This is a genomic window from Pseudomonas fluorescens, assembly GCF_902498195.1.
GTDB classification, from domain to species: domain Bacteria; phylum Pseudomonadota; class Gammaproteobacteria; order Pseudomonadales; family Pseudomonadaceae; genus Aquipseudomonas; species Aquipseudomonas fluorescens_BU.
In genome coordinates this window covers 1-57,671 of record NZ_CABVIY010000004.1, presented here as the reverse complement: position 1 = coordinate 57,671, position 57,671 = coordinate 1, and the positions used below count along the sequence as shown (strand labels likewise).

Genomic DNA, 57,671 nt, shown 5'->3' with positions numbered 1-57,671 from the left:
GTTCGGCTTCTTTGTGAACGAGGAAACTGGCGTAGTCGCCATTCCAGTCGATCAGGCCACCGCGATCCAGCTCAAGGATGCGGGTCGCGAGGTTTTGCAGGAAAGAACGGTCGTGCGTGATGAACAGCACGGCGCCCTGGAAATCCTTCAGCGCTTCTTCGAGCCAGGCAATCGCACCGATGTCCAGGTGGTTGGTCGGTTCGTCGAGCAGCAGCAGGTCCGGCTCGGACACCAGGGCCTGGGCCAGCAGGACGCGTCGACGCCAGCCACCGGACAATTCGGCGAGGGTCTTGTCGGCCGGCAGTTGCAGGCGGCTGAGGGTGCTGTCGACCAGGGTCTGCAAGCGCCAGCCATCGCGGGCTTCGAGGTCGTGCTGAACGTGCATCAGCTTGTCCAGGTCGGCGTCGGTGACGATGTTCTGGCTCAGGTGGTGGTATTCGGCCAGCAACGCGCCAACACCGTCCAGGCCTTCGGCAACCACGTCGAACACTGTCCGCTCGTCGGCTACCGGCAATTCTTGCGGCAATTCGCCGATCTTGAGCCCGGGTGCGCGCCAAACGGAGCCGTCATCGGGCTTCTGGTCGCCCTTGACGAGCTTCATCATGCTGGACTTGCCAGTGCCGTTGCGGCCGATGATGCACACCCGCTCTCCACGGGCGATCTGCCAGGACACCTTGTCCAACAACGGCATAGCGCCGAAAGCAAGGGACACATCGCTGAATTTGAGCAGGGTCATGAGCTTCTCCAAAAACCGGGGGCGCATTCTACCTGAATCGAGGCTTCAGCAGGCCGGCAATTTCACTGTCGGAGGACTCTGCACGACAAATGTTGCGAACTGATGCCGACAGGTCCGCAAAGCTTTCGCCGGCTGCTGGCAAAAGGCTAAGCTACGGATAATTCAGTGTGGGCATCGCCAGCACTTGTCATGATTTTTTCTGTCCGGACGTCTCATGCGCAGTCGCCTTCTCAAGCTTTTGTCCTGTTTTTTTCTTTCCGCTGCTGCCATTCAATCCGCCCAGGCGGTGGACCTGTCCACCCAACGCCAATATTACGATGAGGCCAAGCGTGCCCTGGCCAAGGGCGATTCCGGCCCGTATTTCCGTTACAGCCAGGCCTTGGCCGACTATCCGCTGGAGCCATACCTGGCGTATGACGAACTGACCGCGCGACTGAAAACCGCGAGCAATGCCGAAATCGAGAAGTTCCTCGCCGAACACGGCGACCTGCCGCAAGCCAACTGGATGAAACTGCGCTGGTTGCGCTGGCTGGCCGATCGCGGCGACTGGGCGACCTTCGTCAAGTATTACGACCCCAAGATGAACTTCACGGAACTGGACTGCCTGAATGCGCAGTACCAGATCAGCCACAATCTCAAGACCGAAGGCTATGCCAACGCCAACAAACTCTGGCTGACCGGAAAATCCCAACCCGAGGCCTGCGATGCGCTGTTCGGCATGTGGGCCGCCGAAGGCCAGTTGACCGAGCAGAAGCGCTGGGAGCGCACCAAACTCGCCGCCCAGGCGCGCAACTACCCGCTGGCCAACAGCCTGGTCAACGGCCTGAGCACCCTCGCCCCTCGCGGTCGCCTGTTGATCGACGTGGCGCAAAAGCCCGAGCTGCTCAACCAGCCGTCGCGCTTCACGCCAGCGGATGAGCCTATGTCGGATATCGTCAGCCTTGGCTTGCGCCGCCTCGCCCGCCAGGACCCGGACAAGGCCATGGCCCTGCTCGACGGCTATGCCAGCAGCATGCACTTCTCCCGCGACGAAAAAGTGGCGATCGCCCGGGAAATCGGCCTGACTCTCGCACGCCGCTTCGACGGCCGTGCGCTGGACGTGATGACCAAGTACGACCCGGAACTGCGCGACAACACCGTGTCCGAATGGCGCCTGCGCCTGCTCCTGCGCCTGGCCCGCTGGGACGACGCCTACCAGTTGACCCGCCGCCTGCCCCAGGACCTCGCCACCACCAACCGCTGGCGCTACTGGCAGGCCCGCAGCCTGGAACTGGCACAACCGCAGAACCCGGAAGCGCAGACCCTCTATAAAAACCTCGCCCGCGAGCGCGATTTCTATGGCTTCCTCGCCGCCGACCGTTCGCAGTCGCCCTATTCGCTGATCAACAAACCGCTGGTGCTGAGCCAGGCCACCATCAACAAAGTACGCAACACCCCGGGTGTGCGTCGCGCCCTGGAGTTCCATGCGCGAGGGCAGATCGTCGACGGTCGCCGCGAGTGGTACCACGTCAGCCGGCATTTCAGCCGCGACGAAATGGTCGCCCAGGCGAAACTGGCCTACGACCTGAAATGGTATTTCCCGGCGATCCGCACGATCAGCCAGGCGCAATACTGGGACGACCTGGACATCCGCTTCCCGATGGCTCATCGCGAGACCCTGGTCCGTGAAGCCAAGGTCCGTGGCCTGCATTCGAGCTGGGTGTTTGCCATCACCCGCCAGGAAAGCGCCTTCATGGACGATGCCCGTTCCAGCGTCGGTGCCAGTGGCCTGATGCAACTGATGCCGGGCACCGCCAAGGAAACCGCGCGCAAGTTCAGCATTCCGCTGGCCTCGCCGCAGCAGGTGTTCGACCCGGATAAAAACATCCAGCTCGGCGCCGCCTACCTGAGCCAGGTTCACAGCCAGTTCAACGGCAACCGCGTGCTCGCCTCCGCCGCCTACAACGCCGGCCCCGGTCGCGTGCGCCAGTGGCTGCGCGGCGCTGACCACCTGAGTTTCGACGTGTGGGTGGAAAGCATTCCGTTCGACGAAACCCGCCAATACGTACAGAACGTGCTGTCGTATTCGGTGATCTACGGCCAGAAACTCAACTCACCGCAACCGCTGGTGGATTGGCATGAGCGGTATTTCGACGATCAATAAGCCGGTTTTGCAGGAGCTGCCACAGGCTGCGATTTTTGATTTTGCTCTTGAAAATGCCCGTATCGATTGATGTGGGCATTTTTTTTGGTTTTTGGTTTTTGGGTTTTGGTTTTTTGGGTTGAGAAAAGATCGCAGCCTCGTTTCACTCGACAGCTCCTACACAGCTCCTACACAGCTCCTACACGCCTCCTGTGCGGCTGTTACAGGTGGAGATCGAACTCGGTCTTGCCGTCACTGAACTGCAACGCCGCCAACCGCGCGTAGAGCGCATTGCCGGCAATCAATTCCTGATGCGTCCCCACGGCCACCAGTTTCCCCTGGTCCATCACCGCGATGCGGTCGGCGTTTTTGACCGTGGCCAGGCGGTGGGCGATGACCAGGGTGGTGCGATTTTTCATCAGGCTTGGCAGGGCTTGCTGGATCAGATGTTCACTCTGGGCATCAAGGGCGCTGGTGGCTTCGTCGAGCAGCAGGATGGGCGCGTCCACCAGCAACGCCCGGGCGATGGCCAGGCGTTGCCGCTGGCCGCCGGACAAGCCCAGGCCGCCGTCGCCCAAGTGGGTCTGGTAACCGTTGGGCATGGCTTCGATGAAGTCATGGGCATAGGCGATTTTCGCCGCTTCCTGGACTTCGGCCAGGGTGGCCGTCGGTTTGCCGTAGCGAATGTTGTCTTCGATGCTGCCGAAAAACAGCGCCGGGGTTTGCGAGACCAGGGCGAAACAGCGGCGCAGGTCCAATGGATCGAGCCGGGTCAACGGGACGCCATCGAGCAGAATGCGCCCTTCGACCGGGTCATAAAAGCGCAGCAACAGGTCATACACCGTCGACTTGCCGGCACCGGACGGCCCGACCAGAGCCAGGGTTTCGCCCGCCCTGACCGTCAGGTCCAGGCCATCGACGGCGTAGCTTTCGGGACGTGACGGGTAGGAAAAACGCACGTCTTGCAGTTGCAGGTTGCCTTTCACCCTGGCAGGTAACGACACCCGATCGGTGGCCGGTGCCACGATGATGTTTTCCGAACGCAGCAATTCGGCGATCCGTTCCGCCGCGCCCGCCGCGCGCTGCAATTCGCCGATCACCTCGCTCAAGGTGCCGAACGCACTGCCCACGATCAGGCTATAGAAGACAAACGCCGCCAGCTCGCCGGCGGAAATCCGCCCGGCAATCACATCCATGCCGCCGACCCAGAGCATCACGCCCACGGCCCCCAGCACCAGCACGATCACCAGCGTAATCAGCCACGCCCGCTGAAAAATGCGCTTGCGCGCGGTGTTGAACGCGTCTTCGACGGTCACGGCAAAACGTTGTTCGTCCTGGCCCTGGTGGTTGTAGGCCTGCACGGTCTTGATCTGGCCGAGGGTTTCGGAGACGTAGCTGCCAATGTCGGCGATCCGGTCCTGGCTCAGGCGCGACAGGTTGCGCACCCGGCGACCAAAGATCAGGATTGGCGCGATCACCAGCGGCAAGGCCACCACCACGATGCTGGTCAGTTTGGGGTTGGTGATGAACAGCAGCACGATCCCGCCGATTACCATCAGCAGATTGCGCAAGAACATCGACAGCGAAGAGCCGATCACCGATTGCAGCAGCGTGGTGTCGGCCGTCAGCCGCGACTGGATTTCGGAGCTGCGGTTGTTTTCGTAGAAGCCCGGGTGCAGGTAAATCAGATGGTTGAACACCTGCCGGCGGATGTCGGCGACGCAGCGTTCGCCGATCCACGACACCAGGTAAAACCGCGCAAACGTGCCCACCGCCAGCCCGACCACCAGCAGCATGAACAAGCCGATGGACTGGTTGAGCAAGTGCGGCGACTGGGTCATGAAACCCTGATCCACCAGCAGACGAATACCCTGGCCCATGGACAGGGTAATGCCCGCCGTGACGATCAACGCGAGCAAGGCACCGAACGCGTGCCAGCGATAAGGCGCGATGAAACGGCTGGCCAGGCGAATCGCACGGCGGTGTCGAACAGAGAGCATTGGCATCATCCAGTCGGAACAATTGATAGGTTTACCCTACACCGCTCAATGGGGTGGAACTCGGTAAATCACAATGAGTCAGGTTAATTATGACCGCCAACACTAGGGCCTAGACGCTATTGGTCTAATGTTCGGGTGGCAACGTCGCGTTATTTCTGGTGGACTGGTATGGCCGCCCTGGAGAGATCGCAGGGAGCTGTCACAGCCTGGTCACCTGGCGGTTCTACAGTAAGCACACAACCTGATGAGGAGACAGGCCATGTCCTTGCAAAACAGCAGCGATGACAAGATTGAAGTGATCCGCACGCAGCCAAACCAGTCTCTGGGTTGCTCGATTATCGATAAGGAAGGGCGCGAAGTACCGATCACTGAAGACATGATCCAGGAAGCCTGCCGCGACCTGGAAAAGCGATTGGTCAAGCCTGCCGAACAAGAGTGATATAGCCACCGTCTTCTTGACCCGGCCCTGATGGCCGGGTTTTTTATGGGTGCTTTTCCGGAAACAGCGGTGCGGCCATTCGCGAGCAAGCCCGCTCCCACACTGGGTCTGTGGCGTTCACAGGTCCAGTGTGGGAGCGGGCTTGCTCGCGAATGGGCCAACTCGTTCTCTAGAGAGCCGTCGCCCCCAACGCCGCCACTATCTGACGTAATGCCGGCGCATCCCCATCAATCCGCACCTGCAACCCATCAATCTCGCGCCGCGACGGGTAGTTCTTGCGCAATGCATCAAACGCCGCACGCTGCTCGGTCACACTGCCTACAAGACTGCGACGAAAATCCGCATCATCACGGCGTGGGTCGTACACGCCACGGCACAACATCGCCAGCGCCCAGGCCGGGTCGCTTTCAGCGCTCAAGGTCACGTGCGACAACCACGGCGCCGGCAGCAAGTCGTTGAGGCTGACCCGGGCCGGCTGCCCGATGGAATCGCAATACGCCTGATAGATCTGCGCCGTACCACGCTGCTTGCCGTCCAGGCTGTACCCGGCGATGTGCGGGGTCGCCAGCACGCAGAGTTCGGCCAGTGCCACATCGACTTCCGGCTCGCCTTCCCACACGTCCAGCACCGCTTGCAGGTCTTCGCGCTCCAGCAGCACATCACGCAACGCGGCGTTATTGACCACCGGGCCGCGACTGGCGTTGATCAGCCAGGTTCCCGGCTTCAGTTGGTTCAGGCGTTTTTTATCGAACAGGTGCCAGGTCGGCTGAGCGCCGCGCTTGTTCAACGGCGTGTGCAGACTGATCACGTCGCACTGCTCGATGATCTCTTCCAGGCTGACGAAGTCTCCACCTTCAAAAGCGTGCCGTGGCGGGTCACAGACCAGTACCTTCCAGCCCAGGCCTTGCAGGACCTTGACCAGGCGCCCGCCCACCTCGCCCGCACCGACCACGCCGTAGGTGCGCTGAGTCAGGTCGACGCCTTCGATTTCGGCCAGGGTCAGCAGGCTGCCGAGCACATAGTCGACCACGCCCCGGGCATTGCAGCCCGGGGCGCTGGACCAGGTGATGCCGGCCTGTTGGAAATAATCGAGGTCCAGGTGATCGGTGCCGATGGTGCAAGTGCCGACAAACCGCACCTTGCTGCCTTCGAGCAGCGCGCGGTTGACGTTGGTCACTGAACGCACCAGCAGGACATCGGCCTGTTCGACGGTGGCACGGTCGATTGAACGCCCCGGTACCCGGCGGACTTCACCGAAACCTTCGAAGAACGCATCGAGCAGGGGGATATTTTCGTCGGCAACAATCAGCATGGCAGGCTCCTTTGGCGGGATGGCAGTGTAGGCGTAGATGGCACATAACGCCTAGCTCACATGCCTGTGCAGGAGCTGCCGGAGGCTCAGGCCGCGTTCGGACGATCATGTGGGAACAAAATCAAAAGATCGCAGCCTACGGCAGCTCCTACAAAAAACGCGCAGGGCGAAGGATTACAAATCCCTAACACAGTCTTTTCCTGACCGCTGCGTCAACGCGTAGAATGCCCGGCCTGCGCATCAAAACCTCTGGACGCTTCGCTTGTGAATTCCGTGACCGACACCAACGCCACCACCGCCCACCCCCGCACGACCCCGGTTCGCCAGGAACTCAAGGGCCTGCTCGGGCTGGCGCTGCCGATCATGATCGCGCAGCTGGCCACCACGGCCATGGGCTTCGTCGACGCCGTCATGGCTGGCCGCGTCAGCCCGCGAGATCTGGCTTCGGTGGCGCTGGGTAACTCGATCTGGATTCCGGTTTACCTGTTGATGTCGGGCGTACTGCTGGCCACCACACCCAAGGTCGCCCAGCGCTTTGGCGCCGCGCAACTGGACGAAATCGGCCCTCTGGTTCGCCAGGCCATGTGGCTGGCGCTGTGTGTCGGGCTGATCGGCAGCGGCCTGCTGCTCAGCGCCGAGCCGATCCTGCACTGGATGAAAGTCGATCCACAGTTGATCGAGCCGAGCATGGGCTACCTGCACGGCATCGCCTTCGGCCTGCCGGGCATTGCGTTCTATTACGTACTGCGCTGCTACAGCGATGGCATGGGCCGCACGCGGCCGAGCATGGTCATCGGTTTGTGCGGGCTGCTGCTGAACATCCCGCTGAACTATGCGCTGATCTATGGCCATTTCGGCATGCCCGCCCTGGGCGGCGTCGGCTGTGGCTGGGCCAGCGGCATTGTGATGTGGTTCATGGCCTTGAGCATGGCCGGCTGGACCGGCTGGGCGCCCTTCTATGCCCGCACCCGGGTGCTGGCGCGGTTCGAACGCCCGCAGTGGACGGTGATCAAGCGCCTTGTGAGCATCGGCCTGCCGATCGGTATCGCGGTGTTCGCCGAATCAAGCATCTTCGCGGTGATCGCCCTGTTGATCGGCAGCCTCGGCTCCACCGTGGTCGCCGGGCACCAGATCGCCCTGAACATCAGCTCGCTGCTGTTCATGATTCCTTATTCCCTGGGCATGGCGGTGACGGTGCGGGTCGGCCAGGCGCTGGGCGCGGGCAATCCTTATCAAGCGCGTTTCGCGGCGAAAGTCGGATTGGGCGCAGCGTTGGTGTTTGCCGCGTTTTCGGCGAGCCTGATCATGTTGCTGCGCGAACCCATCGCTTCGATCTACACCCCTGACAAACAAGTGATCCAGATTGCCTCGATGTTGATCGTCTATGCCGCGCTGTATCAGTTTTCCGATGCCATCCAGGTGATCTGCGCCGGTGCGCTGCGCGGCTACCAGGACACACGGGTGACGATGATCCTGACGCTCTTCGCCTATTGGGGCATCGGCCTGCCGGTGGGCTACGTATTGGGGTTGACCGACTGGTTCGGTCCGGCCAGCGGCCCGAGCGGGCTGTGGGAAGGCTTGATCGCCGGCCTGAGTTGTGCGGCGCTGATGCTGTCGATCCGCTTGACGCGCAGTGCTCGCAAGCGGATTCGCGTCAGCCACCGAGCGGGTTGATCGCGCTACCTGTAGGAACGAGCACGCGAAAAACCTGACGGCGCCGCGTTCCTTCAGACAACCCTCGTTATCGTTGACGTCCATCGCGAGCAGGCTCGCGCCTACAGGGGCCCGGTGGTTTAACCAGACTTCTTGCGAATCCAGTACAGGTAGGTGCCCGCGTCTTCATGCTGCGCCACCAGTTCGTGATCGAGAAACACGCAGAACTTGGGGATGTCGCGACGGGTCGACGGGTCGGTGGCGATCACCTTGAGCAGGCCGCCGGGCACCAGGTCACGGATGTGCTGGTGCAGCATCATCACCGGCTCCGGGCAGTTGAGGCCGGTGGCGTCGAGGGTGCCGTCAACCGGCGTATCAGTCATTTCGCTCATGATTCACTCCTGAAACTGGCCGGCATTGTCGCGCATTGCCGGGTGTTCGGTCATCTGTGACATTACGCCGCCCCCTGTGGGAGCGGGCTTGCTCGCGAAGAGGCCGTGTCAGTCACCATCAATGTTGAATGTCAGACCGCATTCGCGAGCAAGCCCGCTCCCACATTGGCCCGCGTAGATCAGCGGGACTTGGGTTTCTTTACGTCCAGTCGGCGCAGGTGGCAGGTCACTTCCTCGCGGTCGTGGTACAGCTGCTTGCAGCCGATCTCGACCTTGATGCCCCGCGCCTTGAAGCCATCGGCGATGCGCTCCAGCAGACGCTTCACTTCGGCGTAACGCTGCTTCATCGGCAACTTGAGGTTGACCACCGCTTCGCGGCAATGCCCCTCGCCAATCCACTCTTCCAGCATCGCGGCGTTGCGCGCCGGTTTCTCGACGATGTCGCAGACCATCCAGTCCACTGGCTGCCTGGGCTTGAAGGTGAAGCCGTCGGCCATCAGGTGTTGCACCAGACCGGTGTCCATCAGGCTTTCGGCCATCGGGCCGTTGTCGATGGCGGTCACCAGCATGCCGCGATTGACCAGCTGCCAGGTCCAGCCACCGGGCGCGGCACCCAGGTCGACGCCGGTCATGTCGCTGTGCAGGCGCTCGTCCCACTGCTCGCGGGGGATGAAGTGGTGCCAGGCTTCTTCCAGCTTCAGGGTCGAACGGCTCGGCGCCTCGCGAGGGAATTTCAGCCGCGGAATGCCCATCGGCCACATGGCCGAGTTGTTCGCCTCTGCCAGCCCGACGAACACTTCACGGCCGCTCTTGAACGTCAGCAGCAGGCGCGGCTTGTGGGCGTCGTCCACCAGTTTGCCGGCACCGGTCAGCGCCTTGCGCAACGGGCCTTCGAACTTCTTGCAGAAGTTCGACAGCTCCTTGCCATCGTTGGTGTCGACCACTTCCAGCCACAGGCTGCCGCAGGTCGGGAAATCCGCCAGGTGCGCGAGGATCACGCTGATGCGGTCGGTTTCCGGCAGATCGATGAAGATCCCCCGGGCCCATTGACGCGGGAAAATCAACTGATCGAAACGCTGGCCACGCATCAGGCGTTCGGCGCCGTCTTCTTCAGTGCAGACAAATTCGGCGCAGGCGCTGGCGGTCTTGGCCTTGGCATAACCGGCCACGTTCAGCCGTGCGGCGAGGTCGGAAATCTCGGAACAGACTTCACCTTCGAAGCCCGGTCGGCAATGCATAAAAAGGGTGTTCATTCTTACTCCTGGGCAGATGGCGAGAAATTCAGCCACTGCGCGATGCCCAGGCTTGCCCTGGAGCAAAGCCTGTCACGAAAACCGGCGCATGATAGCCGAGTTCGCAAGCCTGGACGCGATCCCTTGGTCCCTGCCCTCGATCAATCCCGGTGGATGGCGGGTATCCATTGGTTTAGCGGGCTAACACCATCCGGCAATGGCCGCTATCCGATAGAACGATCAGGATGGTCATAGACTCTGAGTATCGTACCCACCCGATGCCATAAAGATCATCCGGTGGTTAGCCTAACGCACCAAACAGGGCTAGGTTTAATGCTCTGCCCGTTCCCTCAGTCCGTAGCCGTGCGGACGCAAAGGAGTGATCGCAATGCCGTCCCTCGATAGCCTGAAAACCCTTAAAACCCTGCAAGTCGACAACAAGACCTATCACTACTTCAGCCTGCCGGACGCCGCCAAGAGCCTGGGCGACCTGGACAAGCTGCCGATGTCGTTGAAAGTGCTGCTGGAAAACCTGCTGCGCTGGGAAGACGCGAAAACCGTCACCGGCGCCGATCTCAAGGCCATCGCCGCTTGGCTCAAGGAGCGTCGCTCCGACCGGGAAATCCAGTACCGCCCGGCGCGGGTGCTGATGCAAGACTTCACCGGCGTGCCTGCCGTGGTCGACCTGGCCGCCATGCGCGCGGCGATGGCCAAGGCCGGCGGCAACCCGCAGCGGATCAACCCGCTGTCGCCGGTGGACCTGGTGATCGACCACTCGGTGATGGTCGACAAGTTCGCCACCAGCAGCGCCTTCGAACAGAACGTCGATATCGAGATGCAGCGCAATGGCGAGCGCTACGCGTTCCTGCGCTGGGGCCAGAGTGCCTTCGATAATTTCAGCGTGGTGCCGCCGGGCACCGGGATCTGCCACCAGGTGAACCTGGAATACCTGGGCCGCACGGTCTGGACCAAGGACGAAGACGGCCGCACGTACGCCTTCCCGGACACGCTGGTGGGCACCGACTCCCACACCACCATGATCAATGGCCTCGGCGTGCTCGGCTGGGGCGTCGGCGGTATCGAGGCGGAAGCGGCGATGCTCGGCCAACCGGTGTCGATGCTGATTCCGGAAGTGATCGGCTTCAAGCTCACGGGCAAGCTCAAGGAAGGCATCACCGCCACAGACCTGGTGCTGACCGTCACCCAGATGCTGCGCAAGAAAGGCGTGGTCGGCAAATTCGTCGAGTTCTACGGTGACGGCCTCGCCGACCTGCCGCTGGCGGACCGCGCCACCATCGCCAACATGGCCCCGGAATACGGCGCCACCTGTGGTTTCTTCCCGGTGGACGACGTCACGCTGGACTACCTGCGCCTGTCCGGCCGCCCGGTCGACACCGTGAAACTGGTCGAGGCCTACAGCAAGGCGCAAGGCCTGTGGCGCTTGCCGGGCCAGGAACCGGTGTTCACCGACAGCCTGGCGCTGGACATGGCCAGCGTCGAAGCCAGCCTCGCCGGCCCCAAACGCCCGCAAGACCGGGTATCGCTGCCGAACGTCGCGCAAGCGTTCAGCGATTTCCTCGGCGTCCAGCTCAAACCCACCAGCAAGGAAGAAGGCCGCCTGGAAAGCGAGGGCGGTGGCGGCGTGGCGGTGGGCAATGCGGATATGGCCGGCGAAGCGGACTATGACTTCGAGGGCCAGACCCACCGCCTGAAAAACGGCGCGGTGGTGATTGCCGCGATCACCTCCTGCACCAATACCTCCAACCCGAGCGTGATGATGGCCGCCGGCCTGGTGGCGAAAAAAGCCGTGGAAAAAGGCCTGCGGCGCAAGCCCTGGGTGAAAAGCTCGCTGGCTCCCGGCTCGAAAGTGGTCACCGACTACTATAAGGCGGCCGGGCTGACGCAATACCTGGATGAACTGGGCTTTGCCCTGGTCGGCTACGGCTGCACCACCTGCATCGGCAACTCCGGCCCCTTGCCGGAACCGATCGAAAAAGCCATCCAGAAAGCCGACCTGACAGTGGCCTCGGTCTTGTCGGGCAACCGTAACTTCGAAGGCCGGGTTCATCCGCTGGTGAAAACCAACTGGCTGGCCTCGCCACCACTGGTGGTGGCGTATGCCCTGGCCGGCACCGTGCGCATCGACCTTAGTCGCGAGCCGTTGGGTGAAGACCGCAACGGCCAGCTGGTGTACCTGCGCGACATCTGGCCGAGCACTCAGGAAATCGCCGACGCCGTGGAACAGGTCAACACCGCGATGTTCCACAAGGAGTACGCCGAAGTGTTTGCCGGCGACGAACAATGGCAGGCCATCGAAGTGCCCCAGGCGGCCACCTACGTCTGGCAGGCGGATTCGACCTACATCCAGCACCCGCCGTTCTTCGATGACATCGGTGGGCCGCCGCCGGTGGTCAAGGACGTCGCCGGTGCCCGCGTCCTGGCGTTGCTCGGCGATTCGGTGACCACCGACCACATTTCCCCGGCCGGCAACATCAAGGCCGACAGCCCGGCGGGCCGCTACCTGCGTGAGAAAGGGGTGGAACCGCGGGACTTCAACTCCTACGGCTCGCGACGCGGCAACCACGAAGTGATGATGCGCGGCACCTTCGCCAACATCCGCATTCGCAATGAAATGCTCGGCGGCGAAGAAGGGGGCAACACCCTCTACATCCCGACCGGGGAAAAACTGGCGATCTACGACGCAGCCATGCGTTACCAGGCCGCGGGCACGCCGCTGGTGGTGATCGCAGGGCAGGAATACGGCACCGGTTCGAGCCGCGACTGGGCAGCCAAGGGCACCAATCTGCTGGGGGTCAAAGCGGTCATCGCCGAAAGTTTCGAGCGCATCCACCGCTCCAACCTGGTGGGCATGGGCGTGCTGCCGCTGCAGTTCAAACTCGATCAGAACCGCAAGAGCCTGAACCTCAAAGGCACCGAAACTGTGGACATCCTGGGCCTGACCGGCGTCGAACTGACACCCCGGATGAACCTGACCCTGGTCATCACCCGTGAAAATGGCACCCGCGAGAAAGTCGAAGTGCTGTGCCGGATCGATACGCTCAACGAGGTGGAATACTTCAAGTCGGGAGGGATCTTGCATTATGTGTTGCGGCAGTTGATTGCTTCGTGATTTACCGCTGACAAGGACACCGCCTTCGGGCGGTGTTTTTGTCTGGGCGCCGGCCCTTACAATCCCCCCACGTCAAGCTCAGGGTGTCACGCACACCACATAACCACTGTGGGAGCGGGCTTGCTCGCGAAGAGGCTGTAACCTTCAACATCTAATTCGACGGGTACACCGCTTTCGCGAGCAAGCCCGCTCCCACAAGGGATTGGGTGCAACCTAAACATCGAAACAAGGATTTTCAATGCTCACCCTGCCATGGAGCTACCTGGCCCTCCTCTCCCTCGGCTACGGCATGGCGCTGGCCTATGGCCGGCTCGGCTGGCTCGCCGCGCTCCCCGTCGCGCTGCTGCTGATCGCCGGTTTTGCCGCCCGCCAACCCAAGCTCCCGCTCGGCCGCTACCTCGGCCACGCCCTGTTCATCGTGCTGGCCCTGGCGCTGGCAACGCACTGGCTGCCCGGTTTCTACAACGCTCGCGTCATCGATCCGCAACGCTTCACCGACGATGCCGTGCCGTTTTCCCTGTACCTGAACCTGGACAAACCCCTGATCGGCTTCTGGTTGCTGCTGGCCTGCCCGTGGATTATCGGCCGGCGCTCGCTGCGGCTGTTCCTCCCGGCCACGGCCCTGGCACTGACCCTGAGCGCCCTGCTGGCCTTGGGCGGCGCGCTGATGCTGGGCGTGATCGCCTGGGCACCGAAATGGCCGGAACACGCCGTCTTGTGGCTGCTCAACAATTTGCTGCTGGTGACGCTGGTCGAGGAAGCACTGTTTCGCGGCTATATACAGGGCGGCCTGAGCCGGCGCCTGGGACATTTGCCCCACGGCGACCATCTGGCCCTGTTGCTCGCTTCGTTGTTATTCGGCCTCGCGCACCTGGGTGCCGGCTGGCAGTGGGTGTTGCTGGCGAGCCTGGCCGGGATCGGGTACGGCCTGGCCTACCGTTTCGGCGGGCTGGCGGCGGCCATCGCCACGCATTTCGGCTTGAATCTGCTGCACTTCGGGCTGTTCACCTATCCGATGCTCGCCGGCTGACGCAAGGGTCATTTTGCGACGCGTCGCTGATTATCGAAAAATAATCTCAACAAATCCCGGGGCATGCCGATACAGCACTTGAAAGCCTTGCGGATGAAAAAAGCCATGCGTAACAACCAGCCAATTACACAACGCGAGCGGACCTTTCCGGCCCAGCAACGGTTGATTTCCACCACCGATGCCAAGGGCATGATCACCTACTGCAACGACGACTTCGTCGAGATCAGCGGGTTTTCGCGCGAGGAACTGATCCGTGCGCCGCACAATCTGGTGCGTCACCCCGACGTGCCGGCCGCGGTGTTCGCGCACATGTGGGGCACACTGAAACAAGGCTTGCCATGGATGGGTATTGTCAAGAATCGCTGCAAGACCGGTGATCACTATTGGGTTAACGCCTATGTGACACCGATCTTCGAAGGCAACCAGGTGATCGGTTACGAGTCGGTGCGGGTCAAACCCTCCGCCGAACAGATCCGCCGTGCCGAAGCGCTTTACCAACGCATCAACCAGGGCAAGCCGGCGGTTCCTGCCACCGATAAATGGCTGCCGGTCCTTCAGGACTGGCTGCCGTTCATTCTGGTTAGCCAGTTGAGCTTCATGATCGGTGCCTCGCTTAACTCCCAGTGGGGCTTTGCCCTGGCCGCCGGTCTTTCGGTGCCGCTGGGCCTGATGGGCCTGAGTTGGCAGCAACGCGGCATCAAGCGTTTGTTGCGCCTGGCCGAGCAGACCACGTCCGACCCGTTGATCGCGCAGATGTACACCGACAGCCGTGGCGCCCAGGCGCGCCTGGAGATGTCGATCCTCAGCCAGGAAGCCCGCCTGAAAACCTGCCTGACGCGTCTGCAGGACACCGCCGAACACCTGACCGAGCAGGCGAAGCAGTCCGACGCCCTGGCGCACAACAGCTCCACGGGCCTGGAACGCCAGCGCGTGGAAACCGAGCAAGTGGCCACCGCCGTCAACCAGATGGCCGCCACCACTCAGGAAGTCGCCAGCCACGTGCAGCGCACCGCCGATGCGACCCAGGAAGCCAACCGCCTGACCGGGCGCGGTCGTGACATTGCCGGGGAAACCCGCGAAGCCATCCAGCGCCTGTCGGTGGTGGTCGGGGAAACCGGTCAGACCGTGACCCAACTGGCCAAGGACAGCGATGAAATCGGCGGCGTGGTCGACGTGATCAAAGGCATCGCCGACCAGACCAACCTGCTGGCGCTCAACGCCGCCATTGAAGCGGCCCGCGCCGGCGAGATGGGCCGGGGCTTTGCGGTGGTGGCCGATGAAGTCCGGCAACTGGCGCAACGCACCAGCGAATCCACCGGGCAGATTCACGCCCTGATCGCCAAGCTGCAGCAAACCGCCGGCACCGCGGTGCAAACCATGGAAGCCGGGCATCGCCAGGCCGAAGAAGGCGTGGCACGGGTGCTGGAAGCGGATCAGGCGCTGGTGGGGATCAGCGAAGCGGTGGCCAACATCACCGACATGACCACCCAGATCGCGGCGGCGACCGAAGAGCAAAGCGCCGTGGCCGAAGAAATCAGCCGCAACATCAGCAACATTTCGCACCTGGCTGACCAGACCTCGGAACAGGCGCAGAACTCGGCGCTGTTGAGTGAAGAGCTGACCAAGACGGCGAATACCCAGTATTCGCTGGTGGAGCGGTTTAACCGCTGATTGATGCTGAGAACAGAAAACCCGGACGGTGAAAGCCTCCGGGTTTTTTATTGTCAGTCTGAGAATCCTGCTGCCTGACAGGCCGCATTCGCGAGCAAGCCCGCTCCCACATTGGGAACGCGCTCACCCGTGGGAGCGGGCTTGCTCGCGAAGAGGCCATGACGGGCACTGCAAATCTCACTGGAGAAATGCCGCAACCCTCCCCGCCGCAGCCGCCAAATGCTGCTCATGGCTAAACCCGGAAACCTTCAACGGCTTCAAATCATGATCCCCCGCCACCAGCCAAAACACCTCGATGCCCGGTGACAGCTCATACCCCGCGACGGCCTCACGATTACCCAATGCATCGCGCTCCCCCTGCACGATCAGCGCCCGCGTCTTCAACCCGGCCAGATGCTCGACCCGCGGCTTCTGCGGCTTGCCCACGGCATAAAACGGATAGCCCAGGCACACCAGCGCATCCGCGCCCAGTTCGTCCGCCAGCAAACTGGCCATCCGCCCGCCCATGGACTTGCCGCCGATGGCCAATGGCCCAGCGACATGGCGTCGCACCTCGGCATACACCTCACGCCAGCATTCCAGCAGTTTCGGTGCCGGATTGGGCGGTCGTTTGCCGCCATCGACACGCCGCTGCGCCATGTAGGGAAACTCGAAGCGCAACACGTTGACGCCCAGCGCCGCGAGGCGTGCGGCCATGTCGTTCATCCAGTCGCTGTCCATCGGCGCACCGGCGCCATGGGCGAGGATCAGCGTGGCCGACGCCGGCGCCACGGCGGCGTTCCACAACCATCCATGATCCTGCACGCACTGCGCCCATTGATCCCCGTCAATACCGGCCTTGTGCTGTTTGTCCATGCTTGCCTCGCTTTTAGTCTGCCTATAACTCCAGGCGAAGGGGACGTTGCCTTGCACACGCCCACTTCGGCTGAACCGTGGATGGGGAACCATGAACACTTCTATCAGTACCGCCTACAACTACAAGGTGGTCCGCCAATTCGCCATTATGACGGTGGTGTGGGGCATCGTCGGCATGGGGCTCGGGGTTTTTCTCGCGGCCCAGTTGGTCTGGCCCGAACTCAACTTCAACCTGCCGTGGACCAGCTTCGGGCGGCTGCGCCCGCTGCACACCAACGCGGTGATCTTCGCCTTCGGCGGCTGCGCCCTGTTCGCCAGTTCGTTCTACTCGGTGCAACGGACCTGCCAGACCCAGCTGTTTGCGCCGAAAATCGCCGCGTTCTGCTTCTGGGGCTGGCAGCTTGTAATCCTCTTGGCGGCCATCAGCCTGCCGCTGGGCTACACCAGTTCCAAGGAATACGCCGAGCTGGAATGGCCGATCGACATCCTGATCACCATCGTCTGGGTCGCCTACGCCATCGTGTTCTTCGGCACGATCATGCAGCGCAAGACCAAACACATTTATGTGGGCAACTGGTTCTTTGGCGGGTTCATCATCACTGTCGCCATCCTGCACATCGTCAACAACCTTGAGTTGCCGGTGAGTTTTACCAAGTCCTACTCGCTGTACGCCGGTGCGACCGACGCCATGGTGCAATGGTGGTACGGCCACAACGCCGTGGGCTTTTTCCTCACCGCCGGTTTCCTCGGCATGATGTATTACTTCGTGCCCAAGCAGGCCGAACGCCCGGTGTACTCCTATCGCCTGTCGATCGTGCACTTCTGGGCACTGATTACCCTGTACATCTGGGCCGGTCCGCACCACCTGCACTACACCGCGCTGCCGGACTGGGCACAGTCGCTGGGCATGGTGATGTCGCTGATCCTGCTGGCGCCGAGCTGGGGCGGCATGATCAACGGCATGATGACCCTCTCGGGCGCCTGGCATAAGTTGCGCAGCGACCCGATCCTGCGCTTCCTCGTGGTGTCGCTGGCGTTCTACGGCATGTCGACCTTCGAAGGGCCGATGATGGCGATCAAGACGGTCAACGCCCTCTCCCACTACACCGACTGGACCATCGGCCACGTCCACGCCGGCGCGCTCGGCTGGGTGGCGATGATTTCCATCGGCGCGCTGTACCACATGATCCCGAAAGTCTTCGGACGCGAGCAGATGCACAGCATCGGCCTGATTAACGCGCACTTCTGGCTGGCCACCATCGGCACCGTGCTCTACATCGCCTCGATGTGGGTCAACGGCATCGCCCAGGGCCTGATGTGGCGTGCGGTGAACGAGGACGGCACGCTGACCTACTCCTTCGTCGAGACCCTGGTGGCCAGCCACCCCGGCTTCGTCGTGCGGCTGGTGGGCGGGGCGATCTTCCTCAGCGGCATGTTCCTGATGGCTTACAACACCTGGCGCACCGTGCGGGCCTCGCAGCCTGCCGACGTCGCCGCTGCCGCGCAGATGGCCTGAGGAGTCCGCCATGAAACACGAAACAATCGAGAAAAACGTCGGCCTGCTGATGCTGCTGATGGTATTGGCCGTGAGCATCGGCGGCCTGACCCAGATCGTCCCGCTGTTCTTCCAGGACGTGACCAATAAGCCGGTGGAAGGCATGAAGCCCTACACCGCGCTGCAACTGGAAGGCCGCGACCTCTACATCCGTGAAGGCTGTGTCGGTTGCCACTCGCAGATGATCCGCCCGTTCCGTGCCGAGACCGAACGCTACGGCCACTACTCGGTGGCGGGGGAAAGCGTCTGGGATCACCCGTTCCTGTGGGGTTCGAAACGCACCGGCCCGGACCTCGCCCGGGTCGGCGCGCGCTACTCGGATGACTGGCACCGCGCGCACTTGTACAACCCGCGCAACGTGGTGCCGGAATCGAAGATGCCCGCCTACCCGTGGCTGGTGGCCAACCCGCTCGACAGCAGCCACACCGAAACCAAGTTGCGCGCCATGCGCACCCTCGGTGTGCCCTACACCGATGAGGACATTGCCGGCAGCGTCGAGTCGCTCAAGGGCAAGACCGAAATGGACGCGCTGGTCGCCTACCTGCAAGTGCTTGGCACTGCGATCAAGAGCAAGAGGTGAGCCGTGGTCTTTGAATTGAGTACTGGAATGATCCGCGGCCTGGGCACGGTCGTGGTGTTCGTGGCCTTCGTCGGCCTGACCCTTTGGGTGTTCAACGCCAGGCGCAGCCCGGCATTCGCCGAGGCGCGCCTGCTGCCGTTCGCCGACGAGCCGCCATCCGATAACCAAGAATCCGCAACGACAAGGAGTACCCGGCCATGACCACCTTCTGGAGTGCGTGGATCTGCGTACTGACCATCGGCAGCCTGATCGGCCTGACCTGGCTGCTGATCGGCACCCGCAAGGGCGAAACCAAGGGCAGCGTCGACCAGACCATGGGCCACAGCTTCGACGGCATCGAGGAGTATGACAACCCGCTGCCGCAGTGGTGGTTCATGCTGTTCGCCGGCACCCTGGTGTTCGCCGTCGGCTACCTGATTCTCTACCCCGGCCTGGGCAACTGGAAAGGCATCCTGCCCGGCTACGAAAACGGCTGGACCGGCGTACACGAATGGGAAAAGGAGATGGACAAGGCCGATGCGAAGTTCGGGCCGATCTTCGCCAAATTCGCCGCCATGCCGCTGGAAGAAGTGGCCAGGGACCCGCAAGCACTGAAAATGGGCGGCCGCCTGTTCGCCTCCAACTGCTCGGTGTGCCACGGCTCGGACGCCAAGGGTGCCTTCGGCTTCCCCAACCTGGCGGACAGCGACTGGCGCTGGGGCGGCAACGCCGAAACCATCAAGACCACCATCCTCGGTGGACGCGTGGCGATGATGCCGGCCTGGGGTGAAGTCCTTGGCGAGGCCGGGGTGAAAAACGTTGCGGCGTACGTGCGCCATGATCTGGCCGGCCTGCCACTGCCCGCCGACAGCACCGCCGACCTGCAAGCCGGACAGCAAGCGTTCAGCACCACGTGCACAGCCTGCCACGGGGCAAACGGCCAGGGCACCGAAGCCATGGGCGCGCCAAACCTGACGCACCCGGCCGGCTTTATCTACGGAACAGGCCTGACGCAGCTGGAGCAAACCATTCGTCATGGCCGCCAGGGCCACATGCCGGCGCAAAGCGAACTGCTCGGCAACGATAAGGTGCAACTGCTGGCCGCTTATGTGTACAGCCTGTCCCATGGCCTGAATACAGAGCGTTTGCAGGCTGAGGGCAAAAACGAATAATTCACGACCGCTCTGCTGCCGCATTCTCCCGGATGCGGCAGTTCCCTTCTCCTTTGCGACCCATTGTCGCACCCTCCGATACTCCGCCTTTCGGTTCCCCCGATTCGGGTCTAAGCTTCCCCCGATGCGGACTGGCCAGCGCCGGTTCCAGGTCGACCCTGAACGATGTGTTCGACGAATCTGCCCGATGACAGGCCGCAAAGGCTGGTAGATACCGGCTGTCGCGCCAATTGCCTTCGGTCCCCCAATCGTTGCGTTTGAACACACCTCGTTACATCCGACCTGACCCCCTCGCCTGATCCATCTTCCGGGACGTTTTGCCTGCGGCCGATTTTGTCCTTACGCGGCGCATGGAAAGGCCGCAGAATCAGCATTTGAACGCATTGACCCAGGTCATGGCGCGTTGCAATGACCCTACGCTTTCTACATACTTGCGGCCGATTTTTAATCCTAATAAAACACCCAAACCGTGGAACCTTAGAATGAGCACAGCAATCAGTCCGACTGCTTATAACTATAAGGTAGTCCGCCAGTTCGCCATCATGACGGTGGTCTGGGGGATCCTTGGCATGGGGCTCGGTGTCTTCATCGCCTCTCAACTGGTCTGGCCGGAATTGAACTTCGGTCTGCCCTGGACGAGCTTTGGACGCCTGCGCCCGTTGCACACCAACCTGGTGATTTTCGCCTTCGGTGGATGTGCACTGTTTGCCACTTCCTATTACGTCGTGCAGCGAACCTGCCAAACGCGACTGATTTCCGACAGCCTCGCGGCCTTCACCTTCTGGGGTTGGCAAGCGGTGATCGTCGGCGCCATCGTTACCTTGCCGCTGGGTTACACCACCACCAAGGAATACGCTGAGCTGGAATGGCCCCTGGCTATTCTGCTGGCCATCGTCTGGGTCACCTACGGTCTGGTGTTCTTCGGCACCATCACCAAACGCAAGACCAAGCACATCTATGTGGGCAACTGGTTCTACGGTGCCTTCATCGTCGTGACCGCGATGCTGCACATCGTCAACCACGCTTCCCTGCCTGTCAGTTTCTTCAAGTCCTACTCGGCCTATTCGGGCGCGACGGACGCGATGATCCAGTGGTGGTACGGCCACAACGCCGTAGGTTTCTTCCTGACCACCGGCTTCCTGGGGATGATGTACTACTTTGTGCCGAAACAGGCCGAGCGTCCGATCTACTCCTATCGCCTGTCGATCGTGCACTTCTGGGCGCTGATCACCCTGTACATCTGGGCCGGTCCGCACCACCTGCACTACACCGCGCTGCCGGATTGGGCACAATCGCTGGGCATGGCGATGTCGATCATCCTGCTGGCGCCAAGCTGGGGCGGCATGATCAACGGCATGATGACCCTGTCGGGCGCCTGGCATAAGCTGCGCACCGACCCGATCCTGCGCTTCCTGGTCGTTTCCCTCGCGTTCTACGGCATGTCGACCTTCGAAGGTCCGATGATGGCGATCAAGACCGTGAACTCGCTGTCGCACTACACCGACTGGACCATCGGCCACGTACACGCCGGGGCCCTGGGCTGGGTAGCGATGATTTCGATCGGCGCGATCTACCACATGATTCCGAAACTGTTCGGCCGCGCGCAGATGCACAGCATCGGCCTGATCAACACGCACTTCTGGCTCGCCACCATCGGTACCGTTCTGTACATCGCCTCGATGTGGGTCAACGGCATCACCCAAGGCCTGATGTGGCGTGCAATCAACGATGACGGCACCCTCACCTACTCGTTCGTCGAAGCGCTGCAAGCCAGCCACCCTGGCTTCATCGTTCGCGCCCTGGGCGGTGCGTTCTTCGCCAGTGGCATGCTGTTCATGGCCTACAACGTATGGCGTACCGTACGCGCCTCGAACCCGGCCGAAGCTGAAGCCGCCGAACAGATTGTTGTAGTTGGAGCTCACTGATGAAGCATGAAGCAGTCGAGAAGAACATTGGCCTGCTGGCCTTCTTCATGGTCATCGCCGTCAGCGTCGGCGGCCTGACCCAGATCGTTCCGCTGTTTTTCCAGGACGTTACCAACAAGCCGGTCGAAGGCATGAAGCCTCGCTCCGCCCTTGAACTGGAAGGCCGCGACATCTACATCGCCAACGGTTGTGTCAGCTGCCACTCGCAGATGATCCGCCCGTTCCGTGCTGAAACCGAACGCTACGGCCACTACTCGGTCGCCGGTGAAAGCGTCTGGGACCACCCGTTCCTGTGGGGTTCCAAGCGTACCGGTCCGGACCTGGCCCGTGTCGGCGGTCGTTACTCCGATGACTGGCAGCGTGCGCACTTGTACAACCCGCGCAACGTCGTACCGGAATCGAAGATGCCGGCCTACCCGTTCCTCGTGGAAAACAAGCTCGACGGCAAAGACACCGCCAAGAAAATGGAAGTCTTGCGCGCGCTCGGCGTCCCTTACACCGACGAAGACATCGTCGGTGCCAAGGATGCCGTGAAGGGCAAAACCGAAATGGACGCGCTGGTGGCCTATCTGCAAGGCCTGGGCACCATCATCAAAAGCAAACGGTGATCTAAATGGATATCGGGATGATTCGTGGCCTGGGCACCGTCGTTGTGATGGTGGCCTTTGTCGGCCTGGCCTTGTGGGTCTTCAGCCCCAAGCGCAAGTCGGAGTTTGAAGACGCGACCTTGCTGCCTTTCGCGGATGATCCCGAAGCCATCAAGCACGTCGAGCAAGCTTCTAGGAGTAACAAAGAATGACTACATTCTGGAGTCTGTACGTCACAGTCCTCAGTCTCGGTACGATCTTTTCCCTGACCTGGCTGTTGCTGTCGACCCGCAAGGGCCAGCGCAGCGAGGCCACCGAAGAGACGGTTGGACACTCCTTCGACGGTATCGAGGAGTACGACAACCCGCTGCCGAAATGGTGGTTCATGCTGTTCGTGGGCACCATCATTTTCGCCCTGGGCTACCTGGTGCTGTACCCGGGCCTGGGCAACTGGAAAGGCCTGCTGCCGGGTTACAACTACCTGGATAACGAAAAGCAGACCGCGTTCGCCAACGGCCAGACCGGCTGGACCGGCGTTCACGAGTGGGAAAAGGAAATGGCCCGTTCGGACGCCAAGTTCGGCCCGATCTTCGCCAAATTCGCTTCCATGCCAATCGAAGAAGTGGCCAAGGACCCGCAAGCCCTGAAGATGGGTGGCCGCCTGTTCGCCTCCAACTGCTCGGTCTGCCACGGCTCCGACGCCAAAGGCGCCTACGGCTTCCCTAACCTGACCGACGCCGACTGGCGCTGGGGTGGCGAGCCGGAAACCATCAAGACCACCATCATGGGCGGCCGTCACGCGGTGATGCCTGCGTGGGCGGAAGTGATCGGCGAGCAAGGCGTGGCGGACGTTGCCGCGTTCGTACTGACCAACCTCGATGGCCGCAAGCTGCCGGAAGGCACCAAGGCGGACCCGGTTGCCGGCCAGAAGCTGTTCGCCGCCAACTGCGTGGCCTGCCACGGTCCGGAAGGCAAAGGCACCCCGGCCATGGGCGCGCCAAACCTGACCCATCCGGCAGCGTTCATCTACGGTTCGAGCTTCGCGCAACTGCAGCAGACGATCCGTTACGGCCGCCAGGGCCAGATGCCTGCGCAAGAGCAAATGCAGGGCAATGACAAGGTTCACCTGCTGGCCGCTTACGTCTACAGCCTGTCTCATGGCGAGAAGGCTGCGGCGGAAGGTGCCCAGTAAGGCAGACGCTTGATGCGATGTAAAAAGGCCCTGCCAATGTAAATTGGCGGGGCCTTTTTTATCGTTGTGCCCTTAAACGCGACAGGCACCTGGTTTGTAAGGCCATTGCAGGATTGACGCCGCCCCACCTGAAAACCGGCCATAATTCACAAGTCAATTGATACAGGTCATTACACGGTCAGTTGATTTCCACCAACGTGACCAAAGGTCGCACCCGCAGCCTAGAGCGACAGGCGTATCATTGAGCCACTGCACTACCCCCTTTTGACCCCGGCCGGCACGTACTGACCGAGGCATTTTTCCACTGCCGTGGGATGCAACCGATGAGCAACCAGATTCCGGTACACGACGTTACTCCGCCCGCCAAAAACGCGAACAACAGCGTCGACCTCTACGCCTCTCGAGAAAAGATCTACACCCGCGCCTTCACCGGTATCTTCCGCAACCTGCGAATGGCGGGCGGTGCTGTGTTGTTTCTGCTGTATTTCGGCACGGTGTGGCTGAACTGGGGCGGGCATCAGGCCGTCTGGTGGAATTTGCCGGAGCGTAAATTCTTCATCTTCGGCGCGACCTTCTGGCCCCAGGATTTCATCCTGCTGTCGGGCATGTTGATCATCGCCGCGTTCGGCCTGTTCTTCATCACGGTATACGCCGGCCGCGTCTGGTGTGGATACACCTGCCCGCAGAGCGTCTGGACCTGGATTTACATGTGGTGCGAAAAGGTCACCGAAGGCGACCGCAACCAGCGCATCAAGCTCGACAAGGCGCCAATGAGCGCCAACAAATTCCTGCGCAAATTCAGCAAGCACACGCTGTGGCTGCTGATCGGTTTCGTGACCGGCATGACCTTCGTCGGCTACTTCTCGCCGATCCGCGAGCTGACCATCGACTTCTTCACCGGCGAGGCCGATGGCTGGTCGTACTTCTGGGTCGGTTTCTTCACCCTCGCCACCTACGGCAACGCCGGCTGGCTGCGCGAGCAGGTGTGCATCTACATGTGCCCGTACGCGCGCTTCCAGAGCGTGATGTTCGACAAGGACACCCTGATCGTCTCCTACGATCCGCGTCGTGGCGAATCGCGCGGCCCGCGCAAGAAAGGCATCGACTATAAGGCCGAGGGCCTGGGCGATTGCATTGACTGCACCATGTGCGTCCAGGTCTGCCCGACCGGCATCGACATCCGCGACGGCCTGCAAATCGAGTGCATCGGTTGTGCCGCCTGTATCGACGCCTGCGATGCGATCATGGACAAGATGGAGTACCCGCGCGGCCTGATCAGCTACACCACCGAACACAACCTGTCCGGGCAGAAAACCCATAAACTGCGTCCGCGCCTGATCGGCTACGCCGTGGTGTTGCTGGCGATGATCAGCTTGCTGGTGACGGCGTTCTTCATGCGCTCGCTGGTAGGTTTCGATGTCAGCAAGGACCGTGTGCTGTACCGCGAAAACGCCGAAGGCCGGATCGAAAACGTCTACAGCCTGAAGATCATGAACAAGGATCAGCGCGACCATACCTACGTGCTTGAAGCCACCGGCCTGCCGGACCTCAAGCTGCAAGGCCGGCGCGAGATCAAGGTCGCGGCCGGCGATATCGTCAGCCAGCCCGCCGAGCTGTCGGTGGCCCCGGAACACCTGCCATCGAGCACCAACGAGGTGAAATTCATCCTCAAGGATGCCGATGACGCCAGCATCCACGTTGAAGCCAAGAGCCGGTTCATCGGCCCACAAAATCGTTGAGAGAAGTGATCATGCCCGCAGCAAACGCCGCAAGTCCCTGGTACAAGCACCTCTGGCCATGGATCATCATCGGGATTCTGGCCTGCTCGGTGACTTTGACCTTGTCCATGGTGACCATCGCGGTGAACAACCCGGACAACCTGGTCAACGACAACTACTACGAGGCCGGCAAAGGCATCAACCGTTCCCTGGATCGTGAACTGCTGGCGCAGACCCTGCTGATGCGCGCCAGCATTCATCTGGATGACGTCACCGGCGAAGTCGATCTGCGCCTGAGCGGCAACAGCCAGCCGAAAACCCTTGAACTGAACCTGATCTCGCCGACTCAACCGGAGAAGGACCGCAAGATCGTCCTGACCCGCAGCGACACCGAACAGGGCCGCTACATCGGCCAGTTGAGCGACAAGGTCGAAGGTCGGCGCTTTGTCGAATTGCTTGGCACTCAGGACGACCATATCTGGCGCATGTTCGAGGAAGAGTCGGTCGATCATGACAAGGACCTGCTGCTCGGTGATGAACCGCTGCAAGGCGCGGAAGACCTGAAGAAATAAGAATGGCCAGATCCTGTAGGAGCTGACGAGTGAAACGAGGCTGCGATCTTTTGATCTTTCTTTAAAAGATCGCAGCCTCGTTTCACTCGTCAGCTCCTACACAGGGATTCGGACTTTGCGGACGATATAGACTCCATTCGATGACCACCCCACTCCCCTGCTACCACTGCGCCCTGCCCGTCCCGGCCGGCAGCCGTTTCACCACGGCGGTCCTGGGGCAAACCCGCGAGTTCTGCTGCCCGGGTTGCCAGGCAGTGGCCGAAGCGATTGTCGCCGGCGGACTGGAAAGCTATTACCAGCATCGCAGCGAAGCTTCGGCCAACCCCGAGGCCCTGCCGGTGCAATTGGTCGATGAACTGGTGCTGTACGACCGCGCCGAAGTGCAGCAACCCTTCGTCCGCCACGAAGGCGAACTGGCCGAAACCACCCTGTTGATGGAAGGCATCAGTTGCGCCGCCTGCGGCTGGTTGATCGAGAAACACCTGCGCGCCTTGCCGGCGGTGGCCGAGGCACGCCTGAACCTGTCCAACCATCGCCTCCACGTGCGCTGGGCCGACGCGCAAATGCCGCTCAGCCAAGTGCTCGGCGAACTGCGCCACATCGGCTACGCCGCCCACCCTTATCAAGCCGACCGCGCCAGCGAACAACTGGCCAGTGAGAACCGCCTGGCCTTGCGTCAGCTGGGCGTCGCCGGACTGCTGTGGTTCCAGGCGATGATGGCGACCATGGCCACCTGGCCGGAATTCAACATCGACCTCAGCCCTGAACTGCACACCATCCTGCGCTGGGTCGCACTGTTCCTCACCACCCCGATCGTGTTCTACAGTTGCGCGCCGTTCTTCAAGGGGGCGATGCGCGATCTGCGGACACGACACCTGACCATGGACGTTTCGGTCTCGCTGGCCATCGGCAGCGCCTACATCGCCGGGATCTGGACCTCGATCACCGGTGTCGGCGAACTGTATTTCGATGCCGTTGGCATGTTTGCACTGTTCCTGCTGGCCGGACGCTACCTGGAACGCCGCGCCCGCGAACGCACCGCCGCCGCCACCGCGCAACTGGTCAATCTGTTGCCTGCTTCCTGCCTGCGCTTGAGCGTCGACGGGCAGAGCGAACGGATCCTGCTGAGTGAATTGCGGGTCGGCGACCAGGTGCTGGTGCATCCGGGCGCAATCCTCCCGGCAGACGGCAAGATCCTCAATGGCCAGTCGAGCATCGACGAATCGCTGCTGACCGGCGAATACCTGCCGCAACCGCGCACGCCTGGCGACGCCGTCACCGCCGGCACCCTGAATGTCGAAGGCGCGCTGACCGTCGAAGTCCAGGCCCTGGGCCAGGACACCCGCCTCTCGGCCATTGTCCGCCTGCTGGACCGTGCCCAGGCCGAGAAACCGCGGCTGGCGGAAATCGCCGACCGTGCCGCGCAATGGTTCCTGTTGCTGACCCTTATCGCCTGCGCCTGCATTGGCCTGTTGTGGTGGGAGCTGGACCCCTCGCGCGCCTTCTGGATTGTCCTGGCGATGCTTGTCGCGACCTGCCCCTGCGCCCTGTCCCTGGCGACGCCGACCGCCCTCACCGCCGCCACCGGCACCTTGCACAAACTCGGCTTGCTGCTGACCCGGGGCCATGTGCTGGAGGGGCTGAACCAGATCGACACGGTGATTTTCGACAAGACCGGCACCCTCACCGAAGGGCGCCTGGCCCTGCGTGCGATCCGTCCTCTGGGCGCCCTCGACAGCGATCAATGCCTGAGTCTCGCCGCCGCGCTGGAAAACCGCTCTGAACACCCGATCGCCCGCGCCTTCGGTCGCGCGCCACTGGCCGCCGAAGACGTGCACAGCACGCCAGGCCTTGGTCTTGAAGGATTGGTCGGCGAGCAGCGTCTGCGCATCGGCCAGCCCGGTTTCGTTTGCGAGCTCAGCGGCGCCGCCGTGCCTGCGATGCCTGAGGAAGCCGGCCAATGGCTGCTGCTCGGCGATCAACAGGGGCCGCTGGCCTGGTTCGTGCTCGACGACCGTTTGCGCGCCGATGCCCCGGCCCTGCTGGCGGCCTGCAAGGCGCGTGGCTGGCTCACGTTGCTGCTGTCGGGTGACAGCTCGCCGATGGTCGCCAGTGTCGCGCAGGAACTGGGCATCGACGAAGCCCGGGGCGGACTGCGTCCGGACGACAAACTGCAAGTGCTGCAACAGTTGCACCAGCAAGGTCGCAAGGTGTTGATGCTGGGGGACGGGGTCAACGATGTGCCGGTGCTGGCCGCCGCCGACATCAGCGTGGCCATGGGTTCGGCCACCGACCTGGCGAAAACCAGCGCCGACGCGGTGTTGCTGTCCAATCGCCTCGATGCGCTGGTACAAGCCTTCAGCCTGGCCCGGCGCACCCGCCGGGTGATCATCGAGAACCTGCTGTGGGCCGCGCTGTACAATGGCCTCATGTTGCCGTTCGCCGCCCTCGGCTGGATCACCCCGGTGTGGGCCGCGGTTGGCATGTCGATCAGTTCGTTGACCGTGGTGCTCAATGCCCTGCGCCTGACTCGCTTGCCCGGCGCGCCAGTGGCCGCCACCCCCCCAGAAACCCGCCCGTTGCCGGCCTGAGCCGCACGGGCATGGAGTCCAGATGCCAGCTCTTTATGTGATGATCCCGGCCGCGCTGCTGATCGTGGCCATCGCTATCTACATCTTCTTCTGGGCGGTCGACAGCGGTCAGTACGACGACCTCGATGGCCCGGCCCACAGCATTCTGTTCGACGATCAGGACCCAAACCACACCGCGGCCGTCGATGAGGCCAGCGGCCATCCAGCCAAACCCGACGACAAGGCCCCGCCCCATGCTTGAATTGGCGCCCTTGCTGGTGTCTGCGGTGATTCTGGGCCTGCTCGGTGGCGGTCATTGCCTGGGCATGTGCGGCGGCCTGATGGGCGCGCTGACCCTGGCGATTCCCCCGGATCAACGCCGCCGCCGCTTTCGCTTGCTGCTGGCCTACAACCTGGGGCGAATCCTCAGCTATGCCACTGCCGGCCTGCTGATTGGCCTGGCGGGCTGGGCGGTGGCTAACAGCCCGGCGGCGATGTTCATGCGTGTGCTCGCCGGCTTGTTGCTGATCGTCATGGGCCTGTACCTGGCCGGCTGGTGGAGCGGCCTGACGCGCATCGAAAGTCTCGGTCGCGGCCTGTGGCGGCATATCCAGCCGATTGCCAACAAGTTGTTGCCGGTGTCGAGCCTCCCTCGCGCATTGCTGCTGGGCGCGCTCTGGGGCTGGCTGCCATGCGGCCTGGTCTACAGCACGTTGCTGTGGTCGGCCAGCCAGGGCAATGCGCTGGACAGTGCGCTGCTGATGCTGGCGTTCGGCCTCGGTACCTGGCCTGTACTGCTGGCCACCGGACTTGCGGCCGAACGGGTGACGGCGTTGTTGCGCAAGCGTAGCGTGCGCATGGCCGGCGGGATGCTGGTGATGCTGTTTGGTATTTGGACCTTGCCGGGGCCGCATCAGCATTGGCTTATGGGCCATTAAAAACAGAGATCGCAGCCTTCGGCAGCTCCTACATGGAATGACATGCACCCGTAGGAGCTGCCGAAGGCTGCGATCTTCCGATCTTGATGCCTTTTGATGCAAATCAAGATCCTGAAATTTCTCACCCCCTAGACTGGCCAACACTGCCAGCCTGTTCCGGGGGATGCCCGCATGTTGCTCGACGCCATTCGTTGGGATACCGATCTGATCCGCCGTTATGACCTGGCGGGACCGCGCTACACTTCTTATCCGACCGCCATGCAGTTCCATGGCCAGGTCGGCAGCTTCGACCTGTTTCACGCCCTGCGTGACAGTCGCAAGGCCCTGCGACCCTTGTCGCTGTATGTGCACGTGCCGTTTTGCGCGAACATTTGCTACTACTGCGCCTGCAACAAAGTCATCACCAAGGACCGTGGCCGCGCCCTGCCCTACTTGCAGCGCCTGGAACAGGAAATCCAGCTCATCGCCTGTCACCTCGACCCCACGCAAAAGGTTGAGCAATTGCACTTCGGTGGCGGCACGCCGACCTTTCTCAGCCATGACGAATTGCGTCAGTTGATGGCACACCTGCGCAAGCACTTCAATTTGCTCGACGACGACTCGGGCGACTACGGCATCGAAATCGACCCCCGCGAAGCCGACTGGTCGACCATGGGCCTGCTGCGCGAGCTGGGGTTCAATCGGGTCAGCATCGGCCTGCAAGACCTCGACCCGGCCGTACAGCGCGCGGTCAACCGCCTGCAAAGCCTGGAAGAAACCCGTGCGGTGATCGACGCCGCGCGCACCCTGCAATTTCGCTCGATCAACATCGACCTGATCTACGGCCTGCCGAAACAGACGCCGGAAAATTTCGCCCGCACCGTCGAAGAAGTCATCAGCCTGCAACCGGACCGGCTCTCGGTCTTCAACTACGCGCACTTGCCGGAACGCTTCATGCCGCAACGGCGGATCAACAGCCAGGACCTGCCGACGCCGGCGCAGAAGCTTGAAATTTTGCAGCGCACCATCGATCAGCTGACCGCCGCCGGTTATCGCTACATCGGCATGGATCATTTCGCCCTGCCCGACGACGAGCTGGCGATTGCCCAGGAAGAATCGACCCTGCAACGCAACTTCCAGGGCTACACCACCCACGGCCAGTGCGATCTGATCGGGCTGGGCGTGTCGGCGATCAGTCAGATCGGCGATTTGTACTGCCAGAACAGCAGCGACTTGAACCAGTACCAGAACAGCCTGGCCTCGGCCCAATTGGCCACCAGCCGTGGTTTGTCATGCAACGCCGACGACCGTATCCGGCGCGCCGTGATCCAGCAATTGATCTGTCATTTCGAGCTGGAATTCGGCCGAATAGAACAGGCCTTCAACATCGATTTTCAAGGCTATTTCGGCGAACTCTGGTCGCCATTGCAGCAAATGGCCAAAGATGGCCTGATTGAGCTGAATCGCGAAAAAATCACTGTCTTGCCTGCCGGGCGCCTGCTGGTGCGGTCGGTGTGCATGGTGTTCGATGCCTACCTGGAACAACACAACCAGCAACGGTTTTCCCGGGTGATCTAGACCTGCGACAAAAGCGCCACGCGCTGGCCTCAATGTCCTTGGCTAGGTTACCCTTACGTCTTATGTGTGTTTTCCTACAAGGATTGAAGAAATGTCCGAGCCAGTAAAACTGCGCGCTCATAACCAGGCCCATTGCAAGGATTGCAGCCTGGCCCCGCTGTGTTTGCCACTTTCGCTGAATCTGGAAGACATGGACGCGCTGGACGAAATCGTCAAACGCGGTCGCCCGCTGAAAAAAGGTGAGTTCCTGTTTCGCCAGGGCGACACGTTCGACTCCGTTTACGCGGTACGCTCCGGCGCACTCAAGACGTTCAACCTGAGTGACGCTGGCGAAGAGCAGCTCACCGGTTTCCACCTGCCGAGCGAACTGGTCGGCCTGTCGGGCATGGACACCGAAAAGCATCCCGTGTCCGCGCAAGCGCTGGAAACCACGTCGGTGTGTGAGATCCCCTTTGAGCGCCTCGACGAACTGGCCCTGCAATTGCCGCAGCTGCGTCGACAACTGATGCGGGTGATGAGTCGCGAGATTCGTGACGACCAGCAGATGATGTTGCTGCTGTCGAAAAAGACCGCCGACGAGCGCATCGCCACCTTCCTGGTCAACCTGTCGGCACGTTTCCGCGCCCGGGGCTTCTCAGCCAATCAGTTCCGCTTGAGCATGTCGCGCAATGAAATCGGCAACTACTTGGGCCTGGCGGTGGAAACTGTGTCGCGGGTGTTCACGCGCTTCCAGCAGAACGAACTGATCGCCGCCGAAGGCAAGGAAATCCGCATCCTCGACCCGATCCAGCTGTGCGCCCTGGCTGGCGGTTCGATCGACGGATGATTCAAGCGCCAGCGGCTGAGCGAAACGGTTCAGCCGCCGTTATAATGCGTCGTTTGCCCTGCCAGGATTCTACGACTATGGCTTTCGACGCCTTCGACATCAAATCCCTGATCCGCCCCGTGATCGACTTTCCCAAGCCGGGCGTGATTTTTCGCGACATCACCCCGTTGTTCCAGTCGCCCAAGGCGTTGCGCCTGGTGATGGACAGCTTCGCCCACCGTTACGTCGAGGCCGATTTCACCCACATCGGCGCCATGGACGCCCGTGGTTTCCTGATCGGATCGGTGCTGGCCTATCAGCTGAACAAGCCGCTGGTGCTGTTCCGCAAACAAGGCAAGCTGCCCGCCGATGTCCTGGCCGAGGGCTATGCCACCGAATACGGCGAAGCGTTCCTGGAAGTGCACGCCGACAGCCTGTGCGAAGGCGATTCGGTGGTGATGTTCGATGACCTGATTGCTACCGGCGGCACCTTGATTGCCGCAGCGAACCTGATTCGCCGCATGGGCGCCCGGGTTCATGAAGCGGCGGCGATTATTGATTTGCCGGAATTGGGTGGGTCGCAACGCCTGGAAGACATGGGTATTCCTACTTTTTGCCTGACGCAGTTTGCGTTGACCGACAAGTAAGGGGCGCCTGCAAAGCCTCTTCGCGAGCAAGCCCGCTCCCACACTGGAATGCGCTCCAATGTGGGAGCGGGCTTGCTCGCGAAGGCGTCAGCAGCTACACCACAACACTTAAAGCCCCATCTGCTTGCTGATGATTTCGTTCATCACTTCCCGCGTCCCGCCCCCGATCGAAAGAATCCGGTTATCCCGGTATAGCCGCTCCACCAGGCTTTCCCGCATGTAGCCCAGACCACCCAGGATCTGCACGGCATCCGTGGTGATCCTGTCCCCCGTGTCGGTGGCAAAATTCTTGGCCATGGAAATCTCCTTGATCACACTCTGCCCCGCCGCCATTTTTGCCGCCTGGCGATAGGTGAATTCCCGTGAGACCTCCAGGGCCGTGGCCATTTCGGCGAGGCGGTGCTTGATCACTTGGAACTTGCCGATGGGTTTGCCGAAGGCTTCACGGGCACGGGCCCAGTTCAGGCTTTGCTCCAGGGCCAGTTGCGCGGTCATGTTGGCCATCAATGCCAGCGCCAGGCGTTCGCTCTGGAAGTTGCCCATGATGCAGGCAAAACCCATGTTCTCGCTGCCGATCAGGTTGCCCACCGGCACCCGGCAGTCATCGAAGAACAATTCAGCCGTGTCCGAGGCCCACCAGCCCATTTTCTTCAGCTGCCGGCCCACGGTGAACCCGGGGGTGCCCTTCTCGATCAACAACAGGCTGATGCCGGCGAAACCCGGCTCACCGGTGCGCACCGCGACCGTATAGAAATCCGCGCGTACGCCACTGGTGATAAAGGTTTTGCTGCCGTTGACCCGGTAGACCTCGCCGTCACGCACGGCGCGGGTCTGCAGGTTGGCGACGTCGGAACCGCCGCCGGGCTCGGTGACCGCCAGGGCGCTGATCTTCTCGCCCGACAACACCTGTGGCACCACCCGGTCACGGACTTCGGGCCTGGCCCACTTGAGAATCGGCGGCAGGCCGATGTCCAGCGATCCCAGCCCCGCCACGAGGCCACCGGAACCACAACGCATCAACTCTTCGCTGGCGGCGACCTTGGCGAACAGATCGCCTTCGTGGCTGCCGCCGAAACCTTCCGGATAACCAATGCCGAGAATCCCCGCCGCGCCGGCCTTGAGGTAAAGCTCACGGGGAAAGCTCTCGGCTTCTTCCCACTGGTCGATGTCCGGCAGAATCTCGCGCTCGACGAAGCGCCTGACGCTGTCACGGACCAATTGGTGGCTGGGGTCGAAGTATTCCTGGAAGGCAGGCATCGGCGAACTCCACTGGAGGGGTTCGCCGACGTTAACCGAGCGCTTGCTTGGTTTTCAACAGGATTGTGCGAATCAGGTACACCGGGGTGCGCCATTCGCGAGCAAGCCCGCTCCCACAAGGGATCTGTGTACGCCACAAATCCAATGTGGGAGCGGGCTTGCTCGCGAAGGCGTCAGATCAAACACTACAGAGCAATCGGCTTACGCCCGGCAAACGAATGCGCCAGCGTCCCGCCATCCACCAACTCCAGCTCCCCGCCCAGCGGCACGCCATGGGCGATGCGCGAAGCGATCAAACCTTTGCTGCTGAGCAACTGGGCGATGTAGTGCGCCGTGGCTTCCCCTTCCACGGTCGGGTTGGTGGCGAGGATCACCTCAGTAAACGTGCCCGCCTCCTCGATTCGCGCCATCAACTGGGGAATGCCGATGGCTTCCGGCCCCAAGCCGTCGAGGGGCGACAGGTGCCCCTTGAGCACGAAGTAGCGACCGCGAAAACCGGTCTGCTCCACGGCATACACATCCATCGGCCCTTCCACGACGCACAGCAGCGTATCGTCGCGACGGGTATCGGCGCATTGCGGGCAGAGGTCATCTTCAGTCAGCGTGCGACACAAACGGCAGTGACCGACCCCTTCCATGGCCTGGCTCAGAGACTGCGCAAGCCGCAAGCCGCCGCTGCGATCACGTTCGAGCAACTGCAACGCCATGCGCTGTGCGGTTTTCTGACCCACACCCGGCAAAACGCGCAGGGCATCGATCAGTTGGCGAATCAAAGGGCTGAAGCTCATGGGCAAACGTCCGACAAAACAACGAGACGCGGTTTATACCCGCGCCTCTGTTTAGCGTCAAATAGCAGCGTCAATTAGTCCTGGGCGACCTTGATCACCAGTTTGCCGAAGTTGCGCCCCTCCAGCAGACCGATAAACGCATCAGGCGCATTCTCCAGGCCGTCGACCACGTCTTCGCGAAACTTCACCTTGCCGTCGCGCACCCAGGGCGCCATGGCACTGATGAACTCCGGCTGGCGATCACCGTAATCATCGAACACGATGAAGCCCTGGATCCGCACACGCTTGGTCAACAGCGTACGCTGCAGTTGCGGCAGGCGATCCGGCCCGCTCGGCGCTTCGCTGGCGTTGTAGGACGCGATCAAGCCACACAGCGGAATCCGCGCCTTGGCATTGAGCAACGGCACCACCCCATCGAATACCTTGCCACCGACGTTTTCGTAGTAGATGTCGATGCCTTTGGGGCACGCCTGCGCCAGCTCATCGGCAAACGACGGGCTCTTGTGATCGATGCAGGCGTCGAAGCCCAGCTCTTCGACCACATAGCGACACTTGTCCGCACCGCCGGCCACGCCAACCACGCGCAAGCCCTTGATCTTCGCCACTTGCCCGACCACCGAACCGACGGCACCCGATGCAGCCGCGACCACCAGGGTCTCGCCCTCTTTCGGCTGGCCGATGTCCATCAAGCCCATGTAGGCGGTCATGCCCGGCATACCCAGCACACCCAGGGCCATCGACGGGCTTGGCAAAGTTGACGGGAGGGGCATGATGCTCCGGCCGTCATTGATGCTGTGGCTTTGCCAACCCGTGGCGCCCACCACCAGGTCACCTTCCTGAAACTTCGGATTGAGCGAACGCTCGACCCGACTGACCGCACCACCGGTCATCACCCCGCCGATTTCCACCGGGGCGGCGTAGGACGGCGCGTCACTCATGCGTCCGCGCATGTACGGATCCAGCGACAGATACAGGGTCTTGAGCAGCACCTCGCCGTCGGCCAGATCGGGCAGCGCGACGCGCTCCAGGCGAAAGTTCTCCGGCGTCGGCGCGCCGACGGGGCGCGAGGCCAGGACGATGCGTTGGTTGAGGGTCAATGCTTCTGGCATGAGAGCGTCTCCATGATCGATGAGTTGGCGGTACAGGATGCAGACATTGGCACGGGTTACGCGTTCGATGTTTCAACTTCAGGACCGGGTCGACTTCTTCGCGAGCAAGCCTGCTCCCACCCTGGATCTGCGCCCTGCACACATCCAGGGTGGGAGCGGGCTTGCTCGCGAAGACGGCCTCAGGAACAACATATTTCCAACGGGCAACAACAAAAATGCCAGGCGCGATGCCTGGCATTTTTGTGTAGCCCATCCGACGCGCTTTAGCGAATCAGAACGGCAGCTTCATGCCCGGCGGCAGTTGCATGCCAGCGGTCATGCCGGACATTTTGTCCTGGCTGTTGGCTTCGATCTTGCGCACAGCGTCGTTGACGGCGGCGGCGACGACGGCTTCCAGCATCTCCTTGTCGTCTTCGCTCAGGCCTTCGACCAGGCTCGGGTCGATGGTCACGCTTTTAACGTCATGACGGCCGGTCATCACCACGGTGACCATATCGCCACCGGCTTTACCGGTGACTTCGGCATTGGCCAGCTCTTCCTGCATCTTGGCCATTTTTTCCTGCATCTGCTGCGCCTGCTTCATCAGGCCGGCCATGCCACCTTTCATCATGGTAATCACCTCAAAAGTACTTGGATTAATCGACGCCCGGCCCTTTCGGCCAAGCGCCTTCAGTTATTAGCCCTGACTGACCAGGGCTTCGACAGGTTCAATAGTATCGTTACGGATCACCGCACCGAACTGCTGCATCATTTGCTGGATGAACGGATCACCGTGAATCGACTCCTCGGCCTCGCGCTGACGGTCGGCGCGACGGCGCGATGCCGCCTGGGCCGGGGTTTCCTGCTCGGGCTTGATCAGCTCCATGGTCAGCGTCAGGGTACGCCCGTGATACTGGTTCAACGCGTCGTTGAGGCGACGCTGCTGCGTGGCGTTGAACAAGGCACTGTGGGCCGGGTCCAGGTGCAGCAGCCAATTGTCGCCATCCGCGGCGATCAGCGTGCAGTTGGCGGCGATGCTGCCGGTCATGCCGGAGATCGGCAGTTTCGGGAACAGCTCCAGCCATTGCAGGGCCAGCCCCGTGGCCGGTGCGGCGGCGGGTTCCGGCTCGGGTTCCGGCGCCGGCTCGCCAGCGTGTTCGCTGGCCAGCTCATCGAGGTAGCTGTAGGCCGAATCCATGTCCGGCTCGATGTAGTCCTCGTCCAGCGGCGGCTCGTCGTCCAGGTCCATGCCCGGCGTGGCGGCATCCACGTCGGCCACGGACGGCTCCGGGATCGGCGCGGCGGCCCACTCCGGCGCGTCCGGCACCACGCTGTCAGGCGTCGGCAGCGGCATCGGTGGCAATTCGGGTTGTTCGCTGGCGGTTTCCAGCACCGGCTCGACGGCGGGCTGCTGGGCGGCAGCCGGCTCGACCGGGTCATTCCACGGCAGGTCGACGACTTCCTCGACTGCCTCGACTGCCTCGACCACAGGTTCGGGCATTGGCGCCGGCGCAACCGGTTCAGGCGCGGGCGCCGGAGCAACTGGCGCAGGGACGACGGGGGCAACTGCCGCAGCGACTACCGGCGCAACAACAGGCGCGGCAGCCACGGATTTGGCGGAATCAACTGTGGCCTGGCTGATCCCCACTGGCTTTAGCGGCTGCCTCGGGGCATCCGCGGTGTCGGCGGGGCGGAAGGCGAGCATGCGCAGCAACACCATTTCGAACCCGCCCCGCGGGTCCGGTGCCAGCGGCAGGTCACGGCGCCCGATCAGGCCCATCTGGTAATAGAACTGCACGTCTTCGGCCGGCAGGGCCTGGGCCAGCGCCAGCACCCGGTCACGGTCGCCGTGACCGTTGTCGACGCCTTCCGGCATGGCCTGGGCGATGGCGACCCGGTGCAGCACATTGAGAATTTCCGAGAGCACGCCATTCCAGTCCGGGCCTTGTTCGGCCAGATGGCGGACGGCTTCGAGCAAGGCCTTGGCATCGCCTTCGATCAGCGCATGCAGGACGTCATAGACCTGGCCGTGATCGAGGGTCCCGAGCATCGCCCGCACGTCAGCGGCCATGACCTTGCCTTCACCAAAGGCGATCGCCTGGTCGGTGAGGCTCATGGCGTCACGCATCGAGCCATCGGCGGCGCGCCCGAGCAACCACAGCGCATCGTCTTCGAACGGCACGTTCTCGACGCCCAACACGTGGGTCAAATGCTCGACCACACGCTCCGGCGTCATGTTCTTCAGGGAGAACTGCAGGCACCGCGAGAGAATCGTTGCAGGAAGTTTCTGCGGATCAGTGGTCGCCAGGATGAATTTTACGTAGGGTGGCGGCTCTTCAAGGGTTTTAAGCAGCGCATTGAACGAATGGCTGGAGAGCATGTGCACTTCGTCGATCAGGTAGACCTTGAAGCGCCCGCGGCTCGGCGCGTACTGAACGTTGTCGAGCAGTTCGCGGGTGTCCTCGACCTTGGTGCGGCTGGCGGCGTCGATCTCGATCAGGTCGACGAAGCGGCCTTCATCGATCTCGCGGCACACTGAACACTCGCCACAGGGTGTAGAAGTGATACCTGTTTCACAGTTCAGGCATTTGGCGATGATTCGCGCGATGGTGGTCTTGCCGACCCCGCGCGTACCGGTGAACAGGTAGGCGTGGTGCAGCCGCTGGCTGTCCAAGGCATTGATCAGAGCCTTGAGCACATGGGTCTGGCCGACCATTTCGCGGAACGAGCGCGGACGCCATTTACGTGCAAGAACCTGATAACTCATCGAAAACCATCGCAACGAAAGAAGCAGAAGCGGCTAATGCTAGCGGAGCAAGGCCAAAATTGCATCCGGTGTCCTCGTCTAATCTGGCTAAGCTGCTTTGCGGGGGCTTTTTGTTTCACCGATAGCGGAGCGTTTATGCGGCTGGCCTTGGGGGCACTGCTGTCGATCAGCCTGAACGGCTTCGCTGCTGAAGCGCCGTTGCGCTTTGTAGTGCCTGACAGTTGGGCGATGCCGATGGTGCAACTTGAAAATGGCCAACCGACCCAGGGCATTCTGTATGACGTGATGCTCAGTCTCGCGACCCAGGTCGGCGCCCCAGCGCAATTCCACGTGCTGCCCAGGGGACGGGTGCAAAGCGCCATGGAGCATGGCGAGGTCGATATCCGCTGTTATGCCGCGCAATCCTGGTTGCCGAATCAATCCGGCGACTACCTCTGGAGCATTCCGCTGTTCACTCAACCCGATCTACTGATCAGCCGCCCTGCCCCGCAGACCTCAGTGATTCCCGCGAGCCTGTCGCGGCAGTCCATTGGCACCGTGCTCGGCTACAGCTATCCAACCCTGCAACCGCTGTTCGACGCCAATCAACTGCACCGCGACGACGCGCGAAATCAGGAACAGGTGCTGGAAAAACTCCTGGCCGGCCGCAATCACTACGCCGTCAGCAATCAATGGACACTGGACTGGTTCAATCAGCGACTGTTGCCAGGCCGGCAGCTGCAAGGCGTGGCGGTGCTGCAGGAGCAAAGCGTCGGCTGCTTCGTGCGCAACGATCCGAACGTGCCGGTGCAGCGGATATTGCGTACGTTGGTGCGGATGAAAATGTCCGGGGAAATCGATGACATCATTCGGCTGTACATCGGCGGCAAGCCATAATCCTGGCCATTGAGGCTCAACCCCCATTTCGCAGACGACAAAAAACCGCGCCGGACAACATCCAGGGCAGTGCAATCAGAGGTTTTTCGATAGAACGCGAAGAGGGTTCGCGTGGCGTTAAGGTGGTAACCCCACCAGCCACACCCCGGCACACAATGTTCCCGCTGTGGCTGCTGCCTTCCGGCTCTGACCAGGTTCACGGGTAATCGTTGCGGGGGGACCGATGGGGTCACCATAACGACACTCACCTGACGGCGAGCCGCGCCATTGTACCTATCTGAGACGAAGTTACAACCGTTCACACGGATTAAAAAATACCAGCCAGGTCAATGACATGCGTAATGACCAAAAGATCGCAGCCTGCGGCGGCGCCTACAGGTCCTGCAGCACCTCGTCCGCCCTGCCGCCCTCGCGCTGAATCACCAGATGAATGAAATGCAGCTTGGCGATCACCGCTGGCGGCAGCACAAAAGGATAGAAATCCGGCTGCCCCATGCTGCGTGACAGCTCATTGAGCATGCCGGCCAGTTCGATCCAGGCGTTGACGAACGACAGGAATGCCGCGCCGCCGGGGTGCCGTGGATCGTAGAGGGTCTCCAGCGCAAAGGGCTGGTAGTCGAAATCCATTTCCCGGGCACTCATGCCAAACCCCAGCGCCGTATCCACCGCGTCCATCATGTGCAGGTAGTGCGCCCAGGTTTCAGCCCAGTCTTCCCAGGGATGCATGGTGGCGTAGGCGCTGACGTACTGCTGCTGCCAATCCAGGGGCGCTCCCTGCTGATAGTGCCGATCCAGTGCCTCGGCGTAGCTGGCGCGCTCATCGCCGAACAACCCGCGGAACGGCTCCAGCCAGTCACTGTTGGCGATCAAGCGGTCCCAATAGTAGTGCCCGACTTCGTGACGAAAATGCCCGAGCAAGGTGCGATAGGGTTCGTGCATCTGCACCCGCACCCGTTCGCGATGGGCGTCGTCCGCCTCATTGATATCAAGGGTGATCAGGCCATTGGCGTGACCGGTGGTCGGTGACTGCCCTTCGAGGTCTACGCCGATGAAGTCGAAGGCCAGGCCTGTCTCTTCGTCGACAGCCTTGGGAATCACCTGCAGGCCCAGGCTGACCAATTGCGCGACCAGACGCCGCTTGGCGGTCTCCACCTTGCGCCAGCGCTCGTGGTTTTCGGTCATCGACAAGTCAGGGATGGTGCGATTCAGGCTACAGGCGATGCACAAGGCATCGTGGTCATTGGCGGGCAGCAACCAGTTGCAGGCTGCCGGGGAGTCGAGGTTGGCGCAACGGCGGAACACGCCGGCGCCGGGATCGACATCAAGCACCCAGGTGTTCGCCTGCGCACCCGGCTGCAGGGAGGACAGCCGGCTCTGCTGCGGCTGATAACCCAATGCCGCCGAACAGGCCAGGCACTGACTGTTGCGAAAGAACAGCGACTGCCCGCAACGACAGGGCCAGACCTTGCTGTTGCGCGAACTTTCGGCCACGAAAGGTGCGGTGATGCGCGAACTGAGCTGCTCGAAGAAACGGTACATGGCGATCTCTCCCTGGGGCTTGCCAAGACTAGATCATGTTTGGCTGGCGATCGTTCCCGCATTTTGCGCAATCGCGAACATCGCTTTCGCGAGCAAGCCCGCTCCCACATTCGACCTTGTTCTTCCAGAGCAATGCAGTTCAACGTGGGAGCGGGCTTGCTCGCGAATGGCATCACAGCGAAATATCGTGCTTACTCAGAAATTCGACAAACGCCTCTTCATCCAGCACCTTCAGCCCCAGCTCATTGGCCTTGGCCAGCTTCGACCCCGCCCCCGGTCCCGCCACCACGCAATGGGTCTTGGCCGATACCGAACCGGCGACCTTGGCGCCCAGGCTTTCGAGTTTGTCCTTGGCCACATCGCGGCTCATCAACTCCAGGGAACCGGTGAGCACCCAGGTCTGGCCAGCCAACGGCAAGCCTTCGACGACTTTCTTCTCGCTCTGCCAATGCATGCCGAAATCAGCCAATTGCTTTTCGGCCTCAATCGCCAGCAAGCGATTTTCCTCAACCGCAAAAAACTCACGAACCGAATTGGCCTGTTTCTCCGGCAGTGCCTGGCGCATGTCCAGCCAGTCAGCGTCGATCACCGCTTGCAGCGAACCGAACTTGTCGGCGAGCTTTTGCGCCCCACCGGGTCCGACCGAAGGAATGTGCAGCTTGTCGAGCAAACCGCCCAAGGTGGTACTGGCGGCGAATTCGGCGCCCAGTTCACCCTGGTCCTGGATCTGCAACCCGTGCTTGAGCAGGTCGGCGATCACCTGCTGGTTATGCGCATCTTCAAAGAAGCTGTGAATCTCGTGAGCCACTTCCAGTCCGACATCCGGCAAGTACGTCAGCACTTGCGGCAACGCTTTCTGCACCCGTTCCAGCGAGCCCAGGGAGCGTGCCAGCACCTTGGCCGTCTCTTCGCCGACATCGGGAATCCCGAGGGCATAGATGAAACGCGCCAGGCCCGGTTTCTTGCTGTCTTCGATAGCGCCCAGCAGCTTCTTGCTCGACAGTTCGGCAAAGCCTTCCAGGTCGACAATGTCCTCGAACTTGAGGACATACAGGTCCGCAGGCGAGCTGACCAGGCCCTCATCCACCAGCTGCTCGACGCTTTTGTCGCCCAGACCTTCGATGTCCATCGCGCGCCGGGAAACGAAGTGAATGATCGCCTGCTTGAGTTGCGCGCCGCAGGCCAGTCGACCGACGCAGCGATAGACCGCGCCTTCGCTGATCGTCTCGCGGCCCTTGCTGCGCTTGATCAATTGCGTGCGTTCGACATGGGAACCGCAGACCGGGCACTGTTCCGGGATCTGCACCGGCCGGGCGTCGTCCGGGCGGCGCTCGGCGACCACTTGCACCACTTGCGGAATCACATCGCCCGCACGGCGAATGATCACCGTATCGCCGATCATCAGGCCCAGGCGCGCCACCTCATCCATGTTGTGCAGCGTCGCGTTGGCCACGGTGACCCCCGCGACCTTGACGGGCTTGAGGCGTGCCACCGGGGTGACCGCACCGGTGCGTCCGACCTGGAATTCCACGTCGAGCAACTCGGTGAGTTCTTCCATGGCGGGGAATTTATGGGCGATGGCCCAGCGCGGTTCGCGGGCGCGGAAGCCCAGCTCTCGCTGCGAGGCAATACTGTTGACCTTGAACACCACGCCGTCGATTTCATAGGGCAGCGCATTGCGGCGTTCGCCGATGTCGCGGTAATACGCCAGGCACTCATCGATGCCGTTTGCCAGCCTCAGCTCATGGCTGATCGGCATCCCCCAGGTCTTGAGCTGTTGCAGATTGCCGATATGGGTGTCGGCGATGTCAGCGGACACCTGGCCGATGCCATAGCAGCAGAATTCCAGGGGCCGGTTCGCGGTGATTTTCGAATCCAGCTGGCGCAGGCTGCCGGCCGCCGCGTTGCGCGGGTTGGCGAAGGTCTTGCCGCCCACTTCCAGTTGCGTGGCGTTGAGCCGCTCGAAGCCGGCCTTGGACATGAATACTTCACCGCGCACTTCCAGGGTCGCCGGCCAACCGGTGCCATGCAACTTGAGCGGAATATTGCGCACGGTGCGCACGTTGACGCTGATGTCTTCGCCGGTGGTGCCGTCGCCGCGCGTTGCGCCGCGTACCAGCACGCCATCCTGATACAGCAGGCTGACCGCCAGGCCATCGAGCTTGGGCTCGCAGCTGTATTGCACCGCCGCACCGCCACCGAACAGATCGCCGGCCGGCAGATCGAGGCCTTCGGTGACCCGCCGATCGAATTCGCGCATATCGGTTTCTTCGAAGGCGTTGCCGAGGCTGAGCATCGGCACTTCGTGGCGCACCTGGGTGAAGGCCGACAGCGCCGCACTGCCGACTCGCTGGGTCGGCGAGTCGCTGGTGATCAGCTCTGGATGCTCGGCTTCGAGGGCCTTGAGTTCCTTGAACAACCGATCGTACTCGGCGTCCGGGATGCTCGGCTCGTCCAGTACGTGATAGCGGTAGTTGTGCAGATCCAGCTCGGTACGCAGCTCTAGAATGCGGTCTTTGGCGGCAGTCATGGGTGTTCTCTCATAAAGCAAAAGAGCAGCCGAGGCTGCTCCTAATTTCATTTCATTCGGATCGAAAGATCGCAGCCTCGTTTCACTCGACAGCTCCTACGCAGCGCCTACAGAGTGAAATGAGGTTGCGATCTCTTGCCTTTAGCGTTTCTGGGTCAGGGCGCGACGCTCGAATTCGACGATGCGCTGACGGTAGTGCTCGATCGTCTGGGCGGTCAGCACGCTGCGCTGGTCGTCCTTGAGTTCGCCGTTCAGCTCCTGGGACAGCTTGCGCGCCGCCGCCACCATCACGTCGAAGGCTTGTTTCGGATGACGCGGGCCTGGCAAACCGAGGAAGAAGCTCACGGCTGGCGTACTGAAGTGGTCGATGTCGTCCAGATCGAAAACCCCTGGCTTGACCGCGTTGGCCATGGAGAACAGGACCTCGCCATTGCCGGCCATGCTTTCGTGCCGGTGGAAGATGTCCATTTCGCCAAAGCGCAGGCCGCTTTCCAGAATATTCTGCAACAACGCCGGGCCCTTGAAGCCCGCCGCATCGCGGCAAATCACGCTGATCACCAGCACTTCTTCGGCTTGCGGCTGATCTTTTTCGCTGACCGAAGGGGACGCCTTGGTGTCTTCGACATAATCGTCGTCGCGGCTGCTGAAGCTTGGGCCGCCGTCCAGGTCTAGGCTCAGGTTCATATCGCCCTGGGCCGGTTCGCCGCCACGTTTGCCGCGCTTGGAACCCGATTCACGGGGTTCGCGTGCCGGCATGCTCACCGACGGCAGGTCCTGTTCGTCCAGATGCGGTTCCTTGTGGTCGTCCAGCACGCGGGACGGGCCCAACAGCTCGGCGCTGGTGTCCTCGTCGGGCAAATTGGACAGACTTCGGTCAAGACGGAATTTCAGTTTTCCCTTGCCGCCGCGCATACGGCGCCAGCCATCGAAAAGAATACCGGCAATGACAATAATGCCGATGACGATCAGCCACTCGCGCAGACCGATTTCCATGTAATCCCGTGCCTCTATAAAAAATGCTGGAAAATAAGGGGTTTACAACCTGTAAACCGCTTTAAAACGTGGCGCCAACTCTATGTTCTGACAGGCGTTTTGCCCACGTATACGAAAAATTGACATTAAACTAGCACGACCAAAGGCAACTTTACACCGTCAACCACCCTGGCTTGCGCGAATATGTCGACTTCAGCACCAAGTTGTAAGTTTCATCCTACAAGCGGGTGGCTTGAAGTTCGCTGTCAGGCGTCCACCATCGCCATCGCCTCCTCGACATCCACGGCCACCAGACGCGAACAACCCGGCTCGTGCATCGTGACCCCCATCAGTTGATCGGCCATTTCCATGGCGATCTTGTTGTGGGTGATGTAGATGAACTGCACCGTCTGCGACATCTCCTTGACCAGTCGCGCGTAGCGTCCAACGTTAGCGTCATCCAGGGGCGCGTCAACCTCGTCGAGCATGCAGAACGGCGCCGGGTTCAACTTGAAGATCGCAAAAACCAGGGCCAATGCGGTCAGGGCTTTTTCGCCACCGGAGAGCAAATGGATGGTGCTGTTCTTCTTGCCAGGCGGCTGCGCCATGATCGTTACCCCTGTATCGAGTAGATCTTCGCCCGTCAGTTCCAAATACGCGCGACCGCCACCGAAAACTTTCGGGAAAAGCGCCTGTAAACCGCCATTGATCTGATCAAAGGTATCCTTGAAGCGGTTGCGGGTTTCCTTGTCGATCTTGCGAATCACGTTTTCCAGCGTCTCCAGTGCCTCCACCAGATCGTCGTTCTGCGCATCCAGGTAACGTTTACGCTCGGATTGTTGCTGGTACTCGTCGATGGCCGCGAGGTTGATTGCACCGAGGCGTGAAATACGCGCGGCAATGCGTTCGAGTTCTTCCTCGGCGGCTTTTTCACTGGCCTCGGCCGTCAGCGTGGCGAGCACGCCATGCAAGTCGTAACCGTCTTCGAGGAGCTGGTCCTGCAAGGCCTTGCGGCGCACCGTCAGGGCCTGCCATTCCATGCGCTGCTGTTCGAGCTGGCCGCGGATCAGCTGGGATTGCTGTTCGGCCTGGCTGCGACGCTTCTCGGCGTCGCGCAATTCGCGGTCGGCATCTTCCAGGGCGATCTGCGCGGTCTTGAGTTCTTCGTCGACAGTCATGCGCTTGTCGAGCAGTTCTTCGAGTTTCAGGCGCAGCTCTTCCAGGGGGGCCTCGCCCTCCTCCAGGTTGAGGCTCAACTGCTCGCGCTTTTCCGTCAGGCGTTCGGACTGCATCTCCAGCCGTTCCAGTGCCTGGCGCGTGGAATCATGCTGCGCCTTGAGCGAGCCCAGGCGAACCGCCAGTTGATGGGCGTGATCCTTGTGCTGCCGCGCTTCCTGGCGCACCCGGTCAAGACGCTCGCGCAAGCTGTCGCGCTGGGCCAGCAGCAACTCGCGCTGCTCGGTGTCCAGCGCCATGCTGTCGAGGGCTTCCTGCAATTGCAGGCGGGCTTCGCCGATGTTTTCGTGCTCCAGTGCGCGTTGCTCGGTCAGCTCGGCGATTTCTTCATCGAGGCGAGTACGGCGCAAGCTCAACTGCTCGGCCTTGGCTTTACCGGCCGACAACTGGGCTTTCAATTCACCTTGCTGGCGGGCTTCGTCCTGCAGCAAACGCCGCAAATGCTCGCGGCCGTTCTCCTGCTGGCGCTGTTGCGCCCTGAGATTCTGAAGTTGGGTTTCCAGGGTGTCGACGCTGGCTTCAAGCGCTTCGCGATCAAGGCTCAGTTGCTGGATTTCCTGCCCCCGGGCCAACACGCCGCTTTCCGCCTCACTGGCCCGGCGCACCCGCAGGAAATGCCGGCCGACCCAGAAACCGTCGCGGCTGATCAGGCTTTGCCCGGCGGCCAATTGACCGCGCAACGCCAGGGCCTGCTCAAGGCTCTCGACCGGCTTGACCTGGCCCAGCCACGGCGACAGATCAATCTGCGCCTCGACCTTGTCCAGCAAGCTGCCCGGCACCCGCACGCCATCGCTGGCCGGGCTGAGCAGCCGCAGATCGCCCTGGGCGAACCCGGACAGATCGAAATCATTGAAATCGTCGACCAGCACCGCTTGCAGATCGGCGCCCAGCACGGTTTCCACCGCCAGCTCCCAACCGGCTTCAACCTTGAGGCCTTCGGCCAGGCGCGGGCGATCCGCCAGGTGCTGTTCGCGCAACCATTCGGCGGTGCCGGTGCCAGGGTCCAGCGCGGCTTGTTGCAAGGCTTCCAGCGAGGCCAGCCGACCATTGAGCCGTTGCAGCTCGCCCTGGGCCTGCTGCTGCGCTGACAACGACTGCTGCAATTGCTGGCGCAGTTGCTCAAGCTTTTCGACTTGAGCTTCTTCACTGGTCTGCAAATCCTCAAGGGTCGCTTCGGATTCCGCGAGTTGCTCGTTGAGCTCCATGATCGCGGCGTCTTCCGGGTCCGCCGACAGCAAGGCGCGCTCTTCACCCAGCCGCTTCTGGCGATCGGCCAGGCGCTCCAGGCTGGTTTCCAGCTGCTGGATGCGCGACTGCTGGACTTCAGACTGACGGCGCGGCTCGGCGGCGGTGAGGTTGAACGCGTCCCACTGCTCCTGCCAGCCGTGCATGGTGGTTTCGGATTCTTCCAGCGCGGCGGCGGCCTCTTCGGCAGCGGCGCTGGTGACTTCCTGCTCCGGGGTGAGCATGTCCAGCTCTTCGCCGAGGGTCAGCAGCAAGGTGCGGTCCAGGCTCAGGTGCGATTCGGTTTCCAGGCGCGAGCGCTCGGCCTCTTTCAAATCGTCCTGCAACTGCCGCAGGCGCTGCTGGCCGTGCTGGATGCTCTGCTCGACCCGAGCGATGTCGCCACCGACCGAATAGAAGCGTCCCTGCACCAGATTGAAGCGCTCGGACAGGTCATGGTGCCCGTCGCGCAAGCGTTCGATGCTGGCGTCGGCGTTGCGCTGCTCGGCCACCAGGGCTTCGAAACTGATTTCCTGGTTACCGATGATGGCTTCGCGCTGGCCGACCTGTTCATTCAGATCCTGCCAACGCAAAGCCGACAGTTGCGCCTTGAGCTGGCGTTCCTCGCCCTTGTATTCCTGATACTTCTTCGCGGCTTCAGCCTGGCGGTGCAAGCGTTCGAGCTGGCGCTCAAGCTCTTCGCGCAGGTCGGTCAGGCGCTCCAGGTTTTCATGGGTGCGCCGGATGCGATTTTCGGTCTCGCGCCGGCGCTCCTTGTATTTGGAGATGCCCGCCGCTTCCTCGATGAAATTGCGCAGGTCTTCGGGCTTGGACTCGATCAGCTTGGAGATCATGCCCTGCTCGATGATCGAGTAGCTGCGCGGCCCCAGGCCAGTGCCGAGGAAAATGTCGGTGATGTCACGGCGCCGGCATTTGGTGCCGTTGAGGTAATAGGTGGTCTGGCTGTCGCGGGTCACTTTGCGGCGGATGGAAATCTCCGCGTAGGCCGCGTATTCGCCGAGCAGCGTGCCGTCGGAGTTATCGAACACCAGCTCGATGCTCGCCTGGCTCACCGGCTTGCGGCTGGTGGAGCCGTTGAAGATGACGTCGGTCATCGACTCGCCGCGCAGGTTCTTGGCCGAGCTCTCGCCCATCACCCAGCGCACGGCGTCGATGATGTTCGACTTGCCGCAACCATTGGGCCCGACCACCGCCGCCATGTTACTGGGGAAGTTCACCGTGGTCGGATCGACGAAGGATTTGAATCCCGCCAGCTTGATGCACTTGAGCCGCACGCTCAGGCGTCCGTCAGGGCGGAGATCACCAGATCGCAACTGCGCTGGCCGTAGGCCGTCAGCACCGCGCGAATCTGTGGAAAGTCACGGGCGATCACGGCGGCGAGCAAGCGCTCGAACAGCTCCAGGTACTCGCTCATCGACGCCTTGCGCTGATCCAGGGCCAGGAAGTAGGCACGGCTCATGGCCGGCTGCAGGTTCTCGACGGTTTCTTGCAGATACGGATTGTCGGCGAACGAATACGTGGCGCGCATCACATTGAAACTGTCGTCGACGAAGGCGTGGATGTCCTGGCGCTCAAAGCTGGCGGTCAGGCGCTGCTGGATCTGCACGAAGGGCGCCAGGTCGGCCTGGACTTTCCAGCCATTGGCCACGGCGTTGGCCAGCAGGATGTACATCTCGCTCATCAGCGTGCACAGGCTCTTGACCTTGTGCGCAGTCAGCTCGGTGACGTGTGCGCCACGGCGCGGCAGGATCGCGATCAGGTGGCGACGCTCGAGGATCAGCAAAGCCTCGCGGACCGAACCACGGCTGACGTCGAGCGCCTGCGTGACCTTCTGTTCCTGGATGCGCTCCCCGGGCTTCATTTCGCCGCGAATGATGCGTTCGGCGAGGTGGTGAGCGATTTGCTCGGCGAGGCTGTCCGGCGCCTTGAACGTCATGGTTGTCCTTCAAACTCTTCGATCTGCACAAGCGGCGCAGTGTAGCGCAATTGATACGTCATGGCGCAGGGCCCAACCGGCGGTATTTGGCACGATTCAAGCAAAAAGCAGCCTGTCCCGCGAGGGTCAATACTGTAGGAACGAGTCGTTGATCGACGAAATGCACTTTCCTGACCTTTAAGTCAGAAAATCATTGACCGCAAAGTCAGACCTGCTAAATTCGGTCACATCGGTTAACAACAATAATGAGTCTGCGAGGCCTTCCGTGATCCAGTTTTTACTAAACCAGGAACTCCGTAGCGAGCACGCCCTGGACCCGAACCTGACCGTGCTCAATTATCTGCGCGACCATGTGGGCAAACCCGGCACCAAAGAAGGCTGCGCCAGCGGCGACTGCGGCGCGTGCACCGTGGTGGTCGGCGAGTTGCAAATGGATGACGCAGGCCGCGAACACATTCGCTATCGCAGCCTCAACTCGTGCCTGACGTTCGTGTCGTCGCTGCACGGCAAGCAACTGATCAGCGTGGAAGACCTCAAGCACAAAGGCGAGCTGCACAGTGTGCAGAAAGCCATGGTCGAGTGCCACGGCTCGCAGTGCGGCTTCTGCACGCCCGGTTTCGTGATGTCCCTGTTCGCCCTGCAAAAGAACAGCGATGAACCCGACTCGCACAAGGCCCACGAAGCCCTGGCCGGCAACCTGTGCCGCTGCACTGGCTATCGGCCGATCCTGGAGGCCGCCGAGCAATCCTGCTGCGGTAAACAGCCGGACCAGTTCGATGCCCGTGAAGCCGAGACCATTGCCCGCCTGAAAGCCATCGCCCCGACCGACATCGGCGAACTCAACAGCGGTGACAAACGCTGCCTGGTACCGTTGACCGTCGCCGACCTGGCCGACCTCTACGACGCTTATCCACAAGCCCGCCTGCTGGCCGGCGGCACGGACCTGGCGCTGGAAGTCACCCAGTTCCACCGCACCTTGCCGGTGATGATCTACGTCGGCAACGTCGCCGAGATGAAACGTATCGAGCGCTTCGACGACCGCCTGGAAATCGGCGCCGCCACCGCCCTCTCCGATTGCTACGAAGCCTTGAAGAGCGAGTACCCGGATTTCGGCGAACTGCTGCAGCGTTTCGCGTCCCTGCAAATCCGCAATCAGGGCACCCTCGGCGGCAACATTGGTAACGCTTCGCCGATTGGTGACTCGCCGCCCCTGCTGATCGCCCTCGGCGCGCAAATCGTCCTGTGCAAAGGCGAAACCCGCCGCACTATGGCCCTTGAGGATTACTTCATCGACTACCGCGTCACCGCGCGCCAGGAGAGCGAGTTCATCGAGAAGATCATCGTGCCCCGTGCCAGTGCCGAGCAATTGTTCCGTGCCTACAAGGTGTCCAAGCGTCTGGACGATGACATTTCGGCGGTTTGCGCGGCCTTCAATATCCGCCTGGAAAACGGTGTGATCGCCGACGCCCGCGTGGCCTTCGGCGGCATGGCGGCCATTCCGAAACGCGCCAACGCCTGCGAAACCGTGCTGCGCAACGCGCCGTTCAACAGCGCCACCCTGGAACGCGCCTGCGCCGCGCTGGCCGAGGATTTCACCCCGCTCTCGGACTTCCGCGCCAGCAAGGAATATCGCCTGCTCAGCGCGCAGAACCTGCTGCGCAAATACTTCATCGAACTGCAAACACCGCACATCGAGACTCGGGTGACCGCTTATGTCTAACCATCACGCCGTAGAGAAGACCCAGGCCGAACTGGCTGAACTGTTCGCCAAGGACCTGACCACCGGTGTCGGCCGCAGCGTCAGGCACGACAGCGCCGCCAAGCATGTGTCCGGTGAAGCGCAATACATCGACGACCGCCTGGAATTTCCCAATCAGCTGCACGTGTACGCTCGGCTGTCGGACCGCGCCCACGCGAAAATCATCAGCATCGACACCCAGCCCTGCTACGCCTTCGAAGGGGTGCGCATCGCCATCACCCACGAAGACGTGCCGGGCCTGAAAGACATCGGCCCGCTGATGCCCGGCGATCCGCTGCTGGCCATCGACACGGTGCAGTTCGTCGGCCAGGTGGTGCTGGCCGTCGCCGCCCGCGACCTGGAAACCGCACGCAAAGCCGCCATGGCCGCCGTGATCGAATACGAAGACCTGGAACCGGTGCTGGACGTGGTCGAGGCCTTTCGCAAAAAGCATTTCGTGCTGGACAGCCACACCCATCAGCGCGGTGATTCGACGGGTGCGTTGACGACCGCGAAAAACCGTATCCAGGGCACGTTGCACATCGGCGGCCAGGAACACTTCTACCTCGAAACGCAGATTTCATCGGTCATGCCCACCGAAGACGGCGGCATGATCGTCTACTGCTCCACGCAAAACCCCACCGAAGTGCAAAAACTGGTGGCCGAAGTGCTCGACGTGTCGATGAACAAGATCGTCGTCGACATGCGTCGCATGGGCGGTGGTTTCGGCGGCAAGGAAACCCAGGCTGCGAGCCCGGCCTGCCTGTGCGCGGTGATCGCGCACCTGACCGGCCAACCGACCAAGATGCGCCTGCCACGGGTCGAAGACATGCTCATGACCGGCAAGCGCCATCCGTTCTATGTCGAATACGACGTGGGCTTTGACGACAGTGGACGCCTGCATGGCATTCAGCTGGAGCTGGCGGGTAACTGCGGCTGCTCGCCGGATCTGTCGAACTCGATTGTCGACCGTGCCATGTTCCACTCCGACAACTCGTACTACCTGGGCGACGCGACCATCAACGGTCACCGTTGCAAGACCAACACCGCGTCGAACACCGCTTACCGTGGCTTCGGCGGCCCGCAAGGCATGGTCGCCATCGAAGAAGTGATGGACGCCATCGCCCGTCATCTGGCCCTCGATCCGCTGGCGGTGCGCAAGGCCAACTACTACGGCAAGACCGAGCGCAACGTCACCCATTACTACCAGACCGTCGAGCACAACATGCTCGAGGAAATGACCGCCGAGCTGGAAGAAAGCAGCCAGTACGCCGAGCGTCGCGAAGCGATCCGTCGCTACAACGCCAATAGCCCGATCCTGAAAAAGGGCCTGGCGCTGACTCCGGTGAAATTCGGTATTTCCTTCACCGCCAGCTTCCTCAACCAGGCCGGGGCACTGGTGCACGTCTACACCGACGGCAGCATCCACCTGAACCACGGCGGCACCGAGATGGGCCAGGGCCTGAACACCAAAGTCGCGCAGGTCGTGGCCGAAGTGTTCCAGGTGGAAATGGACCGCGTGCAGATCACCGCCACCAACACTGACAAAGTGCCGAACACTTCGCCAACCGCCGCCTCCAGCGGTGCCGACCTGAACGGTAAAGCCGCGCAGAACGCCGCCGAAACCATCAAGCAACGCCTGGTGGAATTTGCCGCGCGGCAATACAAGGTCAGTGAAGAAGACGTGGAATTCCACAACGGCCACGTACGGGTGCGCGATCACATCCTCACCTTCGAAGCGCTGATCCAGCAGGCGTATTTCGCCCAGGTGTCGCTGTCGAGCACCGGCTTCTACAAAACCCCGAAAATCTACTACGACCGCAGCCAGTCCCGTGGCCGGCCGTTCTACTACTTCGCCTTCGGCGCGGCGTGCTGCGAAGTGCTGGTCGACACCCTCACCGGCGAATACAAGATGCTGCGCACCGACATTCTCCACGACGTCGGCGCCTCGCTGAACCCGGCCATCGACATCGGCCAGGTTGAGGGCGGCTTCATCCAGGGCATGGGCTGGCTGACCATGGAAGAGCTGGTGTGGAACAACAAGGGCAAGTTGATGACCAACGGCCCGGCCAGCTACAAGATCCCGGCCGTGGCGGACATGCCGCTGGACCTGCGGGTGAAGTTGGTGGAAAACCGCAAGAACCCGGAAGACACGGTGTTCCACTCCAAGGCCGTGGGCGAGCCGCCGTTCATGCTCGGCATCGCCGCCTGGTGCGCGATCAAGGACGCCGTGGCGAGCCTGGGCGACTACCGGCATCAACCGAAAATCGACGCGCCGGCGACACCGGAGCGGGTGTTGTGGGGCTGTGAGCAGATGCGCCGGTTGAAGGCGGTGAAAGCCGTTGAAACCGAAACCGAGCTGGCTTCGCTCTAGACCGGGGCGCTGCCTTCGCGAGCAAGCCCGCTCCCACATTGAAATGCAATCCCCTGTGGGAGCGGGCTTGCTCGCGAAGACGCCGGTACAAACAACAGAGATGTTGAGGTGAAACATGTACAACTGGATCGACGCCCTCGCCGACCTGCAAAACCGGGGTGAACCCTGCGTCCTGGTGACCATCATCGAAGAGCTGGGCTCGACGCCGCGCAATGCCGGCTCGAAGATGGTCATCAGCGCCAGACAGACCTTCGACACCATCGGTGGCGGGCACCTGGAATACAAAGCCATGCAGATCGCCCGCGAGATGCTCGCCAGCGGCAAGCAGGACACGCACCTGGAGCGCTTCAGCCTTGGCGCCAGCCTCGGCCAGTGCTGCGGTGGCGCGACGGTATTGCTGTTCGAACCGATGGGCCAGGTCCAGGCGCAAATTGCCGTGTTCGGCGCCGGCCACGTCGGCCGCGCACTGGTGCCGCTGCTGGCCAGCCTGCCCTGCCGGGTGCGCTGGATCGACGCCCGGGAAGACGAATTCCCGGAACAGATCCCCCACGGCGTGCGCAAGATCGTCAGCGAAGAACCGGTGGACGAAATCGACGACCTGCCCGCCGGCAGCTACTGCATCGTCATGACCCACAACCACCAGCTCGACCTCGAACTGACCGCCGCGATCCTCAAGCGCAACGACTTCGCCTACTTCGGCCTGATCGGCTCGAAAACCAAGCGGGTGAAGTTCGAACACCGCCTGCGCGACCGCGGTTTCGACAGCAGCGTGCTGCAACGCATGCGCTGCCCGATGGGCATCGGCGAAGTCAAAGGCAAGTTGCCTGTGGAAATCGCCATCTCCATCGCCGGCGAGATCATCGCCACCTACAACGCCAACTTCGGCCAGCACACTGCCAGCGCCGGCTCGATTGCCAAACTGCTGCCTGCTTCACGCCGCAGCCAAGCCTCCAATTGATAAGCCTGACCACTGAGAATCCCATGCCTCTGACTCGCAAAGCCTACCGCGCCGCCATCCTGCACAGCATCGCCGACCCCGCCGAAGTGGGCATCGAAGCCTCCTACGAGTATTTCGAAGACGGTTTGCTGGTGGTCGATAACGGCAAAATCAGCGCCCTCGGTCACGCCAGTGAATTGCTCCCGACCCTGGCGGCCGATATCGACATCACGCATTACCAGGATGCACTGATTACCCCGGGTTTCATCGACACCCACATCCACCTGCCGCAAACCGGCATGGTCGGTGCCTACGGCGAGCAACTGCTGGACTGGCTCAACACCTACACCTTCCCCTGCGAAAGCCAGTTCGCCGACAAGGCCCATGCCGACGAAGTCGCGGACATTTTCATCAAGGAACTGCTGCGCAACGGCACCACCACCGCGCTGGTGTTCGGCAGCGTGCACCCGCAATCGGTGAATTCGTTCTTCGAAGCCGCCGAACAGCTGGACCTGCGGATGATCGCCGGCAAGGTGATGATGGACCGTAACGCCCCGGACTACCTGACCGACACCGCCGAATCCAGCTACGTCGACAGCAAGGCGCTGATCGAGCGCTGGCACGGCAAGGGTCGCCTGCACTATGCCGTCACCCCACGCTTCGCCCCGACCAGCACCCCGGAACAGCTGACCCTGGCGGGGCAGTTGCTCAGCGAATACCCGGATCTGTACATGCAGACCCACATCAGCGAAAACCTCAAGGAAGTCGAGTGGGTCAAGGAGCTGTTCCCGGAGCGCAAGGGTTACCTCGACGTCTACGACCACTACCAGTTGCTCGGCGAGCGCTCGGTGTTCGCCCACGGCGTGCACCTGTGCGACGACGAGTGCGCGCGCCTGGCCGAAACCGGCTCGGCCATCGCCTTCTGCCCGACCTCGAACTTCTTCCTCGGCAGCGGCCTGTTCAACCTGCCAATGGCCGAGAAACACAAACTGAATGTCGGCCTGGGCACCGACGTCGGTGGCGGCACCAGCTTCTCGCTGCTGCAAACCCTGAACGAGGCGTACAAGGTCATGCAACTGCAAGGTGCGCGCCTGAGCCCGTTCAAGTCACTGTACCTGGCCACCCTCGGCGGTGCTCGCGCGCTGCGCCTGGAGGACAAGATCGGCAACCTGCAACCGGGCACAGACGCCGACTTCCTGGTACTGGACTACAACGCCACGCCATTGCTGGGCTATCGACTGAAACAGGCCAACAACATTGCCGAGTCGCTGTTTGTGTTGATGACCCTGGGGGATGACCGGACGGTGCTGCAGACCTATGCGGCGGGGAACCTGGTGCATCAGCGTTAAGAAGTAGCAGGCATAAAAAAATCCCCCGTTGCTGTCAGCCCGGGGGATTTTTATTGCATGTCAGAAAGATCAAAAGATCGCAGCCTGCGGCAGCTCCTACCTGGAAGGCAGTCTTCTGTAGGAGCTGTCGAGTGAAACGAGGCTGCGATCTTTCAAAGTTTGGCCGATGACCGCCCAGGCTTCTTGGTCTGCAACAAATGCGAGAACACCGCGTGCAAATCATCCGACGCACTTTCCTCGTCGAGGTTGAGCTTGCTGTCGATGTGATCCATGTGGTGCATCATCAGGTCCACCGCCAGCTCGCCGTTGCGCGCTTCGATCGCATCGATCAGCTGGGTGTGTTCGTCGTAGGAGCAGTGGGAACGGTTGCCGCTCTCGTATTGGGCGATGATCAGCGAAGTCTGGGACACCAGGCTGCGCTGGAAACTGATCAGCGGGGCGTTTTTCGCCGCTTCGGCCAGTTTCAGGTGGAACTCGCCCGACAGGCGGATACCGGCGCCGCGATCGCCCCGGGAGAAGCTGTCGCGCTCGTCGTTGACCATCTGGCGCAACTCGGCAATCTGCTCGGCGGTGGCGTGCTGAACCGCCAGCTCGGTGATTGCACGTTCGACCAGACGCCGGGCCAGGAACACCTGGCGCGCTTCTTCGACACTCGGGCTGGCAACTACGGCGCCGCGGTTCGGACGCAGCAGCACCACACCTTCATGGGCCAGGCGCGACAGCGCACGGCGAATGATGGTGCGACTTACCCCGAAAATTTCCCCCAGCGCTTCTTCGCTCAGCTTGGTGCCGGGCGCCAGACGCTGCTCGAGGATGGCCTCGAAGATATGCGCGTAGACAATATCGTCCTGGGTACCGCTGCGGCCGGCTTTGCCTGCGCGCGGTTGTTTCTTGAGGGGTTGCAACTGTTCGTTCATGGGCACTCGAGTCGGGAGAACTGCGGCGAATTGACCGTGACTGTAATACGGCACAGTGGGTCGCTGGCAAGTATCGCGTAAAAATACATTGCAATTGTACACAATGAAGGGTGGCAACACGACTGTACGGCTGTTTGTCGCTTCTGCTGTATAGCAACGCCTCCTTACATTTGAGTTTAGGCTTAAACCGAAACCCTGTAGGAGCGAGCCTGCTCGCGATGGTCGTCAACGATAACGCTGGATGCCTGATTCTCCACGGTGCTCTGACGTTCATCGCGAGCAGGCTCGCTCCTACAGGGGATATCGCTATGCCGCGAGTATTTTCATCAACATCAGGATCTCTGCCGTCATGAACGACACCACCCACACCCAGCTCCGCCCACTGGCCGATACCTCACCGTCGGCCATCGTCGCCGGGTTCATCGCCATGATGACCGGCTACACCAGCTCCCTGGTGCTGATGTTCCAGGCCGGGCAAGCGGCGGGCCTGACCAGCGGGCAAATTTCGTCGTGGATCTGGGCGATTTCCATCGGCATGGCGGTGTGCTCGATCGGCCTGTCGCTGCGCTATCGCACGCCGATCACCATCGCCTGGTCGACCCCCGGCGCGGCGCTGCTGATCACCAGCCTGGGCGGTGTCAGCTACGGCGAAGCCATCGGCGCCTATATTACCTGCGCGGTGCTGGTGACGATCTGCGGCCTGACCGGCAGTTTCGAGCGCCTGGTGAAAAAAATCCCGGCGTCACTGGCGGCGGCGTTGCTGGCGGGGATTCTGTTCAAGATCGGCAGCGAGATCTTCGTCGCGGCCCAGCATCGGACCGCGCTGGTGCTGGGCATGTTCTTCACTTATCTGGTGATCAAGCGCCTCTCGCCGCGCTATGCGGTACTGGGCGCGCTGCTGATCGGCACGGCGCTGTCCGGATTCATGGGTCTGCTGGACTTCAGCGGCTTTCACCTGGAAGTGGCCACGCCGGTCTGGACCACCCCGCACTTTTCGCTGGCCGCGACGATCAGCATCGGCATCCCGTTATTCGTGGTGGCGATGACCTCGCAAAACATGCCGGGCATCGCCGTGTTGCGCGCCGACGGCTACAACGTGCCGGCTTCGCCGCTGATCACCACCACCGGTATCGCTTCACTGCTGCTGGCGCCGTTCGGCTCCCACGGCATCAACCTGGCGGCCATCAGCGCGGCGATCTGCACCGGGCCGCATGCCCATGAGGATCGCAACAAGCGCTATACCGCGGCGGTCTGGTGCGGGGTTTTCTACGGCATCGCCGGGGTGTTCGGGGCGACGCTGGCGGCATTGTTTGCCGCGCTGCCCAAGGAGCTGGTGCTGTCGATTGCGGCGCTGGCGTTGTTCGGTTCGATCATCAATGGCTTGAGCATTGCCATGAGCGAAGTGAAGGAGCGTGAAGCGGCGCTGATCACCTTCATGGTCACGGCGTCGGGGCTGACGCTGTTTTCCATCGGCTCGGCGTTCTGGGGAATTGTGGCGGGGGTGCTGACGCTGGTGATTCTGAATTGGCGCAAGGCCTGAAAGATCGCAGCCTCGTTGCACTCGACAGCTCCTACATTGGAACGCGTGTCCTTGTAGGAGCTGTCGAGTGCAACGAGGCTGCGATCCCTCGTTCCGCATAAAAAAACGGCGACCCTTGGGTCGCCGTACTTCATGACATCAAGCTACCGGATTGATCGGCTTTTCCGGGTACCAGACGTCGATCAGCGGGCTGACGGTTGCTTCGGTCAGTTC

45 protein-coding genes and 1 other RNA gene (1 of these 46 running past the window's edge) are annotated in these 57,671 nt (G+C 61.8%); 28 read left to right on the top strand and 18 right to left on the bottom strand.

Features of this window, described 5'->3' with window-relative positions; translation table 11 throughout:
* Window positions 1-736 carry the 5' portion of an ATP-binding cassette domain-containing protein gene (locus F8N66_RS15270; RefSeq protein WP_150770982.1) on the bottom strand. The gene continues 1,184 nt to the left of window position 1, outside the view, so only the first 736 of its 1,920 coding nucleotides appear in the window; it begins with the start codon at window positions 734-736; its stop codon lies off the left edge, out of view.
* Between the two features lie 214 nt (window positions 737-950).
* Between F8N66_RS15270 and F8N66_RS15265 the strand changes: the two genes are divergently transcribed.
* Window positions 951-2,879 carry a transglycosylase SLT domain-containing protein gene (locus tag F8N66_RS15265; protein ID WP_150770981.1) on the top strand — a complete coding sequence of 643 codons (1,929 nt, stop codon included), beginning with the start codon at window positions 951-953 and terminating at the stop codon, window positions 2,877-2,879.
* 200 nt (window positions 2,880-3,079) lie between these two features.
* On the opposite strand, the gene F8N66_RS15260 is transcribed toward F8N66_RS15265, so the two are convergent.
* Window positions 3,080-4,867, bottom strand: coding sequence for an ABC transporter transmembrane domain-containing protein (locus F8N66_RS15260; protein ID WP_191623000.1), 1,788 nt, complete (start codon window positions 4,865-4,867; stop codon window positions 3,080-3,082).
* A gap of 250 nt (window positions 4,868-5,117) precedes the next feature.
* Here F8N66_RS15260 and F8N66_RS15255 point away from each other — a divergent pair, with 250 nt between their 5' ends.
* Window positions 5,118-5,297: a PA1571 family protein gene (locus F8N66_RS15255; protein WP_150770979.1), complete on the top strand. Its 180-nt coding sequence runs from the start codon at window positions 5,118-5,120 to the stop codon at window positions 5,295-5,297.
* A 169-nt stretch (window positions 5,298-5,466) separates the two neighbouring features.
* Here the strand turns inward: F8N66_RS15255 and pdxB are convergent, their stop codons facing one another.
* Window positions 5,467-6,609, bottom strand: a complete 1,143-nt coding sequence (gene pdxB, locus F8N66_RS15250) for a 4-phosphoerythronate dehydrogenase PdxB (protein ID WP_150770978.1) — start codon at window positions 6,607-6,609, stop codon at window positions 5,467-5,469.
* Window positions 6,610-6,873: 264 nt separating this feature from the next.
* On the opposite strand from pdxB, the gene F8N66_RS15245 reads away from it, so the two are divergent.
* Window positions 6,874-8,283 carry an MATE family efflux transporter gene (locus tag F8N66_RS15245; RefSeq protein ID WP_150770977.1) on the top strand — a complete coding sequence of 470 codons (1,410 nt, stop codon included), beginning with the start codon at window positions 6,874-6,876 and terminating at the stop codon, window positions 8,281-8,283.
* A 119-nt stretch (window positions 8,284-8,402) separates the two neighbouring features.
* Here the strand turns inward: F8N66_RS15245 and tusA are convergent, their stop codons facing one another.
* Window positions 8,403-8,654, bottom strand: coding sequence for a sulfurtransferase TusA (gene tusA / locus F8N66_RS15240; protein ID WP_095197341.1), 252 nt, complete (start codon window positions 8,652-8,654; stop codon window positions 8,403-8,405).
* A gap of 179 nt (window positions 8,655-8,833) precedes the next feature.
* A complete protein-coding gene (gene rlmM / locus F8N66_RS15230; RefSeq protein WP_150770976.1) occupies window positions 8,834-9,907 on the bottom strand; it encodes a 23S rRNA (cytidine(2498)-2'-O)-methyltransferase RlmM in 1,074 nt (357 codons plus the stop codon).
* Between the two features lie 367 nt (window positions 9,908-10,274).
* Here rlmM and acnA point away from each other — a divergent pair, with 367 nt between their 5' ends.
* The 3 genes from acnA to F8N66_RS15215 all read left to right on the top strand — a co-directional run bounded on the left by acnA (window position 10,275) and on the right by F8N66_RS15215 (window position 15,717).
* A complete protein-coding gene (acnA, locus tag F8N66_RS15225) occupies window positions 10,275-13,016 on the top strand; it encodes an aconitate hydratase AcnA (protein WP_150770975.1) in 2,742 nt (913 codons plus the stop codon).
* 238 nt (window positions 13,017-13,254) lie between these two features.
* Window positions 13,255-14,046 carry a CPBP family intramembrane glutamic endopeptidase gene (locus F8N66_RS15220; RefSeq protein ID WP_150770974.1) on the top strand — a complete coding sequence of 264 codons (792 nt, stop codon included), beginning with the start codon at window positions 13,255-13,257 and terminating at the stop codon, window positions 14,044-14,046.
* A 105-nt stretch (window positions 14,047-14,151) separates the two neighbouring features.
* On the top strand, window positions 14,152-15,717 hold the full coding sequence (locus F8N66_RS15215; protein ID WP_150770973.1) for a methyl-accepting chemotaxis protein: 1,566 nt from the start codon (window positions 14,152-14,154) through the stop codon (window positions 15,715-15,717).
* Between the two features lie 177 nt (window positions 15,718-15,894).
* On the opposite strand, the gene F8N66_RS15210 is transcribed toward F8N66_RS15215, so the two are convergent.
* A complete protein-coding gene (locus tag F8N66_RS15210) occupies window positions 15,895-16,572 on the bottom strand; it encodes an alpha/beta family hydrolase (RefSeq protein ID WP_150770972.1) in 678 nt (225 codons plus the stop codon).
* Between the two features lie 91 nt (window positions 16,573-16,663).
* Here F8N66_RS15210 and ccoN (F8N66_RS15205) point away from each other — a divergent pair, with 91 nt between their 5' ends.
* The 16 genes from ccoN (F8N66_RS15205) (at window position 16,664) to F8N66_RS15130 (ending at window position 32,369) form a co-directional block, all read left to right on the top strand.
* Window positions 16,664-18,088, top strand: coding sequence for a cytochrome-c oxidase, cbb3-type subunit I (gene ccoN / locus F8N66_RS15205; RefSeq protein ID WP_150770971.1), 1,425 nt, complete (start codon window positions 16,664-16,666; stop codon window positions 18,086-18,088).
* Between the two features lie 10 nt (window positions 18,089-18,098).
* The gene (gene ccoO / locus F8N66_RS15200; RefSeq protein WP_150770970.1) at window positions 18,099-18,707 is read left to right on the top strand and encodes a cytochrome-c oxidase, cbb3-type subunit II; all 609 of its coding nucleotides are present in this window, start codon (window positions 18,099-18,101) and stop codon (window positions 18,705-18,707) included.
* Window positions 18,708-18,710: 3 nt separating this feature from the next.
* Window positions 18,711-18,908: a cbb3-type cytochrome oxidase subunit 3 gene (locus F8N66_RS15195; RefSeq protein ID WP_150770969.1), complete on the top strand. Its 198-nt coding sequence runs from the start codon at window positions 18,711-18,713 to the stop codon at window positions 18,906-18,908.
* Entirely contained in the window at window positions 18,905-19,858 is a 954-nt protein-coding gene (ccoP, locus tag F8N66_RS15190) for a cytochrome-c oxidase, cbb3-type subunit III (RefSeq protein WP_150770968.1), read from the top strand. The genes F8N66_RS15195 and ccoP (F8N66_RS15190) overlap by 4 nt, the downstream gene beginning before the upstream one ends.
* Window positions 19,859-20,340: 482 nt before the next feature.
* The gene (ccoN, locus tag F8N66_RS15185; protein WP_150770967.1) at window positions 20,341-21,783 is read left to right on the top strand and encodes a cytochrome-c oxidase, cbb3-type subunit I; all 1,443 of its coding nucleotides are present in this window, start codon (window positions 20,341-20,343) and stop codon (window positions 21,781-21,783) included.
* A complete protein-coding gene (gene ccoO, locus F8N66_RS15180; protein ID WP_150770966.1) occupies window positions 21,783-22,391 on the top strand; it encodes a cytochrome-c oxidase, cbb3-type subunit II in 609 nt (202 codons plus the stop codon). Before ccoN (F8N66_RS15185) ends, ccoO (F8N66_RS15180) begins: the two co-directional genes overlap by 1 nt.
* A 5-nt stretch (window positions 22,392-22,396) precedes the next feature.
* Window positions 22,397-22,582, top strand: a complete 186-nt coding sequence (locus F8N66_RS15175; protein ID WP_032831505.1) for a CcoQ/FixQ family Cbb3-type cytochrome c oxidase assembly chaperone — start codon at window positions 22,397-22,399, stop codon at window positions 22,580-22,582.
* Window positions 22,579-23,562 (top strand): cytochrome-c oxidase, cbb3-type subunit III, encoded by a 984-nt coding sequence (gene ccoP, locus F8N66_RS15170; protein WP_150770965.1) that lies wholly within the window; start codon window positions 22,579-22,581, stop codon window positions 23,560-23,562. Before F8N66_RS15175 ends, ccoP (F8N66_RS15170) begins: the two co-directional genes overlap by 4 nt.
* A gap of 323 nt (window positions 23,563-23,885) precedes the next feature.
* Window positions 23,886-25,301 carry a cytochrome c oxidase accessory protein CcoG gene (ccoG, locus tag F8N66_RS15165; protein ID WP_150770964.1) on the top strand — a complete coding sequence of 472 codons (1,416 nt, stop codon included), beginning with the start codon at window positions 23,886-23,888 and terminating at the stop codon, window positions 25,299-25,301.
* An 11-nt stretch (window positions 25,302-25,312) separates the two neighbouring features.
* Window positions 25,313-25,852, top strand: a complete 540-nt coding sequence (locus tag F8N66_RS15160) for a FixH family protein (RefSeq protein ID WP_150770963.1) — start codon at window positions 25,313-25,315, stop codon at window positions 25,850-25,852.
* A gap of 140 nt (window positions 25,853-25,992) precedes the next feature.
* Window positions 25,993-28,443: a heavy metal translocating P-type ATPase gene (locus F8N66_RS15155; protein WP_150770962.1), complete on the top strand. Its 2,451-nt coding sequence runs from the start codon at window positions 25,993-25,995 to the stop codon at window positions 28,441-28,443.
* 22 nt (window positions 28,444-28,465) lie between these two features.
* A complete protein-coding gene (gene ccoS, locus F8N66_RS15150) occupies window positions 28,466-28,684 on the top strand; it encodes a cbb3-type cytochrome oxidase assembly protein CcoS (RefSeq protein WP_059404569.1) in 219 nt (72 codons plus the stop codon).
* Window positions 28,677-29,360 carry a sulfite exporter TauE/SafE family protein gene (locus F8N66_RS15145; protein ID WP_150770961.1) on the top strand — a complete coding sequence of 228 codons (684 nt, stop codon included), beginning with the start codon at window positions 28,677-28,679 and terminating at the stop codon, window positions 29,358-29,360. Before ccoS ends, F8N66_RS15145 begins: the two co-directional genes overlap by 8 nt.
* A gap of 174 nt (window positions 29,361-29,534) precedes the next feature.
* Window positions 29,535-30,917 (top strand): oxygen-independent coproporphyrinogen III oxidase, encoded by a 1,383-nt coding sequence (gene hemN, locus F8N66_RS15140; RefSeq protein ID WP_150771589.1) that lies wholly within the window; start codon window positions 29,535-29,537, stop codon window positions 30,915-30,917.
* A 91-nt stretch (window positions 30,918-31,008) separates the two neighbouring features.
* Complete coding sequence (gene fnr / locus F8N66_RS15135) at window positions 31,009-31,743, top strand: fumarate/nitrate reduction transcriptional regulator Fnr (protein WP_150770960.1); 735 nt, start codon at window positions 31,009-31,011, stop codon at window positions 31,741-31,743.
* A gap of 77 nt (window positions 31,744-31,820) precedes the next feature.
* Window positions 31,821-32,369 carry an adenine phosphoribosyltransferase gene (locus F8N66_RS15130; protein WP_150770959.1) on the top strand — a complete coding sequence of 183 codons (549 nt, stop codon included), beginning with the start codon at window positions 31,821-31,823 and terminating at the stop codon, window positions 32,367-32,369.
* A 108-nt stretch (window positions 32,370-32,477) separates the two neighbouring features.
* On the opposite strand, the gene F8N66_RS15125 is transcribed toward F8N66_RS15130, so the two are convergent.
* From F8N66_RS15125 to dnaX, 5 genes are all read right to left on the bottom strand, one after another.
* Window positions 32,478-33,626 carry an acyl-CoA dehydrogenase family protein gene (locus tag F8N66_RS15125; RefSeq protein ID WP_150770958.1) on the bottom strand — a complete coding sequence of 383 codons (1,149 nt, stop codon included), beginning with the start codon at window positions 33,624-33,626 and terminating at the stop codon, window positions 32,478-32,480.
* A 185-nt stretch (window positions 33,627-33,811) separates the two neighbouring features.
* The gene (gene recR / locus F8N66_RS15120; RefSeq protein ID WP_150770957.1) at window positions 33,812-34,414 is read right to left on the bottom strand and encodes a recombination mediator RecR; all 603 of its coding nucleotides are present in this window, start codon (window positions 34,412-34,414) and stop codon (window positions 33,812-33,814) included.
* A gap of 74 nt (window positions 34,415-34,488) precedes the next feature.
* Window positions 34,489-35,523, bottom strand: coding sequence for an NADP-dependent oxidoreductase (locus F8N66_RS15115; protein WP_150770956.1), 1,035 nt, complete (start codon window positions 35,521-35,523; stop codon window positions 34,489-34,491).
* A gap of 271 nt (window positions 35,524-35,794) precedes the next feature.
* The gene (locus F8N66_RS15110; RefSeq protein WP_150770955.1) at window positions 35,795-36,133 is read right to left on the bottom strand and encodes a YbaB/EbfC family nucleoid-associated protein; all 339 of its coding nucleotides are present in this window, start codon (window positions 36,131-36,133) and stop codon (window positions 35,795-35,797) included.
* Window positions 36,134-36,199: 66 nt separating this feature from the next.
* Window positions 36,200-38,269: a DNA polymerase III subunit gamma/tau gene (gene dnaX, locus F8N66_RS15105; protein WP_150770954.1), complete on the bottom strand. Its 2,070-nt coding sequence runs from the start codon at window positions 38,267-38,269 to the stop codon at window positions 36,200-36,202.
* Window positions 38,270-38,404: 135 nt separating this feature from the next.
* Here dnaX and F8N66_RS15100 point away from each other — a divergent pair, with 135 nt between their 5' ends.
* Window positions 38,405-39,145, top strand: coding sequence for a substrate-binding periplasmic protein (locus tag F8N66_RS15100; RefSeq protein ID WP_150770953.1), 741 nt, complete (start codon window positions 38,405-38,407; stop codon window positions 39,143-39,145).
* Between the two features lie 129 nt (window positions 39,146-39,274).
* Here F8N66_RS15100 and ffs read toward each other — a convergent pair.
* From ffs to F8N66_RS15070, 6 genes are all read right to left on the bottom strand, one after another.
* Window positions 39,275-39,371, bottom strand: an RNA gene (ffs, locus tag F8N66_RS15095) — signal recognition particle sRNA small type.
* Between the two features lie 146 nt (window positions 39,372-39,517).
* Window positions 39,518-40,684: a putative zinc-binding metallopeptidase gene (locus F8N66_RS15090; protein WP_150770952.1), complete on the bottom strand. Its 1,167-nt coding sequence runs from the start codon at window positions 40,682-40,684 to the stop codon at window positions 39,518-39,520.
* Window positions 40,685-40,856: 172 nt separating this feature from the next.
* Window positions 40,857-43,214 (bottom strand): NAD-dependent DNA ligase LigA, encoded by a 2,358-nt coding sequence (gene ligA, locus F8N66_RS15085; RefSeq protein WP_150770951.1) that lies wholly within the window; start codon window positions 43,212-43,214, stop codon window positions 40,857-40,859.
* A 141-nt stretch (window positions 43,215-43,355) separates the two neighbouring features.
* The gene (gene zipA, locus F8N66_RS15080; RefSeq protein ID WP_150770950.1) at window positions 43,356-44,207 is read right to left on the bottom strand and encodes a cell division protein ZipA; all 852 of its coding nucleotides are present in this window, start codon (window positions 44,205-44,207) and stop codon (window positions 43,356-43,358) included.
* Between the two features lie 245 nt (window positions 44,208-44,452).
* On the bottom strand, window positions 44,453-47,941 hold the full coding sequence (smc, locus tag F8N66_RS15075; protein ID WP_150770949.1) for a chromosome segregation protein SMC: 3,489 nt from the start codon (window positions 47,939-47,941) through the stop codon (window positions 44,453-44,455).
* Between the two features lie 2 nt (window positions 47,942-47,943).
* Window positions 47,944-48,603: a GntR family transcriptional regulator gene (locus F8N66_RS15070; protein WP_150770948.1), complete on the bottom strand. Its 660-nt coding sequence runs from the start codon at window positions 48,601-48,603 to the stop codon at window positions 47,944-47,946.
* 265 nt (window positions 48,604-48,868) lie between these two features.
* Between F8N66_RS15070 and xdhA the strand changes: the two genes are divergently transcribed.
* From xdhA to guaD, 4 genes are all read left to right on the top strand, one after another.
* Window positions 48,869-50,323, top strand: coding sequence for a xanthine dehydrogenase small subunit (gene xdhA, locus F8N66_RS15065; protein ID WP_150770947.1), 1,455 nt, complete (start codon window positions 48,869-48,871; stop codon window positions 50,321-50,323).
* Complete coding sequence (xdhB, locus tag F8N66_RS15060) at window positions 50,316-52,715, top strand: xanthine dehydrogenase molybdopterin binding subunit (protein ID WP_150770946.1); 2,400 nt, start codon at window positions 50,316-50,318, stop codon at window positions 52,713-52,715. The genes xdhA and xdhB overlap by 8 nt, the downstream gene beginning before the upstream one ends.
* A gap of 115 nt (window positions 52,716-52,830) precedes the next feature.
* Window positions 52,831-53,673: a xanthine dehydrogenase accessory protein XdhC gene (gene xdhC, locus F8N66_RS15055; protein WP_150770945.1), complete on the top strand. Its 843-nt coding sequence runs from the start codon at window positions 52,831-52,833 to the stop codon at window positions 53,671-53,673.
* A gap of 23 nt (window positions 53,674-53,696) precedes the next feature.
* Window positions 53,697-55,001 carry a guanine deaminase gene (guaD, locus tag F8N66_RS15050; protein ID WP_150770944.1) on the top strand — a complete coding sequence of 435 codons (1,305 nt, stop codon included), beginning with the start codon at window positions 53,697-53,699 and terminating at the stop codon, window positions 54,999-55,001.
* Between the two features lie 152 nt (window positions 55,002-55,153).
* On the opposite strand, the gene F8N66_RS15045 is transcribed toward guaD, so the two are convergent.
* Window positions 55,154-55,918 carry a GntR family transcriptional regulator gene (locus tag F8N66_RS15045; protein ID WP_150770943.1) on the bottom strand — a complete coding sequence of 255 codons (765 nt, stop codon included), beginning with the start codon at window positions 55,916-55,918 and terminating at the stop codon, window positions 55,154-55,156.
* A gap of 349 nt (window positions 55,919-56,267) precedes the next feature.
* On the opposite strand from F8N66_RS15045, the gene F8N66_RS15040 reads away from it, so the two are divergent.
* Window positions 56,268-57,458, top strand: coding sequence for a benzoate/H(+) symporter BenE family transporter (locus F8N66_RS15040; protein WP_150770942.1), 1,191 nt, complete (start codon window positions 56,268-56,270; stop codon window positions 57,456-57,458).
* Window positions 57,459-57,671 lie beyond the last annotated feature (213 nt).

Bases quoted from the DNA above. Each gene is read 5' to 3' on its own strand.
- rlmM (WP_150770976.1), bottom strand. From the start codon at position 9,907: ATGAACACCCTTTTTATGCATTGCCGACCGGGCTTCGAAGGTGAAGTC.
- ccoO (WP_150770970.1), top strand. From the start codon at position 18,099: ATGAAACACGAAACAATCGAGAAAAACGTCGGCCTGCTGATGCTGCTG.
- ccoP (WP_150770968.1), top strand. From the start codon at position 18,905: ATGACCACCTTCTGGAGTGCGTGGATCTGCGTACTGACCATCGGCAGC.
- dnaX (WP_150770954.1), bottom strand. From the start codon at position 38,269: ATGAGTTATCAGGTTCTTGCACGTAAATGGCGTCCGCGCTCGTTCCGC.
- F8N66_RS15210 (WP_150770972.1), bottom strand. From the start codon at position 16,572: ATGGACAAACAGCACAAGGCCGGTATTGACGGGGATCAATGGGCGCAG.
- F8N66_RS15130 (WP_150770959.1), top strand. From the start codon at position 31,821: ATGGCTTTCGACGCCTTCGACATCAAATCCCTGATCCGCCCCGTGATC.
- F8N66_RS15265 (WP_150770981.1), top strand. From the start codon at position 951: ATGCGCAGTCGCCTTCTCAAGCTTTTGTCCTGTTTTTTTCTTTCCGCT.
- F8N66_RS15125 (WP_150770958.1), bottom strand. From the start codon at position 33,626: ATGCCTGCCTTCCAGGAATACTTCGACCCCAGCCACCAATTGGTCCGT.
- F8N66_RS15145 (WP_150770961.1), top strand. From the start codon at position 28,677: ATGCTTGAATTGGCGCCCTTGCTGGTGTCTGCGGTGATTCTGGGCCTG.
- F8N66_RS15260 (WP_191623000.1), bottom strand. From the start codon at position 4,867: ATGATGCCAATGCTCTCTGTTCGACACCGCCGTGCGATTCGCCTGGCC.
- zipA (WP_150770950.1), bottom strand. From the start codon at position 44,207: ATGGAAATCGGTCTGCGCGAGTGGCTGATCGTCATCGGCATTATTGTC.
- F8N66_RS15040 (WP_150770942.1), top strand. From the start codon at position 56,268: ATGAACGACACCACCCACACCCAGCTCCGCCCACTGGCCGATACCTCA.
- fnr (WP_150770960.1), top strand. From the start codon at position 31,009: ATGTCCGAGCCAGTAAAACTGCGCGCTCATAACCAGGCCCATTGCAAG.
- pdxB (WP_150770978.1), bottom strand. From the start codon at position 6,609: ATGCTGATTGTTGCCGACGAAAATATCCCCCTGCTCGATGCGTTCTTC.
- tusA (WP_095197341.1), bottom strand. From the start codon at position 8,654: ATGAGCGAAATGACTGATACGCCGGTTGACGGCACCCTCGACGCCACC.
- ccoO (WP_150770966.1), top strand. From the start codon at position 21,783: ATGAAGCATGAAGCAGTCGAGAAGAACATTGGCCTGCTGGCCTTCTTC.
- ligA (WP_150770951.1), bottom strand. From the start codon at position 43,214: ATGACTGCCGCCAAAGACCGCATTCTAGAGCTGCGTACCGAGCTGGAT.
- ccoS (WP_059404569.1), top strand. From the start codon at position 28,466: ATGCCAGCTCTTTATGTGATGATCCCGGCCGCGCTGCTGATCGTGGCC.
- F8N66_RS15220 (WP_150770974.1), top strand. From the start codon at position 13,255: ATGCTCACCCTGCCATGGAGCTACCTGGCCCTCCTCTCCCTCGGCTAC.
- ccoG (WP_150770964.1), top strand. From the start codon at position 23,886: ATGAGCAACCAGATTCCGGTACACGACGTTACTCCGCCCGCCAAAAAC.
- ccoP (WP_150770965.1), top strand. From the start codon at position 22,579: ATGACTACATTCTGGAGTCTGTACGTCACAGTCCTCAGTCTCGGTACG.
- F8N66_RS15160 (WP_150770963.1), top strand. From the start codon at position 25,313: ATGCCCGCAGCAAACGCCGCAAGTCCCTGGTACAAGCACCTCTGGCCA.
- F8N66_RS15115 (WP_150770956.1), bottom strand. From the start codon at position 35,523: ATGCCAGAAGCATTGACCCTCAACCAACGCATCGTCCTGGCCTCGCGC.
- xdhC (WP_150770945.1), top strand. From the start codon at position 52,831: ATGTACAACTGGATCGACGCCCTCGCCGACCTGCAAAACCGGGGTGAA.
- recR (WP_150770957.1), bottom strand. From the start codon at position 34,414: ATGAGCTTCAGCCCTTTGATTCGCCAACTGATCGATGCCCTGCGCGTT.
- F8N66_RS15100 (WP_150770953.1), top strand. From the start codon at position 38,405: ATGCGGCTGGCCTTGGGGGCACTGCTGTCGATCAGCCTGAACGGCTTC.
- F8N66_RS15215 (WP_150770973.1), top strand. From the start codon at position 14,152: ATGCGTAACAACCAGCCAATTACACAACGCGAGCGGACCTTTCCGGCC.
- F8N66_RS15155 (WP_150770962.1), top strand. From the start codon at position 25,993: ATGACCACCCCACTCCCCTGCTACCACTGCGCCCTGCCCGTCCCGGCC.
- xdhB (WP_150770946.1), top strand. From the start codon at position 50,316: ATGTCTAACCATCACGCCGTAGAGAAGACCCAGGCCGAACTGGCTGAA.
- F8N66_RS15070 (WP_150770948.1), bottom strand. From the start codon at position 48,603: ATGACGTTCAAGGCGCCGGACAGCCTCGCCGAGCAAATCGCTCACCAC.
- acnA (WP_150770975.1), top strand. From the start codon at position 10,275: ATGCCGTCCCTCGATAGCCTGAAAACCCTTAAAACCCTGCAAGTCGAC.
- F8N66_RS15090 (WP_150770952.1), bottom strand. From the start codon at position 40,684: ATGTACCGTTTCTTCGAGCAGCTCAGTTCGCGCATCACCGCACCTTTC.
- F8N66_RS15045 (WP_150770943.1), bottom strand. From the start codon at position 55,918: ATGAACGAACAGTTGCAACCCCTCAAGAAACAACCGCGCGCAGGCAAA.
- F8N66_RS15175 (WP_032831505.1), top strand. From the start codon at position 22,397: ATGGATATCGGGATGATTCGTGGCCTGGGCACCGTCGTTGTGATGGTG.
- F8N66_RS15110 (WP_150770955.1), bottom strand. From the start codon at position 36,133: ATGATGAAAGGTGGCATGGCCGGCCTGATGAAGCAGGCGCAGCAGATG.
- ccoN (WP_150770967.1), top strand. From the start codon at position 20,341: ATGAGCACAGCAATCAGTCCGACTGCTTATAACTATAAGGTAGTCCGC.
- ccoN (WP_150770971.1), top strand. From the start codon at position 16,664: ATGAACACTTCTATCAGTACCGCCTACAACTACAAGGTGGTCCGCCAA.
- F8N66_RS15255 (WP_150770979.1), top strand. From the start codon at position 5,118: ATGTCCTTGCAAAACAGCAGCGATGACAAGATTGAAGTGATCCGCACG.
- guaD (WP_150770944.1), top strand. From the start codon at position 53,697: ATGCCTCTGACTCGCAAAGCCTACCGCGCCGCCATCCTGCACAGCATC.